Annotated in this window: 48 protein-coding genes and 1 tRNA gene; 26 read left to right on the top strand and 23 right to left on the bottom strand. The window is 26.9% G+C overall.

Annotated elements, in window-relative coordinates:
* On the bottom strand, positions 1-1,083 hold a 1,083-nt coding region (locus WC356_00750), incomplete at its 3' end, for a glycosyltransferase family 2 protein (GenBank protein MFA5381667.1).
* Between the two features lie 51 nt (positions 1,084-1,134).
* Between WC356_00750 and WC356_00745 the strand changes: the two genes are divergently transcribed.
* Entirely contained in the window at positions 1,135-2,571 is a 1,437-nt protein-coding gene (locus tag WC356_00745; protein MFA5381666.1) for a glycosyltransferase, read from the top strand.
* Here WC356_00745 and WC356_00740 read toward each other — a convergent pair.
* Together WC356_00740 and WC356_00735 are read right to left on the bottom strand one after the other, a co-directional pair.
* On the bottom strand, positions 2,540-3,934 hold the full coding sequence (locus WC356_00740) for a hypothetical protein (protein MFA5381665.1): 1,395 nt from the start codon (positions 3,932-3,934) through the stop codon (positions 2,540-2,542). The two genes, WC356_00745 and WC356_00740, sit on opposite strands and share 32 nt — an antisense overlap.
* A 10-nt stretch (positions 3,935-3,944) precedes the next feature.
* Complete coding sequence (locus WC356_00735; GenBank protein MFA5381664.1) at positions 3,945-5,099, bottom strand: redox-regulated ATPase YchF; 1,155 nt, start codon at positions 5,097-5,099, stop codon at positions 3,945-3,947.
* Positions 5,100-5,150: 51 nt separating this feature from the next.
* Here WC356_00735 and WC356_00730 point away from each other — a divergent pair, with 51 nt between their 5' ends.
* From WC356_00730 to WC356_00685, 10 genes are all read left to right on the top strand, one after another.
* Complete coding sequence (locus WC356_00730) at positions 5,151-6,434, top strand: replication factor C large subunit (protein ID MFA5381663.1); 1,284 nt, start codon at positions 5,151-5,153, stop codon at positions 6,432-6,434.
* A gap of 4 nt (positions 6,435-6,438) precedes the next feature.
* A complete protein-coding gene (locus WC356_00725; protein ID MFA5381662.1) occupies positions 6,439-6,810 on the top strand; it encodes a hypothetical protein in 372 nt (123 codons plus the stop codon).
* Positions 6,811-6,860: 50 nt separating this feature from the next.
* Positions 6,861-7,370 carry a hypothetical protein gene (locus tag WC356_00720; GenBank protein MFA5381661.1) on the top strand — a complete coding sequence of 170 codons (510 nt, stop codon included), beginning with the start codon at positions 6,861-6,863 and terminating at the stop codon, positions 7,368-7,370.
* Positions 7,371-7,439: 69 nt separating this feature from the next.
* The gene (locus WC356_00715; protein ID MFA5381660.1) at positions 7,440-8,057 is read left to right on the top strand and encodes a DNA-directed RNA polymerase; all 618 of its coding nucleotides are present in this window, start codon (positions 7,440-7,442) and stop codon (positions 8,055-8,057) included.
* Between the two features lie 9 nt (positions 8,058-8,066).
* Positions 8,067-8,258: a transcription elongation factor subunit Spt4 gene (gene spt4, locus WC356_00710; GenBank protein MFA5381659.1), complete on the top strand. Its 192-nt coding sequence runs from the start codon at positions 8,067-8,069 to the stop codon at positions 8,256-8,258.
* 40 nt (positions 8,259-8,298) lie between these two features.
* Positions 8,299-9,192, top strand: coding sequence for a hypothetical protein (locus tag WC356_00705; protein ID MFA5381658.1), 894 nt, complete (start codon positions 8,299-8,301; stop codon positions 9,190-9,192).
* Positions 9,193-9,221: 29 nt separating this feature from the next.
* A complete protein-coding gene (locus tag WC356_00700) occupies positions 9,222-10,010 on the top strand; it encodes a metallophosphoesterase (protein MFA5381657.1) in 789 nt (262 codons plus the stop codon).
* Positions 9,976-10,245, top strand: a complete 270-nt coding sequence (locus WC356_00695) for a hypothetical protein (protein MFA5381656.1) — start codon at positions 9,976-9,978, stop codon at positions 10,243-10,245. The genes WC356_00700 and WC356_00695 overlap by 35 nt, the downstream gene beginning before the upstream one ends.
* Positions 10,246-10,257: 12 nt before the next feature.
* Entirely contained in the window at positions 10,258-10,575 is a 318-nt protein-coding gene (locus tag WC356_00690; protein ID MFA5381655.1) for a DUF1805 domain-containing protein, read from the top strand.
* Between the two features lies 1 nt (position 10,576).
* Positions 10,577-11,113, top strand: a complete 537-nt coding sequence (locus WC356_00685) for a hypothetical protein (protein ID MFA5381654.1) — start codon at positions 10,577-10,579, stop codon at positions 11,111-11,113.
* Here the strand turns inward: WC356_00685 and WC356_00680 are convergent.
* Positions 11,110-11,640, bottom strand: a complete 531-nt coding sequence (locus WC356_00680) for a hypothetical protein (GenBank protein ID MFA5381653.1) — start codon at positions 11,638-11,640, stop codon at positions 11,110-11,112. The genes WC356_00685 and WC356_00680 overlap by 4 nt on opposite strands.
* Positions 11,641-12,855, bottom strand: a complete 1,215-nt coding sequence (locus WC356_00675; protein ID MFA5381652.1) for an AAA family ATPase — start codon at positions 12,853-12,855, stop codon at positions 11,641-11,643.
* An 85-nt stretch (positions 12,856-12,940) separates the two neighbouring features.
* Here WC356_00675 and sepF point away from each other — a divergent pair, with 85 nt between their 5' ends.
* On the top strand, positions 12,941-13,306 hold the full coding sequence (sepF, locus tag WC356_00670; GenBank protein MFA5381651.1) for a cell division protein SepF: 366 nt from the start codon (positions 12,941-12,943) through the stop codon (positions 13,304-13,306).
* Positions 13,307-13,317: 11 nt separating this feature from the next.
* On the opposite strand, the gene WC356_00665 is transcribed toward sepF, so the two are convergent.
* The 11 genes from WC356_00665 to WC356_00615 all read right to left on the bottom strand — a co-directional run bounded on the left by WC356_00665 (position 13,318) and on the right by WC356_00615 (position 31,567).
* The gene (locus tag WC356_00665) at positions 13,318-14,016 is read right to left on the bottom strand and encodes a TrmJ/YjtD family RNA methyltransferase (GenBank protein ID MFA5381650.1); all 699 of its coding nucleotides are present in this window, start codon (positions 14,014-14,016) and stop codon (positions 13,318-13,320) included.
* On the bottom strand, positions 14,009-14,608 hold the full coding sequence (locus WC356_00660; protein ID MFA5381649.1) for a HemK2/MTQ2 family protein methyltransferase: 600 nt from the start codon (positions 14,606-14,608) through the stop codon (positions 14,009-14,011). Before WC356_00660 ends, WC356_00665 begins: the two co-directional genes overlap by 8 nt.
* A gap of 4 nt (positions 14,609-14,612) precedes the next feature.
* The gene (locus WC356_00655; protein ID MFA5381648.1) at positions 14,613-18,674 is read right to left on the bottom strand and encodes a hypothetical protein; all 4,062 of its coding nucleotides are present in this window, start codon (positions 18,672-18,674) and stop codon (positions 14,613-14,615) included.
* 125 nt (positions 18,675-18,799) lie between these two features.
* Positions 18,800-23,644: a hypothetical protein gene (locus WC356_00650; GenBank protein ID MFA5381647.1), complete on the bottom strand. Its 4,845-nt coding sequence runs from the start codon at positions 23,642-23,644 to the stop codon at positions 18,800-18,802.
* Positions 23,645-23,655: 11 nt separating this feature from the next.
* Positions 23,656-24,720: a hypothetical protein gene (locus WC356_00645; GenBank protein ID MFA5381646.1), complete on the bottom strand. Its 1,065-nt coding sequence runs from the start codon at positions 24,718-24,720 to the stop codon at positions 23,656-23,658.
* Position 24,721: 1 nt separating this feature from the next.
* Complete coding sequence (locus tag WC356_00640) at positions 24,722-25,816, bottom strand: hypothetical protein (GenBank protein MFA5381645.1); 1,095 nt, start codon at positions 25,814-25,816, stop codon at positions 24,722-24,724.
* A 2-nt stretch (positions 25,817-25,818) separates the two neighbouring features.
* Complete coding sequence (locus WC356_00635; protein MFA5381644.1) at positions 25,819-26,883, bottom strand: hypothetical protein; 1,065 nt, start codon at positions 26,881-26,883, stop codon at positions 25,819-25,821.
* Entirely contained in the window at positions 26,852-28,843 is a 1,992-nt protein-coding gene (locus tag WC356_00630) for a hypothetical protein (GenBank protein ID MFA5381643.1), read from the bottom strand. Before WC356_00630 ends, WC356_00635 begins: the two co-directional genes overlap by 32 nt.
* A 19-nt stretch (positions 28,844-28,862) precedes the next feature.
* Complete coding sequence (locus tag WC356_00625; GenBank protein MFA5381642.1) at positions 28,863-29,714, bottom strand: hypothetical protein; 852 nt, start codon at positions 29,712-29,714, stop codon at positions 28,863-28,865.
* Positions 29,714-30,940, bottom strand: coding sequence for a hypothetical protein (locus tag WC356_00620; protein ID MFA5381641.1), 1,227 nt, complete (start codon positions 30,938-30,940; stop codon positions 29,714-29,716). Before WC356_00620 ends, WC356_00625 begins: the two co-directional genes overlap by 1 nt.
* 48 nt (positions 30,941-30,988) lie before the next feature.
* Positions 30,989-31,567, bottom strand: a complete 579-nt coding sequence (locus WC356_00615; GenBank protein MFA5381640.1) for a TATA-box-binding protein — start codon at positions 31,565-31,567, stop codon at positions 30,989-30,991.
* 107 nt (positions 31,568-31,674) lie between these two features.
* Between WC356_00615 and WC356_00610 the strand changes: the two genes are divergently transcribed.
* Genes WC356_00610 through WC356_00590 form a run of 5 tightly spaced genes read left to right on the top strand, consistent with a single transcriptional unit; the run spans position 31,675 to position 34,198 of the window.
* Positions 31,675-31,956 carry a 50S ribosomal protein L21e gene (locus WC356_00610; protein MFA5381639.1) on the top strand — a complete coding sequence of 94 codons (282 nt, stop codon included), beginning with the start codon at positions 31,675-31,677 and terminating at the stop codon, positions 31,954-31,956.
* A gap of 9 nt (positions 31,957-31,965) precedes the next feature.
* Entirely contained in the window at positions 31,966-32,523 is a 558-nt protein-coding gene (locus WC356_00605) for an RNA polymerase Rpb4 family protein (GenBank protein ID MFA5381638.1), read from the top strand.
* Positions 32,520-33,077, top strand: coding sequence for a DUF655 domain-containing protein (locus WC356_00600; protein MFA5381637.1), 558 nt, complete (start codon positions 32,520-32,522; stop codon positions 33,075-33,077). Before WC356_00605 ends, WC356_00600 begins: the two co-directional genes overlap by 4 nt.
* Positions 33,078-33,083: 6 nt before the next feature.
* A complete protein-coding gene (gene rsmA / locus WC356_00595; GenBank protein ID MFA5381636.1) occupies positions 33,084-33,848 on the top strand; it encodes a 16S rRNA (adenine(1518)-N(6)/adenine(1519)-N(6))-dimethyltransferase RsmA in 765 nt (254 codons plus the stop codon).
* Positions 33,833-34,198, top strand: coding sequence for a hypothetical protein (locus WC356_00590; protein ID MFA5381635.1), 366 nt, complete (start codon positions 33,833-33,835; stop codon positions 34,196-34,198). The genes rsmA and WC356_00590 overlap by 16 nt, the downstream gene beginning before the upstream one ends.
* Positions 34,199-34,202: 4 nt before the next feature.
* On the opposite strand, the gene WC356_00585 is transcribed toward WC356_00590, so the two are convergent.
* Positions 34,203-34,414, bottom strand: a tRNA-Arg gene (locus WC356_00585).
* 41 nt (positions 34,415-34,455) lie between these two features.
* On the opposite strand from WC356_00585, the gene WC356_00580 reads away from it, so the two are divergent.
* On the top strand, positions 34,456-35,001 hold the full coding sequence (locus WC356_00580; GenBank protein MFA5381634.1) for a hypothetical protein: 546 nt from the start codon (positions 34,456-34,458) through the stop codon (positions 34,999-35,001).
* A 42-nt stretch (positions 35,002-35,043) separates the two neighbouring features.
* The gene (locus tag WC356_00575; protein ID MFA5381633.1) at positions 35,044-35,889 is read left to right on the top strand and encodes a TIM barrel protein; all 846 of its coding nucleotides are present in this window, start codon (positions 35,044-35,046) and stop codon (positions 35,887-35,889) included.
* Between the two features lie 207 nt (positions 35,890-36,096).
* Here the strand turns inward: WC356_00575 and WC356_00570 are convergent, their stop codons facing one another.
* Together WC356_00570 and map are read right to left on the bottom strand one after the other, a co-directional pair.
* Positions 36,097-36,741: a LysE family transporter gene (locus WC356_00570; GenBank protein ID MFA5381632.1), complete on the bottom strand. Its 645-nt coding sequence runs from the start codon at positions 36,739-36,741 to the stop codon at positions 36,097-36,099.
* Between the two features lie 185 nt (positions 36,742-36,926).
* Positions 36,927-37,835 carry a type II methionyl aminopeptidase gene (map, locus tag WC356_00565; protein MFA5381631.1) on the bottom strand — a complete coding sequence of 303 codons (909 nt, stop codon included), beginning with the start codon at positions 37,833-37,835 and terminating at the stop codon, positions 36,927-36,929.
* An 81-nt stretch (positions 37,836-37,916) separates the two neighbouring features.
* On the opposite strand from map, the gene WC356_00560 reads away from it, so the two are divergent.
* On the top strand, positions 37,917-39,332 hold the full coding sequence (locus tag WC356_00560; protein ID MFA5381630.1) for a murein L,D-transpeptidase catalytic domain-containing protein: 1,416 nt from the start codon (positions 37,917-37,919) through the stop codon (positions 39,330-39,332).
* Here WC356_00560 and WC356_00555 read toward each other — a convergent pair whose 3' ends face one another.
* The gene (locus tag WC356_00555; GenBank protein MFA5381629.1) at positions 39,333-41,708 is read right to left on the bottom strand and encodes a DNA-directed DNA polymerase; all 2,376 of its coding nucleotides are present in this window, start codon (positions 41,706-41,708) and stop codon (positions 39,333-39,335) included.
* Between the two features lie 25 nt (positions 41,709-41,733).
* A complete protein-coding gene (locus WC356_00550) occupies positions 41,734-42,270 on the bottom strand; it encodes a hypothetical protein (GenBank protein ID MFA5381628.1) in 537 nt (178 codons plus the stop codon).
* Positions 42,271-42,440: 170 nt separating this feature from the next.
* On the opposite strand from WC356_00550, the gene rtcA reads away from it, so the two are divergent.
* Both rtcA and WC356_00540 read left to right on the top strand, forming a co-directional pair.
* The gene (gene rtcA, locus WC356_00545) at positions 42,441-43,415 is read left to right on the top strand and encodes an RNA 3'-terminal phosphate cyclase (protein ID MFA5381627.1); all 975 of its coding nucleotides are present in this window, start codon (positions 42,441-42,443) and stop codon (positions 43,413-43,415) included.
* Positions 43,416-43,419: 4 nt separating this feature from the next.
* Positions 43,420-44,052, top strand: a complete 633-nt coding sequence (locus WC356_00540) for a DUF92 domain-containing protein (GenBank protein MFA5381626.1) — start codon at positions 43,420-43,422, stop codon at positions 44,050-44,052.
* Here WC356_00540 and WC356_00535 read toward each other — a convergent pair.
* Complete coding sequence (locus WC356_00535; GenBank protein ID MFA5381625.1) at positions 44,049-44,921, bottom strand: prepilin peptidase; 873 nt, start codon at positions 44,919-44,921, stop codon at positions 44,049-44,051. The genes WC356_00540 and WC356_00535 overlap by 4 nt on opposite strands.
* Before the next feature lie 104 nt (positions 44,922-45,025).
* Between WC356_00535 and WC356_00530 the strand changes: the two genes are divergently transcribed.
* Positions 45,026-45,757, top strand: coding sequence for a hypothetical protein (locus tag WC356_00530; GenBank protein MFA5381624.1), 732 nt, complete (start codon positions 45,026-45,028; stop codon positions 45,755-45,757).
* A 62-nt stretch (positions 45,758-45,819) separates the two neighbouring features.
* Complete coding sequence (locus tag WC356_00525; GenBank protein ID MFA5381623.1) at positions 45,820-46,167, top strand: hypothetical protein; 348 nt, start codon at positions 45,820-45,822, stop codon at positions 46,165-46,167.
* A 120-nt stretch (positions 46,168-46,287) separates the two neighbouring features.
* On the opposite strand, the gene WC356_00520 is transcribed toward WC356_00525, so the two are convergent.
* Positions 46,288-47,616, bottom strand: a complete 1,329-nt coding sequence (locus tag WC356_00520; GenBank protein MFA5381622.1) for a signal recognition particle receptor subunit alpha — start codon at positions 47,614-47,616, stop codon at positions 46,288-46,290.
* Positions 47,617-47,825: 209 nt separating this feature from the next.
* Between WC356_00520 and WC356_00515 the strand changes: the two genes are divergently transcribed.
* Both WC356_00515 and WC356_00510 read left to right on the top strand, forming a co-directional pair.
* Complete coding sequence (locus WC356_00515; protein MFA5381621.1) at positions 47,826-48,488, top strand: hypothetical protein; 663 nt, start codon at positions 47,826-47,828, stop codon at positions 48,486-48,488.
* Positions 48,485-48,747: nucleotidyl transferase AbiEii/AbiGii toxin family protein (locus WC356_00510; GenBank protein ID MFA5381620.1), on the top strand; the 263-nt coding region annotated here is incomplete at its 3' end. The genes WC356_00515 and WC356_00510, both read left to right, overlap by 4 nt.

Raw genomic sequence — 48,747 nt, 5'->3', positions numbered from 1 at the left:
ATAATTAATTACAAATAAAGTCCAAATAACAGTAATTAATGTAATTATAACACCAATTCCAGTAATGTGTGCAGAAGACAAGTAAGTTATAGATATTAATCCAATTTCTTCAATCCAAGGAGCGTTTAATATTGTCATTACAAAAGGCGCAAGTATTCCTATTGAAATTGGAATTAAAATAATAAAATCGAAACACATTCCTAAATAAAGAAAATCTCCATATTCTAAATTAAACAGGTGCCTGTTTTTTATTCTATCCCTGATCCCCCCTCGTATCCATCTAACTCTTTGTTTTATTAAAGAAAAAATATTTTGTGGAGGAATTGTATACACATATGCATCTAATGTACTTCTTATTTTATATCCTAATCCTTGAATTCTTAATGCAATTTCTATATCTTCAGTTAAAGAATGCGAATCAAATCCATTAAGTTTTTTAAGCACTTCTCTTTTATAAAGAGAAAAACCACCAGGAGTTACATAAATGCCTTCATATTGCATAAAGATTCTTCTTACATATAAAATAATTTCATATTCAAAATGCTGTAATCTCTCTATCCATTTTTTTGGATTAAATATTTTAACTGATGAAGCCACAGCACCAATTTCTTTATCTGTATAAAAAACATTTATAATATTTTTAATCGTGTTAGGCGCCATAAATGAGTCAGAGTCTATCGTTCCTATAAACTCTCCTTTTGCTTTTTCAATACCATAATTTTTAGCACTAGCTGGACCTCCATTTTCTTTTTTATATAATTTAATATTATATTTTTTATATTTTTGATATACTATGGAGCAGGAGTCATTTTTAGATCCATCATCTACTATAATAATTTCTAATTTATTTTTTGGATAATTACTATTTAATATATATTTTAATGTTTTTTCTAAATTTTCTACTGGTTCATTATAAGTTGGTATTATGATAGAAACAAGGGGTCTATAATTCGTTTCCTCATATTTTTTTTCTATTTCTTTTTTATATCTAATCATAGAGTATACTAAAAATATATTGGCGTATAAAAGAATGAAAGTACCTATATATGTAAGAATATTCCATATTAATTGATAAGAATCCATACTACTTTAATTATTAGAACCTTTTTTAACTTTTAATATCATAATAAATATATGAATTTTATAAATAAAAAAATAATATTTATAATAATCTCAATATTATCTTTTATTTTAATAATTTCTTCTTTATTGATTTTTTTTAATTTTTCTTCATTTTTTTCATTTTTATTAATAATCTCCTCCTTTGGAACTGCCTTTTTTTTAATAATAAGTGTTTGGTATTTTTTAATCGAAAAAAACGAAAATTCTCTAACAAAAGAAAGTGATAATCATCCTTCAGTAGCAGTTGTTTGTACTTTTTCTGGTGAAAGTTTTGAATTTCTAAAAAAAACAATAGATGCAATGGGAAAAATAGATTATATTAATAAAAAATTATATTTACTAGATGATTCTGAAGATGAAATTTTAAAACAGAAGATTAAATTTTTATGCAAATCAAAAAATATTATATATATTACTAGAGACGGGAGAGAAGGATTTAAATCAGGTAATTTAAATAACTTTTTATTTAATTATTGTAAAGAAGAATTTTTACTAATTTTTGATAAGGATGATTGTGATTTAATAGACTCAAATATTATAAAAGAATCTTTGCCTTTTTTTAAAGATAAAAAAGTAGCATATGTCCAAACTAAAAAGATGACAAATAAAGGTAGTTTATTTGAAAATTCAATAAGAGAAACTAATTTATTATTTTATAATTTAATTCAACCAATTAATAATTTAACAGATTCTGCTTTATTTGGCGGTTCCTTAGCTTTGATGGAGGTTAAAATTCTTAAAAAATTAGGTGGTTTTCCAAATTATTTAATAGAGGATATTGCATATTCATTTAAAGCTATTTTGAACGGATATAAAGGGAAATATATAAATAAAAATTATGTTTTAAGTAATAAAATTGAAAGTTATAGTGAATTTCAGAAACAGCAATTTAGATATAATTTTTCTAATACAGATCTTTTATTAAAAGAGTATATACCAAATTTCTTTAAAATTCCTTTTAACTTACAATACAAATTTTTAATTCATTTTTTTGGATTGCATTTTTTATCTTTAAGCCAATTGTTTTCTATAATTTTACTAATTTTTTTTATGTTTTACATACCTAATTCTATTATATTAAATCTTTCTCTCTTTTTTCTTGTATTTTTATTTCCATTGACTATTTTATTATTTTCTAAAGAATATAATAATTCATATAAAATTGGTATTCTTGCTTATTTAATCAATTTTTCCCTAGTTTTTACTAGAATAACTGCATTGTTAAAAGCTCTTTTTGGATTAAAACCAGTTAGTTATGGGGTAACTGCAATAGGAAAAAATAAGTTGAACATAAAAAAGATAATAAAGGGAAGTTTTTTGGAGTTAATTTTCTTTTTCGTGTTATTAATCCCAATTTTATTTAATTTAAATATCCTTTATTCCTTTTTGATTATATGGAATGCATTATTATTTTTAACTACTCCCCTGTTTCTGTATTTGTTTGGTTAGTTTCATTTTTTGCTGAAAGTTTTTCTTTTATGTCTGCTAAAACTTCTTTGCTTTCATAATCATCTATACATTCAATTAATTCATTAGTAACCTCCCATATACATTTTTTATCATAACAACCGCAAGAAGTTTTATTTTCTGTATAACAAGAGTATATATCTTTCCATTGGCAGTCAGTCATTATTTCTTCATCTATAGGGGCACAAATTTCATGATTACATCCTTGAATAGAACAATCTGCATCTATAGTACATTCAACAATATTTTCAGGAAGAGATATATCTAATTCTAAACACATATTTTCAATAGTATCATTAATGATGTGGTTGCAGTATTCTTTATTTGCAGTATTTCTTGTTAATTCTAAATAACATGCATCTTTATCTTCTGCATTCTGAATTTTTTCACATAATTCTGGATTTTTATCAAAAGTTAAAGCAATTATTAAACACTGATACTTTTTTGTTTCATCTTCTATATAATCACAAAGATTTGAATTTTCTAAGGATATTGATCCTTGTTTAAAACAAACGTCTGGATTTTCTGAATTTTTACAATTTGCCAAAGTATTTAGTTCATTTCTACTTTTTGCAAAATAAGTATAAAAATCTGATATTTTAGTGGTGTTGGTTGGAAGAACTAATAATGAACTTTCAACAGCTTCTGAAAATTCTAAGGTTTCCCTTTCAAAAATAACTTCTTTTCCATTTTCAAGATAACTTAATTTTATATATAAGGGGACCCCATACTCGTCATCATAGCATATGGTTTGAGTAAAATTTTTATATTTATTAACAATTGGGTTTGTGCTAGATAAACCAATTTTAGATAACCCACCAGCAGAAACTTTTTGATAATTTATCATAAATTCTACTTCTTTACATGTTCGTCCAGCTAATGTTTTTTCAATAATTTCTTTTTTAAATTCTAATGCATCTTCTTCAATTAAAGTATTAAATGCAGTTTTAGCTTCATTAGTTGTTTGTGTATTTATAAATCTTGAATTTGCACTGTTTATTTCTAAAGAAAATCGTTCATCTGAAGTGGTATTAGCACACATAATAATATCATTTTTTCTTTGTTCGCAAATAAAATTCTCATTACTATTTAAAAAAATCCATTTCTTATCTAATTCAGAGTCAGTAATTACAACAGAATCTCCTTCAAATCTAATTGTTTGTATATTGAGGTCAATTCCTTGTACTTTTTCTAAGTAGGAAATATAGTAATTATTAGGTAATTCTACTTGTTTTTCAGCTGAATTTAAAATTAAATCCTCTTTATCTTTGTTCTCATTTTGTTCTATACAGCCGAACATAAAAAGAACGCCAAAAATAATTAATATTAAAAATATTTTTTTCATTTTATCCCCCCTAATTTTTTGCTATTATTTTAATTATATCATTATGTTTTAAAATATAATCCTTTCCTATAATCTTTTTATTTCTTAAATTTATTGCTCTTATAAAATTATCTGCAAAATCAGAATGTATTGCACCTGCGAGATCTATTGCTGTTGAACCATTTTTCAATAATATTGCATCTGGTAAAACCTCTCCTTTATTATTTGTTAATTTATTTTCGTCTTCAACTGGATAGACTACAATCATATCCAAAAATTCTAATACTGCTTTATTAATCAATTCTTGAATGCCTGTTCCCCCCATTTTTTTAATTTGTTCTAAACCTAATTTTTGTCTTTCGTCTATATTTGTATTTAGTATCTCAAAATTTTTATCTCCGGGTATATAATCTATAATTTTCAGATCTGCGGCTTTTCTTAAAGCTAATTCCCCAACCCCGCAAGTTGGTATTATTATTTTATCTGGAAATTTATTTTTGATTTTATCTAAATTTTCCTTAGCGTTTGGTAAATCAAATTTATTTCCTGCTATTAATATTGGTTTACTTTTTTCTCTTATTTTTTTTGAAAATTCAAATATCTGTTCTTCATTCCAATTTATTCTTTCCATTTCTAAATTTAAGTCTCTACTTATATGTTCAACATCTAATTCACTAATTTTTAATCCTTGAAGAATTTCTGCAACAATGTTAATTTTTTTGCCCTTTATTTTATTCCAATTTTTTTCAATAATTCCCTTTATCCAATATGAAATCTCATTTTCCAAAAATTCAATTTCTTCAGTTGGATCTGATTTTATTGGTTTCCCTTCAAGATTTGTATTTCCACTTAAATCTATTACTTGAATTAAACAGTCAGCTTGAGCTAATTCAGTTAAAAATTTATTTCCCAGTCCTTTTCCAGTATGTGCTTCTGGTACTAATCCAGCTATATCAATAAGATTTATTGGAACAAATCTATTATTTTTTATACACTTACTATTATGCGGTGAACATTTAATTTTTAATTCTTTACAAGGACACTCTACCCTAACATATGCGATTCCTTTGTTTGGATCAATTGTTGTAAAAGGATAATCTGCAATTTCTGCGTTTGCCATAGTAATTGCACTAAATAAAGTAGATTTACCTTTATTCGGTGCACCACACAATCCAATAAATACCATACATAATATTTATTCCGTTAGGCTTTTAATCTATTATTCCTTAAATTAATTATGCTTCTTACTGAAAAATATAAACCAAAAAGTATAACTCAGATAATTGGTAATCAAGAAGAAATAAAAAAAGTTATTACTTGGGCACTAAATTGGCAAAGGGGAACAGTAGGAAAACCTTTACTTATATATGGACCAACAGGTGTTGGAAAGACATCAGTTGCTTATGCAGTTTCTAATCAATTTGATTGGGATTTATTAGAATTAAATTCAAGTGATACAAGAGATAAAGAAAATACCCAAAATACTATGGGTTTAGCTTCTGAGAACTCTACATTATTTGGTAAAAACAGATTAATTTTAATTGATGATGTTGATAAAATGTCTTCAACAAAAGATAGGGGAGGAACTTCAGTTATCACGAATTTAATTAAAACATCAAAACACCCAATTATTTTAACAGCAGATGATTTATGGGATAAAAAAATATCTTCTTTAAGATCTATTTGTACAAAGATAAATCTTAAAAAAATTAATAATTCCACACTTAAAAAGTATTTAAAATATATTTCAAATGAAGAAGGAATAGAGGTTTCTGAAGAACAGATCGAAAAAATAATTTCTTTAAATTCTGGAGACGTAAGAGCTTCCTTAAATGATTTACAAGCAAAAAATTTCACCTCAAATAGAGATAAGCAAATTAATGTTTTTGATGCATTAAGAATTATTTTTAAGACAAACAATTATCAAGAAGTAAAAGATGCTTCATTTAATGTAGATATTGATCATGATACTTTCAAATTTTGGATTGATGAGAATATACCAAAAGAATATGAAAAAATCAATGAAATTGCTAAGGCCTTTGATTATTTATCCAAATCAGATGTTTTTGATGGTAGAATTTACAAAAGACAATATTGGGGTTTTTTAAGATATTCAACAGATTTAATGACTGCAGGTGTTTCTGTATCTAAAGAAAAGAAATATAATAAATTTACTGCATATTCCTTTCCTTCTTTTATACAAAAAATGGGAGCATCTAAATCAAAAAGAGCATCAAATAAAGAGATAGCAGGTAAATTAAAAAAGCATTTACACGGCTCAAATAAAAAAATAATTGAGTCAATTGAGGTTGTATCTGATATTTTAAAGAGTAATTTAAATAAGGCAATGGAATTTTATAATCTGGATGCAGAGGAAGCTGCATATATACTTGGAGTTAGTGAAGCGCAAATTAAAAAAATGCTTAAATCAGAAGAAAAGCCAAAAATTAAAAAAGATAATGAAATAGAAATTAAACAAAAAAAGCAGAGTAATTCATTAAGTGCTTTTTTTAATGGGTAATAATATGAAAACTATAATAATAGATACAAATTTTTTTCTTCTTTTAACTAAAATAGATATTTTTACAGAAATAAGATATCTTATTGAAGGAGAGTATGAGTTAATAATCACACAAAAAATATTGAATGAATTAGAACACTTATCTAAAAGAAATAAACAAGCAAATTTTGGATTGATGATATTAAAAGAAAAACTTAAAGATAAAAGTATTAAATTACATGAGAATTTACAGCACCCAGATGATTTTATACCTATTTTTTCTAAAAATAAAGAATTGATAGTATGTACAAATGATGCAGATCTAAGGAAAAAAGCCAAAAAAGCAGGTGCAAAAGTTATTTCTTTGAAAGCAAACAAGAAAATTGATTATTCTTAATCACATAGAAACCTTTTTAAACACTGATTAGTATAAGAAATTTGATAAATATGAGATCAATTAATATAGAATTTGATAGATTAGAAACTATTAGAAATGTTAGGAGTAGTTTACAAACAATTAAACCCCTAATCGAAAGAAGATTAAAAATAATAAATGAAGAAGAAATGGTTCAACCACAAATTTTTAGAGAGTTTGTATCACAAAAGCCAGAATTATTATTAGAACTCACAAAAATAGAAGAAATTGAAAAAGTGTGTGATAATTTAGAAAAGTTGTTAAAAACAAAAAGAAAAATAACTTTATTTAAAAATACTTTAAAATATTCTATTGCAGTAATTCAAACTTCTCTATTAGTTGGTGTTTTATATTTTGATATAGATTCTTTTAAAGAAATTTTTGCAGCAAGTATTATTGTTTTTGGAATAGGGTATATTAATTTATCTGAAAAATTTAAAAATAAATTAGAAGCAATTGATGATAAGTTTATTGGTCTTTATACTAATGAAATTGATTTTTTAACTAATTTATTCCAAAAATATGCTTTTAAAAAAGGATAAAAACCTATTTAAATACTTCATTACATTAAAAATAAGAAATAAACGTTCTAATATTTAGTAGGTGAATTTATGTATAAATTATTTAGAATTGAAGATAAAGTTAGAGTTCCCCCAAAATATTTTTCTATGAAATTAGATGATGCAATTATAGAAATTTTAATTGAAAAATATGAAAGAAAAGTAGATCGTGATTTAGGTATTATTTTAGGAATACAAGAAGTTAAGATATTGTCTGATGGTACAGTAATACCTGGTGATGGCGGAGCATATTTTGAAATCGAATTTGAAATTTTAAGTTATACTCCAGAAATAAATGAAGTAGTAGAGTCAGAAGTTACAGAAATTGTTGAATTTGGTGCCTTCTTAGGATTAGGTCCTGTTGAAGGATTAGTTCATTTATCTCAAATAACAAATGATTTTCTTACATATAATAGAAAGATACCTGCATTTACAGGAAAAGAATCCAAAAAATCTTTGAAAAAAGGAGACAAAGTTATGGCGAAAATATCTACTGTTAGTTTGAAAAATACTATTCACGATATTAAAATTGGTTTAACTATGAGACCAGAAGGATTAGGAAAAGATGAATGGATAGAAAAAGAAGATAAAAAAGTTGATGATAAAAAGAAAGTAGAAGATAAAAAAATAAAACAACCAGCACCAGTTAAAACTGCAAAGAAAAAATAGGTGAATATCATGGGTTTATTAAAAGCATGTAAAAATTGTAAATATTTAGTAGAAACAGAAAAAGAATGTCCTGCTTGCGGAGAAAAAGAATTTACAGATAAATTTAATGGTAAAATTTATGTTTTAGATGTAAATTCTGAATTAGCGCAAAAGATCGGCGCTAGATTACCAGGAACTTATGCAGTACGTGTAAAAAGATAAACAAAGAAACCTTTTTAAACACAAAAATTCTTATTAATTTATGAAAAATATAATAAATAAAGATTCTAGATTTCAAAAAGCTTCAATTAGAACAAATATCTTTTATAAACATTCTTCAATCCCAAAAGAATTTAAAAATAGAATAAATTTATTAGCTGAATTATCTAATTCTTGTGAAAAACCTTGTTTTCTTTTTGGTGGGACTTTAAGAGACATATGTAGAATATTATATGTGGGGTCCTGGGAAATATCTAAAGATTTAGATTTAATGGTGGATGGAAACATTGAGGAATTAGTATCAAAAATAACTACAAACACAGATTTTGAAATAGTCTCAACATCAACATTTGGAAAAAAACCAATCGTGTTTATGGAAACTAAGAATAGGGAATATAAATTGAGTTTATTAACAATACCTGGAGAAGGGTCTTTCGAAGATAAATTATATAAAGATTTTTCAAGATCTGATTTTTCATTTAATACAATAGCTACATTTTTAGGTTCATTTCAACATATTGCAATGAATGAAATAACTTTAATAACTCCTTCTAGTTCTAAGTTTTACTTTGATTTATTAAATAATATGGTTTCTGTAAATACACTTCTTTTTAAAAATAAACCAAAAAGAGATTTTTATATTATATTTTTAAGAATGTTAAAACATAAATATAGAGATAAATCAAAATTAGATATTGAATCTATTGAATTTTTTTTAAATCAAGTTAAACTTGGATTTAAAGATGTTAGACGAGAGCAATATACTTTAGATACATTGGAGAAATATGGAAAATCTGCATTTAATGATTTAAAAAATTATGGATTTATATCAATTGTTTTCCCAGAATTTGAGCAATTAGATTTTATAACTTTTAAAAGAGAAATTAAAAATTTAAAAGAAATTAAAAAAAATGAACCATTTGAAATAGGACTTTAATTTTTATTTATTTTTATTGTAATTTAATTATGGAAGAAATTAAATTTATTTATGATAAGCCTGCGCTAATTATTGATAATAATATTTTAGTAATAGCAGATTTACATATAAGCGCGGAGAAAAAAATCATTCCTAATGGAGAAGAGATAATAAATCTAACACAATTATTATTGGAAGAATTATTTGCCCTCATATATGAATATAAAATTAAAAAAATAATTATTTTAGGTGATGTTAAAGAGGATATTTATGATTTATCTCCAGAATTATTTTTGTTTTTCACAAAATTATCAGAAAAAGTAAAGATAGAAATTGTAAAAGGAAATCATGATGTGAATTTAGAAAAATTACCAAAAAATTTAAACCTTAAAATTCATTCTAGTTCTGGAGTAGTTTATATTTGTAAAAATAATTTGAAAATTGGGTTAGCGCACGGACATGCTTGGCCAAATGATGAATTATTATTATGTGATTATTTAATTTTAGCACATGAACATGCGCATTTTCTTTTACAAGATGAAAAAGGTAAAAAATATTATGAAAAAGTATTTTTAATTTCAGATATTAATGAAAAAAATGCAAAAAATAAATACAAAAATATAAATAAAAAATGCAAGTTGATTGTTTTACCAACTTTTAATCCTGTTTTGTTTGGAAAAGCAATAAATGAACAAAAAATTGGGTTAGGACCAATTTTTAAGAATAAAGTATTTAAAATGAATAGTCTATTAATATATACATTAAAAGGTATTTGTCTTGGGCAATTGAAGAGGAGTGATAAATATGGGCAGAAAAGGAAGAGGAAAAGAAAAACTTGAAACTTGTTGTGCTTGTGGAGCGAAAGTTCCGAGAAATAAAGCAGTAGATTATGCAAAGCACGTTAAATTTTCAACTGATTTGAGAGAATCAGATAAAGATGATGATTACGTAAATCCATACCAAGATTCTGCGATGTATACAAAAAAACAAACTTATTGTATAAGTTGTGCAAAACATAGAAAAATTTTTGAAAAAAAGAAAAAAGAAGCTGCAAGACGAAGAGAAGAAATATAAAGGAGGTATTAAATGGTTGATCCCTCAATAGTAAATATTACGGAAGAAACAGTTAGTTTTGGGGATAAAAAGTATAAAGGTTTCAAATTGGAGTTAGGAACTATACCCTTACTAATAATCAAAGCAGAACATGGATACGTGGCGTCTACTTATATTGATTTTGGAGCAGCAGAAAAACTTGGTGATATTGCTTGTTTTGTATCTAATGTAAAATCTTTTGATGACTTTGAAAAAGCAAAAGTTAAAAGTGTTACTACTTGGGCAGAAGATTTAGGTATAAGACCTGGAATGAGCATTAAAAAAGCACTCGAAATTATGGAAGGTGAATAATTTGAAAGGTGCTAAACAGGAAATAAAAGAATCAACAGGAAAATGTTCCAAATGTCATAAAATCTATCCTAAATCCAGTTTAGAAAAAGTAGGAGAAAAAGAAGTCTGCTTTAAATGTTTAGAAAAGATAGTAAAAAAAGAAATGGATAAATCTAAATATAATCCATATAAAGCTTTGAATATTTATTTATTAATATCTATATTTTCATTTTTTTTAATTGCATTAAATATTTTATTTTTAAGTTTTCCTTTAATGGCTGAGGCTTTTAATGATTTATACTCGCCTGCAGCACATACTTATCTTATTTTAATGGGAAAGTTTGTTTTAGTATTTATAGAGATAACTTTACTATATATCTCATCTTCACTTGCATTCATGCTTGGAATATTAATTTTATTAGGATTAATTATTTCACCATTTTTTGGTGTTTCAGCTCCTAATATAGATGCAAATTTAATCATTTTTCATATAATAATTCCTTTGGTTGGAATGTTTGGCTTGTTTATAGGAAAAAAAGGATTATATAATAAAAATTAAAAAAATTCTATTGGTAAATTTTCTTTTCTCGCTTTTGTCATAAGCGCTCTTTTTTTACAAATATCTAATTTCATATTTGTTGAAACTCCTTGTGTAAAAAGTAATTTTGACCAAAGAGATTTATCCGGATCAAATCTATTAGATGCGTGTTCGCAAATAGTTTCATCTCCTATTATAACCGCAACTTCAGTTAAACAATCTATTAAATTATTATAGCTGTCTTTACTTTCTATAAAATAAATTTCTTCACAAAAAGAAACTGCATGAAAATTATGATCTTGATGAGCTGCAGCCACACCCAAGGCTTGATAACAGAGGATACTTGATTCATTATTGCTCATTTCATTTTTGCATATTTTTTCAATTGAAGTATCATTTGTTTTTAAATATTCTCCAACTGCATAAAAAGTATAACATTCATCTTTTGTTTCTCCTTCAGACATTGCCAAGCATTTTTTTTCTTCAACAGCCAAACACCCAAAAAATAATAAAGAAATAAATAAAAATATTAAAATATAAATTTTCATTTACATCACCGAATCTTGAGGTATTCCCCCGCGTTTTAAATTTCTATCAATAATATTTTTTATACTATCAGAAGAATATCCAATTCTTATTAATCTTGTATGTCCTCTTATACCTTTTCCACTTTCAATCATTGTTATTAAACCAAGCATTTCTAAATCATTTAAGTATTCTTGAAACCATCTAGCAGTTCTAGGTTTTTGCTTATATTTTTTACAGTTTCTTCTATATTCTTCATAAATTTCTCCAGATAACAAAAATCCAGATTCATCTTCATTTAATTTTTCATAATTGCTTCCTCTTAAATCTAACTCTGCTGTTGATAATAAAACTAATTGCTGATGCTCTGGTAAAGTTATTATTGTTTCTGCTGCCATATCTTCATCTACACTTCTTCTTGCTTCTTCAACCTCAAAATCAGTTATTTTCTTTTTATTAGTTTCTTCTGCTATTTCTCCAGCCTTTAGTAATAATCTTAATGCATATCTTGCATCACCAGTTTCAGTAGCAGTTATTGCAGCAGTTAAATTTATTGCAGATTCTTCGACTGTGTCTTTTTTAAATCCTAAATTAGCTCTTTGTTTTAAAATTTCTTGCAATTGTATAGTAGTATAAGATGCAAAAACAAGTTCTGTTTCATATAAACTGCTTTTACTTCTAGGGTCTAATTCATCTTTAAAGGAAAATTTATTTGAAATCCCTAATAATGAAATACATCCTTTTTCTAATTCATCATTTACTCTTGTTAAAGTATATATTAAATCATCTAGATCTTTAGTCATATCAACTTCATCCAAAACTATTATTAATTTAATATTATTTTCTTTTATCCAAGAAGCTAATTTTTCATATATGTGTGTTAATCCAAATCCACTTTTATCTAATTCAGAAATAAATGTTTTTGCAACTTTTTGTATTATTCTGTATCTTGTATTATATACCTTACAGTTAACATAAGTCATAATTGCATCGTGTTTTTCCATTTCTTTAAACTTTTTCATAATATTTTTAATACATGCAGTTTTTCCAGTGCCTGTTTTACCATATACAAATAGGTTGTGTGGCCTTTCATTTTTTAAAGCAGGAGAAAGAACAGTCATTATTTTTTCTATTTGTTTTTCTCTGAAAGGGAGTATATCCGGTATATAATGAGGAGAAAGCACATTTCTATCTATGAAAATGCTGTCTTTTTGTAGTATATCTGAAAATGAAGGCATAGTATCACAGAAACATTTATAAGAAATATCCTTTTAATTCTTTATGTTTAAAATTAGTTAAGGTAATACTAATGAGGTGAGATAAATGGGTTTATTCGAAAAAATTTCAGGAGGACTCGGATTAAGTAAAAGTCTTGATCTAGAAGAATACATGGATACAGTAGAAATGGAGGAAGTAGATGTTCTTCACGAACCAGCAGATTTTTATGTAAAACCAATTTCTTTAGAAAGAGAAAGTGATGTTACATCCATAGTTGAAGAATTAAAGGCAAGAAATATAGTGCTTTTAAATGTTTCAAAAATGGCAAAATGGCCAAATAAATTAAAAGCGTCTGTTGGTGCCTTAAAACAATATGTTTCAAAAGCAGGTGGAGATATAGCAAGAATAGATAATGATAAAATACTATTAACCCCTTCTAAAGTAAAAATTGTTAAAAGAATAAAGAAGTAATCCTTCTTTATCTACTTTTCTAATTTTCTATTCACTCTTCTTAGTACAGATAATACTGAAACTGCTTCTTTTGAACTTATAAAAGATCGGCCTATTATTCTCTTAAATCCTATTTTTACTTTTTCTGGATTTCTCATTTCAGCTGCAAATTTATCAACAATTAAATCAAATGATTCTAATAATTTTTCTTTTTCTTTCTTTGTTACTTCTTTTGTTGGTGAAATATAATTTAAATTGCTTAATTCATAAGCAAGAACTGCAACTGAATGCGATAAATTCATTACTGGATATCTTTTGTTTGTTGGGATAGTAATTAAAAAATCACATAAATCAGTTTCTTTTTTTGTTAATCCAATCCCTTCTCTTCCAAATAATAGTGCTATTTTACCTTTTAATTCATGTTTTTTAAATTCTTTAATAGAAATTGGATTTCTAAATGTTTTTTTAAATCTTAAGAGAATTCCTGTTGTTCCCACAACATAATTGCAGTCTTTTACTGCTTCATCTAAATTTTGATATATTACTGCTTTTTCTAATAAATCTTTTGCATGTTTAGCAAACATTAGTGATTCATTGTTTAATATTTCGCATTGTGGATTAATGATATTTATGTGTTTTACTTTAAAATTTTTTAATACTCTTGCAATTGCACCAATATTCATTGAACCTTCTGGTTCAATAAAAATATATTTAAATTGAAGTTTATTCATATACTGCCTCTAATATACTTAATTCTTCAAAAAACATTTTTTTATTTTCTAAAATTTTAACTTTAAACCCTTGATTTTCTAAAATATCTATTGTTTGTTTTGTATTATCTAATGAACTATCGACTAATATTATTTTTCCATTTTTATTTAAATAATTTTTTACTTCTTTAAGGAATCTATCGATAGTTTCTCTTCCATCTTTTCCTCCATCTAATGCTTTATTAAGCTCTCCTTTTATTTTATCTTCATTTTCTGTTGGTAAATAAGGTGGATTAAAAATTATTATATCAAATTTTTCATCTTTTTTTATATTTTCAAATAAATCACTTTTTTTAAATTCACAATTATCGCATTTATTCTTTTCTGCGTTTTGTTTTGCAAGAGTTACTGCCTTTTCGTTAATATCTATACCCAATACATAATCTGCTGTTTTAGATGCGATTACTGCTTGAATTCCACACCCAGTTCCAACATCTAATACTCTTCCTTTTATGCCTTTTACATAATCTGCAAGCATAAATGAATCTTCTCTAGGTTCGTATACCTCTGAGTCATCTATAAATTCATATTTTTCATAATAAGTTTTAGTCATTTAATCAACTGTTATTTATTTTTTCTACTAATTCTTCGTATTCTTTCCTTGCTTTTGCTCTTTCTTTTTCATCTTTAGTTTCCGTAACTCTTTTATATAATTTATCTATTTGTTTTGCATATTTTTTATATTTTGTTGCTTTATAACTATTAGTTTCTACTTGGTCTGAATTTCCATATGCATCTTGTCTGTGAGATTCTATTGTGTGTGTTTCTAATTGCTTTTCTATTTTTTCTTTTAATTCTTTTGAATTTAATACAAAATCAACATTTTCAATATTTGTTTTATTTGATGGGTCCTTAATATACTGTTCTAATATTGAAATGTCTGTGGTTTCTGAATTTTTTAAATAATTTGCTAAATATTTATCAACTTTCATTTTAACTGTCTCATCTTCATTTTTATCAAAGTTTTTGATTATTTCTTTTGTATTCTCTCTTGCTTCAATATAATTTTCAATATTATTATTAAATTGTTTTATTCCTTCTTCATTTTCCCAGTCTTTTTTAGTAAATGCTTTTCCTATATTTTTTCCTAATTTTCCTATTTCTTGTGTTAATCCTCCATAAGTTCTATCAAAGATATTTGATCCAATAGATCCAATTATATCCCCAGTTATTAAATTCCTAAATGTTTTTTGGTCTATTTTATTAAATTCTTCTGCTTGTGCTTCTCCAAATGAATATATAGTATTTTTTGCTTGTTCTATTGACTCCCTAAATGTATTTGGGAAATATTCTTTATTCTCTTTTATATTTGGGATGTCTCTTATTTCATTATTTAAATTTTGCCAAGAATCTACAATGTATTCTCTTTTTTCTTTTTGTTTATCTGTCCAATTTGTGTATTCTTCGATAAATTCTCTATTTGCCCTAAATAAATCTATATATAAATTAGATATTTCATAATCTGTTGAAATTTCATTGAATACTTTCTCTTTTTCTTCTGCTGTTTTATAATTATCATATTTTTGATCAAATTCTTTTTTCATATTTTTAAAGTCTGTATATATTTCATATTGTGTTGTTGCTATTGGCATATTTTTATCAACATCTAATTTTAAATCTGGTTTTTCTTTTTCTTCTATATATTTATCCATTACATAAAATGAAATATTATAACCTTCAACTGAAAAATTAGAATAATATAAATTTGCTTCAGTTTCTTGTTTTTCTATTTGTTTTTTTAATTCAGTTTCTTGTTTTTCTAATTTAATATAATCAGTTTTTAAATCATCTATTTGTTGATATATCTCTTTTTGTTCTGATTCTTTAAATGGCATTTCATTTTCTTTTGGTATTGGTATATTTTCAGCAAGTGCAAGTATCTGTTCATTTATCTCTTCTTTTTGCATTTCTATAGACATCATTTTTATGGAACTTATATATATTTCATCTTGTTTTTGTTTGTATTCTCCATAAGTTGTTTCATTAAATTCGTTTAATTCCTTTTCTATATTATTAATAAACATATTAAACTCATTTTTAAATTGTTTATCTTCTTTTAATATTTGTGCTACTTCTTCATTAATTATTCTGTATAGTGGGTTTATTGCATTATTATATAAACTAATTTTTGATTGTGTATATTCTAGTGTGTTTTTCATCCCTTGTATATCTAAATCTGTTTTTAAAGAGCCAAAATTAATCACACCTTCCAATAGCCATTTATCATTTTCTTTTTGTGTTTTTTCAAATAGGTCTGAAAGTTTGCTTGCTTCTTCATACATTCCTTTTTGTGTAAATTGTGAATGTATTACTGTTGTGTTACCTATTGATGTTATAGAAAGAACTGAATACTCAGTAATGGTCTGTTTTAATTCTTTATATTCTTCTTGGTATACAGATTTTAATGCATTTAATTTAGCTGTTAAATCCATTATTTTTTCCTGTATTTTTTCATTATTTATTTCATTTAATCTTCCACTTAATTTATTTATTTTATCAATTAATTCTTTTTCTTCTGTTTTAAATGTATTATTTAATTCAATTAACCTTTTTTCAATTTTTAAATATTCTATTTGTTCTTCCAAAGACAATCCACCAATCCCAAAGGTAATAAATGCTTTTTTATTCTCAATTTCACTTTTTCTTGTTTCTAATTCTGTCCTTTCTTTTTCTTCTTTCTCTTTTTGTTTTTTATATTTTTCTTCCCATTCATTATAAATTATATTTTCTTTTCCTACAGAATAAGCATTATGCATTAAAAGTCTTGTTAAAGCAAACATTCCTAATAATTCTATACTCCCTTGATTTATTTTATTTAATAATCCATCAATAGCATTTTTTATAGAACCATCTTTTTCAAATCCAGTTATAATTGTATTTTTTTGTTCTTTATTTAAATCAAATCCTTTTCCTAACGTATTTTCTGCATAATATGATAATAATCCTTCTTTATTTCTTTTAATTGCAGCAATATCCTTTTCAATTATCTTCTGCTTTTTTAGATCTGCTTTTTCTTTTTCCTTTTCTAAACTTTTTATTTTGTTTTCCATTTTTTTAAATTCAGAATTAATTGCTTCTGTATTATTAGATATATTTTGTACTAATGCGCCAGAAATTAAATTATTAATTAAAGAGTCTACTCCTACGAAATAACCTTGTCTTGCATTTTCTTCTAATCCAGAACCTTGAATTCTTAATGCATATCCAACTTGTGTTAAAGTTTTTGTTCTTAATTTAAATTCTTTTCCTTCTGTGGTTTTTATAATTACATATTTTCCATTTGGAGAATAAGATAAGTTATCTTTAGTTATTATTTCTCCATTATATTCTTTTATAAATTCTCTTTCTTTCTTGGTTAATATATTTAAATTTAAAACCTTAGCAATTCCAGATATACCCAATAACCATTTCCCTGGTCCATAAATATATTTTGCTTTAATTTTATTTATTGCTCCAAAAGTTAAGAATCCCCCAGAATATCTATTTAACATAGTTTGTAAGAAATAGTCTCCTAAGTATGATAAACCACTTTTAATGTCCTGCCATAATGAAGTTGAATAATCTATTGGTGGGCCTGCAATCATCTGTTGAGATAAACCAACTCCTCCTTCTTTTCCTGTTAAACCAGCCATTACTTGAGCCGCCATTTTTGCGCTTTGTGATGTTCCTGCTCCAAAAAGTATATCTGAAGCTGTTTCACCAAATATACTCACTGCAATTTTATTTGGGACTCCTTGAATAGTTAATTTAACAGTCCTGATAAATCCTGCTGTTTTTACTGTCCCTTCAGTAAATCTAGTTAATTTTGCTTTATCTCCACTTCCTGTGCTTGCTATTCCTTTATTTTCTTGTCCTTTTGATTTTTCAGTCATAGCTTTTGTTTGTGCTTTTGCTTCTGCTCTTTTTTGTGCTTTGCTTTCTGATTTTGCTTCTGCTTTCTTAGCTAATTTTCCAATACCAAATCCAACCAATCTTCCTGCAATTCCTGCTGGTGCTAACATAGTTAATGAAACTGATTTTGGTTTCATTCTGTATTGTCTTCCTCTTGGTGGTCTTGGCCCCCCAAAATTAAAAAAAGATAAAGGATTTCTACCAGCAATAAATAAAGATGCGCCTAATATTCCAAAAATGATTAATATCCCAACGCAAAGAAAATCACTTGCCCCAGTCATTGAAGGTATACAAAATCTTACTGGTTGTGTTGCTGTGGTGTAATTAACATATTCTTCAATTATGTAACTATCATCAAATCCAGTATAAGTTTCTGGAAAATTACTTGCGTCAATTGTTTCGCCCAAACATTGTGTTAATATTTCATAATTGTCTTTTTCTCCTGGACAATAATAGAAAGTGATAGTTGTACAATTTGAACAATTATTTCTTATTTGGTTTAAATTAAATAAAAATTCTCCATCTCCATTTGAATATATATTATATATTTTTTTTGTTCCATCCTTACATGAGTATCTAACAAATAGCTGTGCATTTTCAATACCTATTTTTGATCTTGTTTCATTCTCATAATATAAAAATCCATTAATCTGCATTGTAGTTTCATTTGAAGATAAAATAGCAATAATATTTGCCTGTGTGACATTTGAACTTGTACAATTTTGCATGGGATAGCAGTAAATGAATGGTGAATAAATTCTTTCTGTAAGGGGCCTAGTAATATTTATTTGCGCAGAATAAGATAAATTAATAATTAATAATAACAGAATAAAACTCAATATTATTTTGTTTTTTAATTCACAGAACAAACTAATTCACCTCTTCTTCTTGGCATACTTGGAGATCCAGGACACATGTTTATATCTTCAACAGGTTCTATTTTTCCACAATCTTGTCCTTCATCTCCATTTTTTGGATATATAATTAATTCATTATTTAATTGTGCCCAATTTGTTTTTGTGTATGTAAATAAATTTCCACTTAATTGATCAATCATACAACATTTTGATTCTTTTGGTAAAGCACCTAATATATCTGCATCCCAAATTGTTAAATTTTTAATTTGTCCAGCTGGGCCTTGTTCAATTGTTCCATCAGAATAATATATTTTACAATCATATTCTTTTATACTTTCATTACACATTTCGCAAGTAAATTCATCTGATGCAGGTGGTCTGTGAAATATTCCTTCTTCATCAGTATAACTTCCTATTGGTGTTCTTGCGCACATTGGCATACATTGAACATTATCTGCATCAGTTAATGAGCCATCCCCACAAGGTTTTCCATCTTCACAAATATGAGAATTTGTCCCATCTCCACAAAGTCCTAATTCAATTTCAGATGCAGTGCATTCTAAACATGCACAATAAGAATCTTCCCAAGCATAAACTTTTGAATAACCAACATAAGTGTCCATACCGATTAATTCTTTTGAATTTTCTTGTAACGCGCAAAAGTGTTCTGTTTTTCCATCTTCTCCTAAAATTAATCCTGTTCCATCTCCTTCATCGTGCCATTCAGAATAAACAACTCCTATTATTCCTGCTTGCACTAAATCTGCTTGGTTTGTAAATAAATATTCATAAAAAGAATCTGTGAAATTTTCATTGAATATTGAATCACTATATTCTACTTTTGTATATTCAATTTCATATTTTGCGCCAACTTGTGAATGCATCCAATCCATTACATAAATTGAAAATGTATTATTACATTCATCTTCATCGCAAGATTCAACTAAATCAAGAATATCAATATCAACAGGAGTACATCCTTTTGCTCCTGTGCAAATACCAGTATCTTGATGAACTTCTTCTCCATTTACTTCTAAAGCAGAACAGTCGTCTCTACATATTTTTGTTATTTTTGCGCTTGTTAATAAATCCCTGCTTGGTAATTTTACTTCTCTTACTACTTTGTATACATGACATCTTGGGCTACAACTAGTAGCAGAACCAACATAAGGAATTTTTGTATTGCCATCAACTCCACATGTCCAATCCCCACCAATATTCCATGGCATCCAAGCTGAATAATCAGTATACCACCCACAACCACCATCACCACAATCAGGGGTAGAAGCATACCATCCAAAATTTATACATCCTAATCCTGTTTCTGTTGAGTTACATGTTAATTGAGTACTGGTGTCGCAATTATAATTTGTTTTATATCTTTCTCCATCACTAGCATCTATAGATAAACCTTTTATTCCCCCTCCTTTTGCAAAATCATATCCTGTTTTTAGTTGTATGAGATTTATATCACCAATTATTGCAGATCTTGTGAATAAACTTAAATTTAAAATTAAACTTGGTTTTTCATATCTTTGTAAAAATTGTCTTTGAAAATCTATTTGTGCATCTATTATTCCATTAGTTATTTCATCAAATGGTTTGAAATAACCGGATTCATCTCTATAAAAAGAATCATCAAATTCACCAACATTAAAATCTGTTGTTATTAAATCAATATTATTTAATCTAACTTTGTTTAAACCCAAACCATAAATATCTTCTGAGTCATAACCAAAGAAAGTATCTAACATAGTTATTAAATTATTATATCCATTATATTCTTGATTTGCTTTTGCATGTATTGCTACTAAACAATTAGGACATTCTTTTTTTATTGCCTGCGCTCTTTTATCTAATTCATCATCACTATCTATTCCAATATCTCCAATTACAATAATTTCTGTTCCTGTATCTAGAATCCCATATCCCCCATAAAGAGGATCTGTTGTTTTTAAATACGGTTCTAATAGTGTTGAATATGTTGAACCAATAGTATTGTATTTATAAATTCCTACCTCTTGGGTACAATTTGATGGTGAATAGCCGTCTTTATAACACCAGCCATCATATAATAAAATATTTGGGTACTCTTCATCTAAACACATAGAGACCATTTCTGTAATTTTTTTTGCGCATTTTTCTCCAACAGAAACTCCCACATATAATTCAGGATCTTTTGCTATTAAGATAGGCATAACATTTAATTTTTGAAGTTCTATTTTTTTATCATATAAATATTTTACACTTGGTTCAATAGTTCCTTTTTCATACATTAAAGGTTCTCCATCACAATTACAGCCTTTATTTATTCCTAAATCTGTACATTCATCTGGACAATAATGTGTATATTTATCTGAAACAGTTACTTCTTGAACTGCCATAGTAACCATTGTAGAAGGTTCACACCAACCATATCTCTTTAAATCAGGCATAACATTATGTTCTATACTAGTTTCAGTATCTTGCGCACAATCTCCCCAGCTTGTTATTTTATATCTAAATGGAACTCTAAAATTACTTGGAATTGGATTATCACTATGTGAAGGTAAAACATACCAATCAAGCCACTTTAATGTTAATGGATCTTCAGTTAAACAATCTTCAACTGATTCCCATGTTCCTGTTCCTTCATATGCAGCATACCATTCATCAAAACAAGGCGCAGTTTCCATTTCATATTCAATATTACATCTACTTACAAAATAAATATTATCAATAAATTCAGGATCAACATAAATGTATTCATCTTCTTCTCCAATATATCCACTTAATTCAACACCTCCAAAAGTATTAGAATTAAATCTTACATAACTTGGTGAATCAATTGTTATATTACAAATAACATCTGAGAAATCATAATATTCAATAAAATTATCACAAGGTGTAGTTCCCCAACAATTAGCATCACAACAATCTGCAAAATTAGATTCATCAGAACCAAATTCTGGAGGATCAGGTATTAATGTTGGATTAATTGAAGAAATATCTGTTAATAATTCATTATCTGAACCATCTGTACAAAAACGTACTTTTCTATCTCTCCAAACATTGACATCTGAAGAACAACCAATACAATCTAAGTTAGAAGTACAGGATAAGGTTGTAGAATCTAATTCTCCGCAGTTTTCAAATTCAAGTGTATATTCTGAACATTCTTGACATATTCCAGCGATACATTGAAATTCACCAGCCATACAGTCTTCAACATCAAGATTAGCGTAAGTAAATCCTTCTCCCATTAAAAATATAGGTTCATAAATACTATTTTGTATCTCATGTGTTTTATCTTTTTCAAGATAAGCAGAATCCATATAACATCCATTACAGTATTCTTCATCTATTAATCCCAATGCACATGCTTGTCTTGCACTATCACTTGTAAATGTTTCATATTCTCCTTCGCAACCTGTTATTGTAGTTTCTGTTTCTGTTCCACTAACATCTGCTGTTCCAGTAAAACAAATTATAATTCCATTTTCTAATTCCCTGCAATGGCACATTATATCTTCACTTGGATTTCCATCTTCATAACAAACATCTCTTTGATATCCCCAATCATTTGTACACAATCCAGATAAACATTCAATTCCATTTTTACATTCAAATATCATTCCAGAATGGTGAATTCCATCCCCATCTGTATATCCAGACCATTTTTGATATCCCCAAAGTTTTTCAAGTTCATCAGCATAAAAACTTCTATTTAAATCATAAACAGTATCCATAACATAATCAGTAGAATCTTGATTTATTAGAATAGAATTAACATCTAAATAATAAGAACCTCTATCATCCATAAATACTGGATGATTTTCTGTTGTTGTACATTCAGTTGTTGCAGCTCCCCATGCTCTATCACAAAATAATTCACAAGCTCTTCTTGCAGTATATGTATCTGGGAAAAATGATTCATTAAATGTGGTGCTATTTCCTAATCTATCTGTGCACATCCAAGCAGAATTTACTCCTGCGTCAAGATATGTGCATTTTGTAAATAATGAATATCCCCATTCTTCAGCGCATGTTTGTTCGCATTCATGTTGTGCTTCAGCATAAGTGCCTGAAAAATGTAAAATATTTCCATCTTGATCAGAACACCACCATTTAGGTTCAGTAAATGAATAAAAAGGAACATCGCTATAAGTACATGTAGATCTTAAATATGTTTCTTCAAATGAAGGAACTAAATAATTCATAAATCTATCTTTATCTCCTATTGGATTTAGATAAGTTAATTTATCATACACAGGGAAATAATATCTTGATTCTTCAAATTCTGAAAATGTTGTTCCTATACCAAATCTAAAAGCATTTAACCATTGTTCACCATTTGATTTTTTAATTTCATTTGTTGTTTTTGTATTTAATACTTTAAAATCACAAAATGTTTTGTATAATTCTCTCATTAGATTTTGTTCTGTTTTATTTAATTGTTGAATCATTACTGAGGTATGATTTTCAGTAATTTCACAAACAGATGCAGATAAAGAAGGTAAATAAGAACCTTTTCCACAAACCATTGCAACACATTGGTCATTTATACATGGATTAAATTGTGCATGTGTACATATTGGAAAAGTTATTCTTAATGGATCTCTTGAATCCATATAACTTTCTTCATAAGTGCAATTTCCACCTATAACATTGCCTTCATCATCTAATTCAATATCACATAATGCTTCAACAATTGTCCCATTTGATAAAGAACAATTACTCATATTTGAAATTGAGATATTAATAGGCGCAGTACAGCAAGGGATATATTTATTATCATAATTTACACAACCAAATAATAATAAAGAAAAAATTAATATTCCTATAATAAATATTTTATTCATATTTTTATCACCTAAATTGTTTTTCCTATTAATCTTAATGTATCTCCCGAATCTCCTCCTAATAAAGGAGTTAAAGCAAGTATTAATGCAATAGATGCTGCAAAAGCAACAAATGGATAAAATAATGCACGTATTGTAATTTCAACAAGAATATCTCCAATTCTTTGAAAACTAAATATTGTATATTCGTATGTTTCTTGGCTATTAATTACATTTGATAATACAATCCCTCCTTTAAATCCAGGATAGCACCCATATGCATTATCTAAAAATGGTGGATCAATTCCAGCAGGTCTTGTAGTAAACGAAGGGTCTAACATTACAAACAAAACTGGAAATATAAAATATGCACCAATTGCTATTGCAACTAATAATCCACCAACACCTCTACTTATTGGAAATGCACGCAATAATAATCCTAAAGGCAAGAAAATAGTTAACATTGTTTTAGATATGTAATCTAAAAATACCCAAACAGAATGTAATCCAATAGTTAAAGGTATTATTTTGTTTGTTAATAAATATCCTGATTCAATTTGTTTTCTTGTATTACCATACCAATCTCCGCACCAAACAGTAAATCCTAAAAATGAATAACATCTTGAAGCTTGTTTTTCCCAAGCGGCAGTTGTGACATAAATCTGATCATATAAATCATCTAAAACTACTATTTGTTCTTCAACTCTGCATTTAGCAAAAATAATTGGTTCTGCTGCTTCGTGTTCCATTCCTTTACATTGTAATATATTACCTTCTAATAAAGAATCTGTGAGATAAGAAAACGCATGCTGTAAAAACAATATTAATAAGATTATCATTATTGCAGATGCAATTGAATTTAATCCTTCACTTAAACTCCATCTTTTTAAATTTTGAGCATCAAGTACATGGCCAATTATATAAACTATTGTTGCAATTGCAATACATAATACAATTGTAATAATTCCATAAAGTATCCATCCTAAATCAATCCATTTTGTTTCTAATGTGGGCAGTACTTCTGTTTCATTATATATGCCCGCACTTATGCTAGTAATAAGCATACACAAAAATACAAACATTAATTTTTTTTCCATATTAAACCATCTGCGCTAAACGACTTATATCAACTTCTTCTCCTAGAAGTTTTGATAAATCACGTGTAACTATTATTACACCAGCAAATCCTAAGTATGGTAAAAACACACCAGCTAAAAATATATGCGTTGTTGCTTTAAAAATAATTTCAAGATTTGTAGAAAATTCTGGTACTGTATTCCAATCAATAATTTCCCCTAAATCCCCAAGAGATATTGGCCATAAATCATTTTCTAAACTGCTTTCATCTGGATATGTAAATGAACTATGTTCTGCTTGAAGAATATCTCCAAATATCAGTGCTTCTAAAGTAATCATAAAAGGTAAAAACAAAAATAATCCTACTGCTATTGCAATTAAAGATCCGCCTAATCCGCGCAAGAAAGGAATTGTTCTAATTATTATTCCTGCAGGCAATAAAATAAATAAAAAGCCATCAGCAGTAAGGATAAATTGAAGTAAATACAATAAAAATAAAGTATTGAAAAAACAAATAGTGGCTATATTTAAAGAAGTATTAAACAAAGAAAGATAATTATAATTGCTTGAATATTTATTCCAGCTTGTTGATGGGCCTCCTAAAAATGCCATAGCACAACCATAAGGATTTTTATCTATTTCATCTGTTTTACATCCAAATTCATTTAAAGAACCACGTATATTTGCAACAGCAATATTATATCTAATCAATGACATTACATCATTTGAATATTCTGCTAAATCTGATAAATACTCACATGAGGTTTCATATATACTTCCTCCTACATATGGGCTTGTTCCTTTGTATATGCCAGCAGATAATGTTAATGCTGAAGATTCTGTGTAAAACCAATACATTCCACTAAAAATAAGAGCAGCAATAATAATAGATAAAATTACTTGACTAATTTCTGTTTGCGCCCAAACATTTAATCTTGGGTTTTCAGTTAATTTTCCAATCATATAAATTATAATTATTATACCTAATGCTAAAAGAGCAGCAATAATTGTTGGTAAAAGCCAATTTTCAGTTATGCTTGGAAAAACATATCCGCATGAAGCATTCACACTATAGAAAAGAAAAATCAACAATGCAAATATTATTTTATAATTCATTTTTACACCGATAATCTTGTTAAACCTGTTAAATCAACTGTTCCTCCAAAGAATGAAACAGTCGCACCTATAAAAGTTAATAAAATTATAATTATAATTAAAGTGAACAATATTATATCTACTATTATTTCAGCACCTAAAATATCTAATGTGTTTTTATTTAAAAGTCCTGGTTCATTTTTTAAATTTGGAGAAATATGATCATTAAAATCTGGTGAAAATTCATCACATCTTTCTACATTACCTTCATCAATAATATATGTAATATGTTCTGGATTTCTTGGAATAAGCAATTCATTTTCAAAAAAATCTACAGAGATAACTTCTAAAAATAAAACAGATGCTGGAAAAACTATTCCAAATGCTAATGCAACAGTAATTAAAAAACCACCAAATTGTCTTGTTATATGAAAAGTTCTAAAGAATATTCCTAATGGTAAAAGAAAAGTATAAATTAACACAGCTACTCTACTTAATAAATATAATGAATAGACATCAGTTATTCCTATTGCAACTGCGTTTAATCCCATTGTTAATGGACCAAGAATTACATTTAATCCTGAACAGCCCCCAATATAAAAACCTACACTCCAAAAACTACATGAAGCATATTTTGATCCTTGTTCTGAAATTTTATCTGTATAGGATATTAAACCTTCAAATCTTTCTTCTATTCTATTTAATTTATTTACTATTACTTGTTGAGAAGAAGCTTGTAATGTTGTTTCTGTTCCATTTAATCTTTCATTAATTGCAGGCATTAATCCAATTTCAAAAATACCTAAAATAAATAATAATAAACAAATTCCAATACCAGTAATTATTACCTGAGTTAATTCATTTTTAAATAATGCTTCTAATTGTTGGTTTTGTAATACATACGCAATTATATATCCAATAATTACTAATGAGAATGAAACAAAAACTGCTATTAAAGTCATTACTTGCCATGAAACTAATTCTGTTTCAGTATATGAATCTAAAAATTCAGCATAAGCTAGAGGTGAGCACAGAATTAGTGCAATTAAAAATATTTTAAATGAGTTTTGCCAATCCAGGTATTTCATAATCACCACCAAGATATTGAGAAAATCCTCTAATAAATGCAATTGTTAGTATAATACTTATTAAAGGTAAAATATATGCTGGGAATAATAAAATTCCTAATGCTTTTGTGTTTGTTTCACCTTCTGCCCCTTCAAGTTTATCTACTAGTTCTTTTGGTCTTATATCATAAAATCCTTTCAATTCTCCGCAAACATCTGCACAATCTGTTCTTATTGCAGGTAAAGTTGTGCAATCAGATTCACAATCCCAACAGCCATTACATATATTAATTGGTAATTCATCAACCATACAATCATTTGGACAATTATTACAAGCTTCATTAAAAGTACAATTTGGGTCTCTTAAATTTGCGTCATTAAATCTACATCCAGGATTACATCCAGCACATTCTTCACATCCAGTTGCAGAGGTTGCTTCTGGTAAATAAGCTAAACATCCAGTAGGACAACTGCTTGAAGTAGCAAGAGAGCCAAGAGTTGTTCTTTCCCAATATATATCTCCACAAGCAATATCACAATCTATTTGATTTGGTGAAGGTAAAATAACATTACAATTACAATAATTACATTCATCAGGGCAATGTGGGTGTGTTGTTGTTCTATCTGTTCCATCTGCATAATTAAATCTACAATCTGCAGGACAGCTTTCACATTCAATAGACCAACAATTAGTTAATGCTGGTGTTAAATCCATTTTGCATTCATTTGGGCACATATATTCTGGACAATAATTAGTTGAATTTGATTCAATACAGTCAGTTCTGTTTCTAATTACTTTACATTCTACCGGGCAATTATTACAAGCTTCTTCATCACAAAAACAAAGAGAAGATGTTAATGGTAATTCTCTACAACCTAAAGAGCAGTTTGTACATACTGAATCACATAAAACTAAACTGTGATTATTTGCTATATCTTCCCAAATTGTATCATTAGGTAAATAATCATAAAATGTAGTTCCTTCTGGAAGATATGTTGATAAAGGAGCTAATGAATTAATTATTTCTCCACTTGAAGAATTATATGCTAAAGGATATTGTTCTAAACATTCAGCTGGGCATTCATTATTTAATGGTGCAAGCATTTCATCCCCATAAACTTGTACTGATAAAGTAAACATTACAAAAACATATGTTAAAGGTAAAACAATTATTAATCCCAATCCAATAGCGATTAATAAACCGCCTAATTTTCTTGTTAAAAAGAATGATCTAAAAATTAATCCTAATACAATAAACAAAGGACCAATTGTAAATCCAATTGCATTTAAAAAATATTTTTGTGCTTTTAACGAAGATAAAATAGTTCCATAATGATCTAGTAAAATTGTATTTCTTTCAATTATTAATTTTAAAGCTGCATCAGGAGATTCTGAATATGCCATAAAAGGAAGGGTTTGTAATGCCCATCCTTGTCTTAATGAAGCTCTTCTTCCTATTTCTAGAGTTTCTTCCATTAATTGTTTAGAAGCAGAATTTGTAATATCAAACATATCATCTAAATACATATTTGCTAAACAAATTGATTTTTGTTGACCTTCACTGCAAGAAATACCTGACGAATCTGCTATTTGTTGAACTAAAATTTCAGAACCAATGTCCATTAATCCTAATCCAATTATAATTATTGCAAGTATAATTCCAGAAACAAGTATTTGGGAAAGTTCAACATCTGCCCAAGCTTTTAATATTGCTATATTCAAAGTTTTTGCTATCATAAATGAAAGTGCAACAAATGCAAGAGAAATAAAAATAACTATAATTGCAAGTATTATCCAATTTTTAAGCCAAGTATTTGTAATAACTGAACCTGGTTCTAATATTCCTCCTTGTGTTGCGTTTATAAATAAACCCTCACTTGTTGTTTCATTATATACATCTGTTATTGATTCGTTTGTTAGCCAATTTCCATTAATTAAGAAAATGCATAAAATCAATGCAAATAAAATTTCTTTTTTCATTTTACATCATTTTTTTATTTTACATCAGTATTTGTTTAAATCCTTTATAAATTGCAGCTATTGCTGTTGTCATAATTACTAAACTTAAATTTGGAAAAAATATTGCTTGCGGAAGCAAGACAGCTATTGGTGTAACATCTCCCATAGCAAAATCATAAGGAACATTAGCAGTAAACTCACTTGGTCCTGGAGCACTAGCGTACATAGAATATGTTAAAGGAAGTATAAATGCTGCTCCAATAATAAATGCTAAAATAAAATTACCAATATCTCTTGTACCAGGAAAAACCCTCAAAATTAATCCAATTGGTAAAAATGCAGTAAATGAAAAAGTTTCTATTAATTGTAAAATTATTTTTTGAATTTCTAAACTTATTATTGATGCAAATACAATATTTGTTACAATATCCTTTTGTGCACTATATGCTAAATAATATGCTCTATATGATTTTCCTGCGCCTCCAGAAGAAGTTGCTGGTGTTCCTATAAATGCGTAATATGTACTTTCAAATTGATCATTTAAACTGCTTCTTGTTAATTCAGATATATAAGAGACTCCTTTAGATGTTTGACTGTCTAAATAAACATACGCTTTTTCAAAAACATCTCCTTCAAGTTCTAAAAATACCAACATCCCACTTAATAAAAGTACAACTAAAAAAACAGAAATAAATATATTTATGACCTCTGTTTTAGCCCAATGTATTAATTTAATTTGGTTAGTTAAACGCCCAATCATAAATACAAAAGCAATAATCGCAAATGATAATGTAATTGCTAATATTATATAATTTATTGAATTTAAAATAATATCAGAACTAGCAAAAACACAAGAAAGTAAAAATAAAAATGCAATGATTATTTTTTTCATTATATCAACCTGCTTAACCCAAATATTCTTATATCTGCTCCAAGTGCTGTTTGTATACTGTTTAAAGATACAATAGTTAAGAGTATTGTTATCAAAGGAGTAATTATTGCTAATAACCATTGCAAAGTAACTAGAGGCAAGATAATATCCATAATTAAATTATATGTAGTATCAAATACCGCACCTTCCATTATTGCCCAGCCAGCTAATCTTTCACCATAAGTATATTGAAAGAAAGGAACAGCAACATAATATATTATTTCTGCTATTGGTTTGCATGCAGCATAACAAGCAGCAAATCCAGCTCCAAAAAATATTAAACCAATCGCACAAATAGCAGCACAGGTTACAACTATAAATCCAAATTGTCCTAATACTGCTATTGCAGCAGAAACAGGACTGCAGATTAATCCTTTAAATGGAATATCTCCAGGATCTATTTCTGCACTTTTAGTTTGAATAATTGTTAATTGATTATTTATTACCTCGTCAGGTAAAACGGATTTGTATACTTCACCAGCGAAAACTACTGATAAAGGAAATACAAAATATCCAGCAATACAAAGAGCAAGAATAATTGTTCCAAATTTTCTTGTAAATGGGAATGCCCTTAAAACAAGGCCCAAAGGCAAAAAGAAAATTGGAATAGAATATAATAAGTATTGTAATATTATTTTTTGTGCAGTTAAAAGAAAAATTGCTTGTCCTAATGATTCAAAACTTTTATTAAATTTTGAAACTAATGGCCCTAAACCAAAATTTTGAGACCTAGATTCAAATTCAGTATATAGCCAATCTACAAATGGAATTGAAGAAGTTTTAGAATATGAAAATGCACTATATTTAGTTAATATAAAATTTGTTCTGCTTAATACATAGAAAGTATTTATTGAATCTGACCTTTGTGTTTCTAAATATCCAATTGTAATATCTTTATAACTATCTCCATGTCCTGTTATTGCAGGTAAAATATTAGAAGTAAACATAAAAAACGAGATAATTAAAGCTATTAAAATTGTTACAAACACTTCAAATATTTCAGTCTTTGCCCATGCTTCTGTATGTGGTGATTGAGTTAATTTTGATATTAAAAAAAGTATTCCTGCAATACCTAATGAGATTAATAATGCAATCAAAATTGGAGTAAAATTTAAAGTCAAAGAAGAACTAGAAGCATTAATAAATCCAATAAATAATAGTAAGGTAAGTAAAATGTTTTTATTCATCGAAAAGAATAACAAAGAAAAAATATATAAACTCTCCTTATATATATCCTATTTTTTTTCTGGAGGTTGTGCGTAGGGAGCAAGAAGTTTTGCAGTAACTGCTAATGCTTTTTTAACTTCTTTTTCTGTTTTACATCCAGTACATATTACTTTTCCATTTTTAAATAAAAGTAAAGAACTTTTTGGTTCTTTTAATTTAAGTATTGCACCTGGAAACTGTTCTGGTTCATATTCAATTTGTTTGAATTTTTGAGTTAATGTATACAAATCTAATGAAACATTTAATGCACCAGAAGCAACTATATTTTGAACTTCATAAGTTGGTGTAAATTTCGTAGGTGGGGGTGTTTTTGAATACGGGGAAACTAACGCAAAAGCTCTTTTAATTGCTTTTTTTATTAATTCCTCTGTTTTTGCCCCAGTACATATTACTTTTCCATTTTTAAATATTAATAAAGAACTTTTTGGTTCTTTTAATTTAAGTATTGCACCTGGAAACTGTTCTGGTTCATATTCAATGTCTCTTAATTTATATGCTAAGGAGTATAAATCTAGTTCAATTTTTAATTCTCCAGAAGCAACTATATTCTCAATTTGATATTTTGGTCTAATATTATTTACAGCCACATTAATCCCTCTTTTAATCAAAAATATTAAAAAGAAAGTATTTAAATAGGTTTGTTGGCTATATTTTATAGTTCTATTTATTATTTAATTAAAAAAGAGGGATATTTATGAAAAGAAGCAAAGGCAAATTGACAGGAAAAACAAGATGTATAGGAAAAAATTCAAAACCATTAAAGGTTACTGATATAATAAAAGAATTTTCTTTAGGTGATAAAGTAGTAATTAAAATAAAAGGAAATTATCATAAAGGAGTTCCACACCCAAGATATATGGGGAAAATAGGGAAAATAGTTGAAGTTAGAGGAAAATCTTATGTATTAGAAATAAAAGATGGGAAGAAAAACAAAGAATTAATTGCATCAGCAGTTCATCTTGAAAAATCAAATTAGGTGTTTTATATGATAGGAAATGAAGTAAAAAATTCAAAAGATATTTCTCTTTCAGAAGTATTAGAACTTTTAGAAAAAAGAAAGAAAAGAAGTGCATTAGGATATGAACAGCAAACATGTTATAATTATTGTGAATTATTCTCTAAATTATCTTTAATAGATGGAAAAAAGATGATAGAAGAATTAAAAGAAATAGAAAAATTAAATGATAAAATTGCTATTAAAATACTTGATATAATGCCAGTAAAAGAAAATCAATTGAAAATAATTTTAGCTAAAGAAAGAATCGAGTTGTCTACTGAAGAGATACAAAAAGTATTTGAAATAATATTAAGATATAAAGAAAAAGCAGAAGAACATTTAATTAAAAAACAGAAGAAAAAAGCAAAGAGTTTAGAAGAAAAAGCATTACAAGAGAAAGTATTAGAAGAAGCAAAAGAAGAAAAACCAAAGAAAGCAGAAATAAAAGAAGAAAAACCAAAGAAAGCGGAAATTAAAAAAGAAAAACCAAAAGAAGCTAAAAAAGAGCCAAAAGTTAAAAAAGCAAAAAAAAGTGATAAAAAATGAAAATGGAAGAATATGGCAGAGTATTAGATTATCTTGCTCAAGGAAGAGCTACTGATAGGTATAGAGAACCAATTGCGCACGTAATGGGAGAAACTTATTTTACTTTATTAGAAGTATTGATAAAAAAAGATTCTAATTTATCTATTGGAGAAAGAATTTATGTTGGCAAAGAAGGAAGGAGTGAAGTTGAAAGAATAAAAAGAAGAATTGAGTATTTAGAATTAACTTCAACAGCAAAGAGCCAAGTTGAATCAGTAATAAAAGAAATTGTAATTTCAAAAGAAAGTGAATTTGTTAATTTTTTTAATAAATGTGGTTCTATATCTATTAGGCAACACCAATTAGAATTACTTCCAGGAATTGGAAAAAAGCATACTGAAGAAATAAAAAGAGAACGTGAAGAAAGACCATTTGATTCATTTAGAGATATTCAAGAAAGAGTTTCATTAATGCCAGACCCAATTAATGTTATAGTTATGAGAATATTAGAAGAGATTAAAACTACTACTAAGTATTATTTGTTTGCTAAACCACCTATTATAAATAAAGAGTAGGTTTTAATGAAAAAAAATAAAAATTTAGGACAAATTTTTGTTAATCTTTCAGCCATTAAAAAAGAAATTGAATTAATTGATATTAAAGATAAAATTATTTTAGAGATTGGTGGCGGAGATGGGAGAGCAACTGAATTGTTAGCAAAACAAGCAAAAAAAGTAATATGTATTGAAAAAGATCTTAAATACTGCAATATATTAAAAGAAAAATTTAAAAAAAATAATAAAGTTTTGGTAATGTGTGGTGATTTTCTTAAATTTCCTCCACGTAAAGTTGATGTAATATTTGGAAATATCCCTTATTATATTTCATCAGAAATTTTATCTCATATTAAAAAATTTGAATTTGAAAAAGCAGTTTTAATGTTTCAAAAAGAATTTGCTCTTAAAATAGTAGCAAAAGAAAATACAAAAGAATTTGGTTTTTTAAGTTTAATTTCACAATTTTATTTTAATATTGATTTAAAATTTATAGTGCATAAAACTCTTTTTACTCCAAAACCAAAAGTTGATTCAATTGTTGTTTTATTAAGCAAAACTAATAAACAAATAGATAAAAGAACAGAAAGTATAATCAATTGTTTATTTCAACACAAGAAAAAAACTTTAAAAAATGCATTATTAGATTCTACTAAATTATTAAAAATTTCAAAAGAAGATATTTTTGAACTTTTAATTGAAAATCAAAATTCAAACAAAAGAGTTTTTAAACTTACTAGTGAGGAAATATTAGATATTGCAGAACAGGTGTGTAAATGGAAGAAAAAATAGAGGGAGTCTTTTTTAATTGGAGACAAAAAGAAAGAGAATTATTAAATCATTTACAAGTAATAATTATTAATCTAGTTTTGTCAATTTGCGCTTCTTTAATGTCTTATATACAATATTGGGATATGAATCCATTATATAAGGGATTAATGGCTGTGACTATAATCTTATTTAGCGGAACAATAGCTGTTTTAAAAAGAAAATTAGCAAGATTTTGGATATTCTTTTTATTGATTTGGATAAGTTATATTGTTGCTTTAAATACTTTTTTTGATTTATTTTGGGCATTTTTAATAATTATTTTATTATTAATTTTTTATTTATTAAATAGGACTAAATTTTTTAGTATATAAAAAACGGGCCCGACCGGATTCTCATCCCAATTTTTAGTTTCTTTTTGGGGTGAAGATCACTTTTTCTTTTCAAAGAAAAAGGGATTCATTTGAACCGGCGATCTCTTGGTCCGAAGCCAAGCGCGTTATTTATTCAACCAATTCCTAGTTCTTTTCTTTTCCTAGGGTTTCTTTTCTTACAAGAAAAGAAAGGCTACCAAACTACGCTACGAGCCCATGTAATAGCATTTTATAGTTTTGCCTTTATAAATTAATCTATGGTCGGTGGAATGTTTAAATTATTTTTAGCAATAATTGCAATAGTTTTTGTTACTAGTTTTGCTTTATTTTTTGGTGTTTTAGATTTAGATAATTTAAACCCAAGTAATTTATTGAATACTATGGGTAATATGATATCAAGACCTGATCCTGATATTAAGGGAAATATTGTTTCTGGATCCTTAAAAGCTAGAAGTATAGAAGGAGATATTAATGGTGGTAAAGGAATTGAAGCAGAAGAGATTATTGGTAATATCAATGGCGGAGAAGATATAACTGCAGAAGAACTCTATGGAGATATAACTAATGGTTCAAACATTAATTTAGATGCAATGGTTGGAGACATTAAAGGCGGAAAAGATATCAAAGTTGATACTTTAGTTGGAGATGTTTCAGGAGGAGAAAACGTAAAAATAAAAGTTTTGATTGGTGAAGATAAAACAAAAGATAGCGCAAAAAATAAGGACCAAATAATAAATAATACAAATACAATTACAATAGATAGGATAATTGAAAAAGAAACGGTAATTAAAGAAATCTGCTAATTTTTAGATTATTTTTTAAATACAATTACTTATTATTATTTTATGGGTAGTGAAATTCGTTTTGGAACATCAGGTAATCCACCTAATTTTTTTGAATCTAAATGGGGTAAAGATAGAAAAAATGCATTAGATTGGATTAATTCTATAGGTTTAAATGCATATGAATATACAATGACACATGGTGCAAGAATTAGAGAAGAAAAAGCCTTACATTTAAAGAAAAAAGCAAAAGAATTTGATATCAAATTATCTGTTCATGGTCCATACTATATTGTTCTTACTTCTGATAAAAAAAGAGTTTATGATAATTCTATTAATGAACTTTTGAAAACCATGCGTTTATCAAGTTTAATGGGCGCTGAAAAAGTAATATTTCATCCAGGGTTTAAAACAATAGGACATTTTGAATCTCTAAAACAATGTATAACAGGCTTAAAAAAAGTGATCAAAGAATATGGAAATAATGATATTAAAGTTTTTCCTGAAACAACAGGAAAGATTTGTCAATTAGGAGATTTAGAAGATATAATAACTATTTGTGAAAAAACAGAATGTATACCATGTATTGATTTTGGACATTTGCATGCAAGAAATTTAGGATCTCTAAAATCAAAAGAAGATATAAAAGAAGTTTTAATAAAGATAGAAAATAGATTAGGTAAAAAAATACTTAAAAATTTACATTGTCATTTTTATCCAATTGAATACACAGATAAAGGAGAAAAAGTCCATCGTGCTGTTTTTGAAAAAGATTTTTATCCTAAATTTGAACATTTTGCGCCTTTAATAAAAGAGTTTAATATGGCGCCAACTTTAATTTCAGAATCTAAAAACAGCCAGGATTTAGGCGCTTTATATATGAAAAAAGTATTAGAAAAAATACTCTAAAATCACCTATTTCAAAAGTTATGCCCTACCAAGCGATAATTAATGCCCCAAGCAACTCTCTTTCTTTGTAAAGAAAGAGTGTTTGATTTTAGAAAAAAACTTTTAGTTTTCTTTTTGACACGCCTGGCTTTTTCTTTTTAAAAAAGAAAAAGTATGGCCTTCAGTGCTCCAGGTTCTGGAAGCGTTCTAAAGAATTACTAATATTACTTAGGTTTTTTGAGTCAAATGTGGACGCAAAAGTTTTACCAATGTCATTACACCATATCCAATTATTAGAGCTCCTACGACCACATTTAATACTTGCATAACAATTGTTGGTATTGTTCCTTTAAGTAGTGAAACGATTAAGACTGCCGCGCCCGTAAACACAAGGGTGGATAGTCCAAAACCAAAACCAAAAAAATACAGCTCTTTTTTAGTATAATTATATTCAACTGCTTTTGCTGAAAATAAACCCGTAAAGAAAACAATTGACAGGGGGTTAGAAATTGCGAGTAAGAAAACAGATGCAAAACTTGAAAATAAGTCCGTTGTGTGTACTATTGTCTCAGAAATTCCACTAGTTATTGCTCCTTCAATAATGATTACTCCAAAAATAACCAAGACAATTGAACTGATCGCGCCGAATATTTTTTTTACTTTTTTGTTTTCAAGCAATTGTCCAATACCAAAGGCAGAAAGAGCGATATAGATATAGCTGACAATTGTTAGCGCCAAAACACCCATAAACCCATCTAATATAGTTTTTTGTAGAGTTAAGTTGATTATAAAAAAGAATAGTGGACCAATTGCTAACTGAATTATAAATCCTGTTAATAATCCATTCTTTAGAACTGAAAAAATTTTTTTCATTATACTTTTTATAAGAAACGAATTTAAAAGTCTTTTCCCCCTCTATAAAAATCAAAATTTAAGTTAGTCACTAATTTTATTCTACCATTCAACGGGAGAGATAAACGGGATTGTTACCACCTAGGATTTAAAATGAGCACCCATCCCACATAATATCAGTGCTCCAGGTTATCATCACTTAAAAATTAATTTAATACTTTTACAGAATCTTTTTCAATGATTACAGTATGTTCTGCTTGTGATACTAATCCATTATCTACTTCTTTAAGAACAGGGTATGAATGAAGTATTCCTGATCGTGTTAATTCTCTTAATGCCGCGCTTAAAGTAATTTGAGAATTAATAGTTGGTAATAACCAACGCTTAGCAAAAGGAAGTCCAAGATAATTTTCAACAATATGCGCTAAAACTTGTCTTGATTGGCGCATTCTAACATTTTTTAATTCTGCTAAAGAGTAAATTTCTATTTCATTACTTTCTTTTATTGAACCAAAACCATTTGTAGCAAATGGTTCAACCGCAAAAACATCCCCTTCTTGTAAAATATAATCATCATCAGTTTTGATATTGGGAATTATTTCTCCAGCGTGCAATAAATATGGTTTTATCATATGTCCTGTTAAATTATCTATTGGTTTGTATCCTAGTTTTTTAATTTCATTTTCTATTATTTCTCCTATATCTCCTACTTTTCTTCCTGCTTTCATATATGCAGTTGCAGCATCTAATGCGTTTCTCGAAGCTTCAACTAACTTTCCATTTTCATCACTTAAATCAATTGTATATGCATTATCTGAAATGCATCCTTCTATGTGGACACCAAAATCTATTTTTACTAAATCAGTTTCTTCTAGTATTTTATTATCTCCGATTGTGGGGGTATAATGTGCGGCATTTTCATTTATACTTATATTTGTTGGAAAAGCAGGTTTTCCTCCCTCCTCTTTTATCATTTTTTCTATAGTTTCACAAATATCTAAATAAGATTCTCCAGGTATAATCATTTTTTTACTATTATCTATAATTTTTTTAGAAATTTTTCCTGCTTTTATAAAATTTTCAATTTCTTTATTTTTAGAATTTTCATTTTCCATAATTTCCACCTTGTTATATAAAGAGATATATACATAGAAACACTTAAAAACCACGCCACACATTTAATCTATGTTGATGATATGGCCGTAAAACAAACATATTGGGATACTATTACAAAAGATATTCCTGCAAAAGAATTAGATAATTTTAGCAAGAATTTTAATATCCCAAAAGACAATAAATTAAAGGAAGCATTTTATAGGGCCAAAAATAGTTTTTCTGAATTTGAGATTAATTTAGATAAATTAGAAGAACCAACAAAAACTATGCTTTTTGAATCTGTTGTTTATATTTGGTATAGAGAAGGATATAATGAAATAGGAAAAAATATTATTAAAAAAGGATTAACTGCTTTTAAAAAACACAAAACGTTCTATTCATTTAAATCTGCTTTGCCTGAAAGAAAATCAAAAGAAGATTTAGAAAAAATACTTGAAAAAAATGAAAACAGATATAATTTATTATCTAAAGATACTATTAAAAATTTGGGAATACCTAGAGCTTCACAGCCATTAGGCACTTCTTTAAATATTAATAAATTAATTAAAAATAAAAAATTTGGCAAAATAGAAATAACATACGAACAAAAACAAAATATTGATAATTATTTAATTGATGAAGGAATAGGAACTTCTTCTGAAAAGAAAAAAGAAAAAAGAGAGAAAGATTTTGATAAATGGCTGGAAAAAGAATACAAATCTTTTAGTAAAAAAAGTGAAATAAAAATTGATTTTGTTGTATTTAGGCAATGTGTATTATTTTATCTTTCAAATATAGATCAAGCTATCATAAATAATGAAAAATCAAAACAAAAAATAGAATATGAACAATGGCTTTATTCAGACTATGGTCAATTTCTTGCTAATTCAGATACAGAAAACAGAACACTTTCATTTGGTGCATTTAATCAAGGGATAACTGCATATTTAAATGCTATTGATAAAAAGGAAATTAAAAAAAGTTCTGTTTTCACAATAATTGATTTTTCAATACCTTCAACAGAAAAGAGAATGTATATTTTAGACATGGAAAAAAAAGAGATAAAAGAAGTTTTATATGTTTCTTATGGGTGGGGTAATGAAAAAAATGGAAATAAAAAAAATGCAATTTTTTCTAATAGTGCAAATTCATATGCTTCAAGTGTTGGATTAATGACAACTTTAGGAGAAACAGTTATTGTTTCTGGTACTTTACCAGCAATGCTTTTAGATGGAAAAGAAAAAGGATTTAATGATAATATTAGAGAAAGAGGAATAACTTTGCATGGTGCTGAATATGCAAGAGAACCAAAAAAATACCCAAATGGTGATTTTAAACTTGGACTCACAGCTGGTTGTTTTGCAGTTGATGATAGGATATCTGCGCGAATAATTGATGAATTAAAAGGAGGTACGGGGATATTTGTTTATGGTGGAATTGCAGGATATAATTCTATAACATCAAAATATCAAGATATTGGTTCTGCTTATTTAATTATTAAAAAAAATAATATGTAATTACATAAAATTTCCTAATCCTATTTGTTTTCCTTTGAATTTTAAATCTTCTTCTGAATATCCTAATTCTTTTAATATTTTTAAAACTGAAGGTAAAATTTGTTTATTAATATAATAATCTGCATCATAATCTTCAGCAAATTCTAATAATTCTGCTTTATCAGATATTGAATTTCCTTTTTTTGTTATAATATATCCTATTAAAGTGCCTTTTTCTATTTTCTTTCCTCTTGCTATTGCTTTTTTAGCAGCAGATAATTCAGGAGAAGTAATTGCATATGAATTAAGGGATTTTTGAAGCTGAGTAAAAATAACTAAATCTTCCAAATCTACTTTTCCTTCTTTTAAATTTTGTATTGTGTCCTTTACTATTTTTACTGCTTTTTCTTTATTCCCTTCTTGTAGTATTGCTTTTAAAATATTCATCTGGGTTCTTTTTGCTATTTTAGACCAATCTCTTCTTACTAATTCAAAACCCCTAATTTTTATCATTCCTTTTTCATCAATCAAAGCATATTTCTTTTTTGCTCCTGTTGTTGATGTTCTTTTTGTTACAAATAATCCCCTTGGATAGAAATCTTCTAATTCTAATTCCATATCCCCAGGCAGTTCTTTATTTATATTTTTCATAAAATTTATTGCATCTTCTTTTGTTTTTTCTTTAAGCGTTAAAAGTACAGAATCTGTGTCACTATATAAAACATCAAACCCTTGTTTTTCTGCTTTTTCTATTGTTGATAAAATATAATATCTACCCCATGCAGTTATGCTTGATCCGCATTCTCTTGAATACCATCGTGCTCTTGGATAAACAGTTTGACCATAAAAACTATTTGCTAAAATTTTTAAGGCCCATTGCCTTGCAAATAATTTATTATATTCATCAGAATTTTTTTCAAAATTTTTCATTTCATTTTTAAGTGTATTTCTTTTTTTTATTAAATCTTCTAATGCTTCTGGGATTATTCCTTTTCTTTTTTTACAAAATTTATGTCCTAATGGGGAAATATTTGCTTCTTTTTCAGTACAGCATTCACAATTTATAGTAAACGGATCTATATTATGTGATATAATTATACTTGGATATAAACTTCTAAAATCAAATACTACAATATTTTCATATATTCCTGGTTCTGGTATTTTAACATATGCAGCTTTTATAGGATTCATTTGTCTTTGTTTAACCTCTTGAAAAGAAGGAACTTCAGGTATTATTTCATTTCGTTTTTGGGCGTATCTCATTAATAATGATTCAACTAATCTTCCTGTTGCAGAGTTTGTAGTTTCATCTAAAGAAAGACCGCAAATTTTACTTAATTCTACTTCAACTGGGAGTAAATGTTTTGATATTTCTATAACTGCTTTTGAATCTCCTAAAGAATAGTCTGCTAGTATATTTCTTTGTTCATCATCCTCCCACATTTTCCATATATCTTCTTTTTCAACTAATTCTTTAGTTTCACTTTTTTCTCCAATCAATTCATGATATACTCTTTTTAAAGTATATCTTGTTATTCTAACTGCTCCAATATTACTTAAAAATCTAGCAACTGGATATAAATCAATTGAAATTCTTCCAGGTATTTCTATTTTATTATCTTTTTTAATTATTATTTCTTGGTTTTCCCTTCCAAGTGTTAGATCAATACCTAAATTTCTTGATCTTTTTCTTAAATAGGGAAAATCAAATAGATTAGTGTTATATCCTAAAATTAAATCAATATCTTTTTTTTCTAGTATCTCACAAAAACCTTCTATCATTTCTGTTTCGTTTTTATATTTTAATATAAAATCCCTTTCAACTTTTTTATAAGTTAGTACTTTGGCCTCTTTATCATCAGCATAACTTATCATAATCACAGGGTCTTTTTTTTCTCTTGGTATGCCAATTGGGTTATAAGTTTCTATATCAAATGCTAATAAATTGAAATTTTCCTCCTCTTCTAAATCAGTTATTTTTTCTATTGTATTTCCATTATATTCAAGTTCATATTTATTTAATGGCCATAAATTTTTATCTATCATATATCTTTGGATAAATCTTATTTTGTATTCATAACATTGGAAATCTTGCAGTGCTTTTTTTATTAGGGGAATATGAGAAGGAGAATAGCAGTAAATTTTAAATAGCTCTTTTTCTTTTCCATTTAATGCTTTTTTAACTTTTTCATATTTTTTTATTTGGATAGGTTCATTTTTATATCCAATTTTTAAGAGTTCAATATCTTTAATAATATACTCTGGTGCATCTAAATAAAAATAAGGGTCATAAGTATCAGTAATTTTTTTTATTCCACTATCTGTTTTAATCCATAGAGTAATACTTTCATTTTCAGGAGCATAGTTTATGCTTAATAAAAAGCCGGAAATTTTCATAAATGTAATTTAAATAAAGGTTTATTTATTCTTTTCCTTCGAATTCTACTATTTCTTCTAAATTAAGATATTTTTCTTGTGTTGGAAAAACCTTTGCTTCCTTTTTATATGGAGTTTTTTGTGTTTTTTCTTCTTTTCTTTTCTTTATTTTTTCTCTTATATCATTAATTTCTTCTCTTAATTCACTGAGTTTTTTATCTAATTCTTCTTTCCTTTTTGTTATTTGGGTAATATCTTCTTCAACTAATCTCGCTTTTCTTCTTGCATTTTCAACTACTAATGCTTCGTCATGTTTCTTTTTAACTTCTTTTATTTGTTTTAACAATGCTTTTTCTATTTTTGGCGTAAATGCTTGAGTTGATACCCTAAATTCTAATTCTCTTAATTCTTTTTTATAAGGTCCTATTCTTATATTTGGGTTTTCTTTAATAAAAGGTTGGAGTGCTTTAAGTTCTAATGATTTATAATGAAGTCGCTTATTAATTTTTTTAGCTTCTTCAATAAATTCGTTTTTTTCTTTTTCAACTTCTTGAATTCTTTGTCTTAAATCCTGTCCTTCCATATACTCACCTTTATAGAGATTTATTTGTAACCAAAAGGTTTAAATACTATGCTATTGTAATAAAATTGCTCTTCCGTCTTCTAAGAATTGGTGGGAAACTGGTCGCCTTGCCAGCGCGTGTATGCACGTGCTGGCCTATTTCTGTATATAATTTTCTTAGAGGTAAAAACATGAAATACATTGAAATTGATGGTTCTTTGGGTGAAGGAGGGGGACAAATGCTCCGCACTACTTTATCTTTAAGCGCTATTTTAGGAAAACCTTTCAAAATGTCAAATATACGTATTAAACGGCCAAAACCAGGTTTAAAACCCCAGCATTTAATGTGTATAAATGCAGTTAAACAAATATGCAATGCTAATGTTCAAGGGGCCGAAATAGATAGTAAAGAAATTATTTTTGAACCAAATGAAATAAAATCTAGGGATTATGAATTTTTAATTGAAACAGCAGGATCTGTGAGTCTTGTTATACAAACAATATTACCAATTCTTATTTTTGCAAAAGAAAAAAGTACTATTCATTTAACTGGTGGGACTCATGTTCCTTTTGCTCCTTCTGTTTCTTATCTAAATAATGTTTTTCTGCCAGCAATTAGAAAAATGGGAGTAAAAGCCGAAATTGATCTTAAAAAATATGGTTTTTATCCAAAAGGAGGAGGAGAAGTATATATTAAAGTTTTTCCCACCTGTGATTTAAAAGCAGTGGAATTATTAGAATTAAATGATGAAAAACCAAAAGTAGAAATTATAATATGTAATCTTCCAGAACACATTTTAGAAAGGGAGCTTAAAATAATTAAAAAATTCTTTTCAGACATTGAAATTAAAAAACAAGGTGCGTTATCTCCTGGTAATATAATAACAATATATAAATCAGATTTTGGTGTAGATTCAATTGCAAAATTAGGAGTTCCTGCTGAAAAAATAGCAGAAAAAGCATGCGAAGAATTTATAAAATATCAAAACTACCCAATTGATAAGCATTTAACAGACCAGTTATTGGTATATATGGCGCTTTGTAAAGAAAAGAGTGTAATACAAGCTCCAGAGATTACACAGCACACAAAAACAAATATTGAAGTTATTCAAAAGTTTTTAGGAAACATATTTGAATTTAATGGTAATAATATTATCAGAAAGTGATTAGATGGTTAAAAAAGAAAAGATATCAAAGACATTGTTATTAGATAAAAAAGCAATAATTTTAGCATTAATATTAGGTGTTTTACTTGCGTTTTTAGACATTTATTTTCTTATTTTAATGCTTGTATTTTTATTTTTAGGAGTAATTGTAACAAAACATGGATATAATGAAAAAAAAGAAATGGGAGTATATGAACATGAAAGAGGTTGGGAAAATGTTTTAGCTAATGGATTAGTTCCTCTGATTGGTGGCGCTTTTTTTAATCCAGGTGCATTTATAGGTGCATTAGCAGCAGTAATGGCTGATAAATTTGCTTCTGAATTGGGTATTTTAGAAAAAAGTGATCCAATAAATTTAAAAAATTTAAAAAGAACTAAAAAAGGGACTAATGGAGCCATAAGTTTATTTGGAACGTGGATGTCTTTTATTGGCGCATTACTTATTGGGGTTGTTGCATTATTTTTATATCCTGAATATAATCTCTGGAAAGTTCTTTTAATAGGAGTAATTGGTTTTATTGGTTCTTTTGTTGATTCTGTATTTGGAGTTTTTGAAGAAAAAGGGATCGGAACAAAAGCAACTACAAATATAATTTGTGCAATTTTTGGTTTAATTTTAGGTTATTTATTTATTTAAATAGAAGTTAAAATATATAAAATATCTCCAAAATATATTGAGATTAAAAGTCCAATTAATATAAAGGGGATAAACATAGGTAGTTTTGTATATACAGGATATAATTTGATATTACTTAGTTTTAATCTCTTTAAGTCTTTTTCTGTAATTACTTTAGGTATCTTATATTTTTCAACTAATTTTTTATCCATTTGTTCAATTGCAATAACGTCTTCTACTTCTATCTTGTTTAACGGAATTTTTTCTATTAAGCAATTTAATAATCTGTTTTTAAATATTGAAAAATAAATTGATACAAAAATTAAAAATCCAATTAATAAAGTATATGCTTTTGAAATAATATTAGTTTTAATTGATAAATATAAAATTATTAAAAAAATAAATACTAAGAGAAATGAGTATAATATATGTTTTTTTTCTATTTTTTCTTTTCTTTTTAGTATTATAGGAGTGTATTTAATTAAAATATAAATCATAAAAGTTAATCCAGAAATTGTGATTATTGAAAATATAAATGGTAATGACATTAATGGTTTATTTGTAAATAAAGTTGGTTGAATTGGAAGAAGTAAAGATAATGAACATAAAATAAATACATCTGCACCACCTAATTGTCCTGCTTTATATAAGAGATATCCTAATATGCCGATTATTACAGCACAAATTAACGAATAAAAAATTAATTGTATATTAAAATCAACAAAAGTTATAAATAAGGAGATTATTAAAAATATATATAATAAAGTGTTAGGGATATTTTTTTTATTAAATATATCAAAATACGCAGTTATAGAGGTAAAAATTATTGCGATTAATATACGTATTAGCTCGTAATTCATAGTTATCTGTGGAAAAAAGGTAGTTATCATTGACCTTTTATAATATTAGAAAGATATATAAAGTATATTGTCGAAATAGAAAGTATTAAAAATAGTGTGTGATAAAATAATAATGTGTAAGAGGGGTGAAATTTATGCCACGTAAAAAATCAATTGAATTAAAAGAAAGAAAAAAGGATATGGAAGTTGAAAAAATTAGAAGAATAAAACCTGCTAAAATTAAAAAAGAAAGAAAGGAAAAAGAAAGAGAGTTATATTCAAATGTTGTTAATCTAGTTAAAACAGCACAAAACTTACAAAAACAAAAGAAAGTTGAAAGAAGAAAATTAAAAGGAATGGGATTATTTACATTAGAAGAAGCATATGATAAAGTTAAAAAAAGCGGAGTTGATATTTCATTTAGAGCATTTGGTGGCAGAATAGAAAGAAAAAGTATTTACTCAGTAAAAGTTGGGAGAAAAAGATATATTCCTTCACCAATTTTACAAGATTGGGTGCAATTATATGATAGATTTTATACAGTAAGACAAGCATATACTGCTTTGAAAAAACATGAAAAAATTAATTTTAGAGCATTTATAGGAAGAATTGAAAAAAAATCAATTCCTTCAATTAAAATTGGAACACAAAGATGGGTTCCAAAAGAAGCAGTAGAAAGTTTGACACACGTAGCAGACAATTACTATGATGTAGCAAATGCAATTCAAGAATTAAATAAAAGCGGAATTAAAATTAAAAGAAATGCATTTGAAAGAAGATTAGATAGAGGAAGAATTCCACATGAAAAAATTGGTGGAAGAAGATTTATACAAAAAGAAACTCTAGCTGAATTAATTGAAAAAGAAAGCGCAAGAAGAAAAAGATAATTTCTTCTTCTAATTTTTTATTTTTCGTATATTATATAAATTATTCGTTGTTTAATTATATTATGTCTCTTAAATTTTTTCCAGTTGAGAAAGAAAATATTCCCGGAATTCCTAAAGGGATTATAGAATCTTTAGAATTTCAAAGACAAATATATACTAATTCAAAAAATAAATTAATTCCAAATTTAATGAAAGAAGAAGCATATATAGAATTATTAAAAACTGAATTAAAGATAACAAAAAAGATGCTAAAGAAAAGTGAGATTCCTGCTTGTGATGTTTTATCTATAGTAAAATATATTCCAGATTTAGAAAATTATATTAAAATATTAGAAAAGATTGTATTAGAGCAGAAAAAGTATTATATACAAAGAATAATTAAAACTTTAGCGCCAAAGACAGATTTTTAATAGATCCTACATAATTTATCTAACTCTTTTATAGTCATTCTTCTTTTAGGATATATTTTTTTATAATTTTCGTAAGCAATTATCATTTTATTTAAAACTTTTTTATTTACTTCCATTTTATCACATACCTGGCATTTTGAAATTGCCTGATTTCAACATTTTTTCTATTTTTCCGCGCATACCACGATTTTTCTTAAACATATTCATCATTTTTCTTGCTTTTTCAAATTCTCTTAATAATGTTTTAACATCTTCTATTGATACTCCTGCGCCTTTTGATATTCTTTGAATTCTTGTACTATTTTTTTTAAGTAATTCATAATCATTTTTTTCTTTTTCTGTTAAAGAGTTTATAATAGATTCATATTTTTTCATTTTATCTTCACTTTGTTCAACAAATTCTTTTGGAATATCTGGTGCACCCATCATACCTAATACTTTTCCTAATGGCCCCATTTTTTTAGCTGCTTTTAATTGTTCATAAAAAGTTTTCAAAGTTAATTCTCCTTCCATTAATTCTTCTGGATTTATTTTTTGTTCTTCAGCAATTTTTTTAGCTTTATCCATTAAAGCTTCTAAATCTGGAAATCCCAATAATCTACCAACAAATTTTTTAGAATCAAATGGTTCTAAATCTTCCATTTTTTCTCCATGGCCTATAAATGCAACATTAGAATTAGAAACAGAAACAGCACTTAATGCGCCACCCCCTTTTGCGCTTCCATCCATTTTTGTTATTATTACTCCATCAATACCAACTGAATTATTGAATTGTTCTGCTTGTTTTCCAGCTACTTGTCCAATATCTGCTGAGATTACTAAGAATTTTTTATCTGGTTTAAAATTATTTACAATTGTTTGCAATTCTTCAGTCAATCTTTCATCAAATGCACTTCTTCCTGCTGAATCTAAAATTAAAATATCTTCTTTTGTTTTTTCAAAAGCATAATCGATTATTTTTTTAACATTTGTTTCTCCTTTAATTCCATAAAAGGCGCAGTTTACTTGTTTTGATAATTGTTCTAATTGTTCATATGCAGCTGGTCTTTCAACATCACAAGCTATTAACGCAGTTGACAATCCTTTTTTCTTATAAAACAATGCTAATTTACCTGCTGAAGTGGTTTTTCCACTACCAAATAATCCTTGGACCATTATTTTTTGTTTTTTTAATTCTGGTTTGTAATCTCTACCTAATAAATTTGCTAATTCTTCATATACTACTTTAACTACATGTTCGCGCATTGATAATCCTTTTAATAATTCGGCATCTAATGCGCGTTTTTCAATTTGTTTAGTTAATTCAAAAACAAGTTTTACATTAACATCATTTGAAATAAGAACTCTTTGCAATTCTTTAACTAATTCTTTTACTGCTTTTTCATCTACTATTGTTGCGCCAGTAATTTTAGCTAAAGCGTTTCTCAATCCTTTACCTAAGTCTACCATATAATATTTTTATTTAATGCATTTTAAAAGAGTTTTGTAAATATTTTTTTAAATAATTTTGAAAAATTAAATTTTTTTTGTTAAGAAAATCATATTTTTATAATCTTTTTATTATTTTATTAATATTATAGTTATTTTAAGATCGAGGAGACTTAATACATCAATTTTAGGAAAAGTAATATAAATCTTACTTTTCTTAATATATATGTATGGAAGATATAGATGTGATGAATAAATTAAGGAAAATACCAGTTTTTTCTATAACTGATTTTAGAAAAATTGTTAGAACTACATATGCAAAACAAGCGTTAATGAGATTAATTAAAAAAAAGCATGTATTTAGGATAATAAGAAATAGATTTTCTGTTTATAATGATCCTTTTGTTATTGCTCCCTGGCTTTGCAGATCTTCATATCTTGGAAGTTATTCTGCTTTGCGATATCATAATCTTATGACTCAATTGCCTCAAAATATTGTTTGTATTACTGGTTCAGCACCAAAAAAAATCAATATTTTAGGAACAGAAGTAGTATACAGGCACAGTAAATATATTTTTGGTTATGAAATGAAAGATTATTCTGATACTAAAATTCCTGTTTCTCTTCCTGAAAAAGCATTAATTGATTCAATTGGATTTACTTCTTTAGATATGGTGCTTGAAGAAATTGGTGAATTTAATAAAGATATTTTGTGGGATTTAGCACAAAAAATGCCAAACCACATAAAAAGAAGAATAGCATATATTATTTATAAAGTATGGAAACAAGAGAATAAAGTAAATTCTGGAAGAACTATATATCTTGATCCTTTAGGATCAAAAAAGGGTAAAATAAACCAAAAATATAATATAATTGAAAATGTGATTTTATGATGGATACTGATGAAATTATTAGAATTGCTAAAAACAAAGGTTTAAAGAATAAGGAATATATTGAAAAAGATTATTATTTAGATTTGATTCTTTATGAATTATCATTACTTTCAAAAAATTTAGTGTTTAAAGGAGGAACTGCATTATATAAAATATATGGTTTTCCAAGATTTTCAGAGGATTTAGATTTTTCAACAATTGAAAAAATTGAAGATATTGAGATCATAGAGAAAATTGCTAAAAAGTATAATTTTCAAGT

Source organism: Candidatus Micrarchaeia archaeon (genome assembly GCA_041653315.1).
In the GTDB taxonomy this organism is placed as follows: Archaea; Micrarchaeota; Micrarchaeia; order Anstonellales; family JAHKLY01; genus JAHKLY01.
Note: the sequence above shows the minus strand (reverse complement) of the source record. Positions and strands in the feature narration are given on the sequence as shown.

Bases quoted from the DNA above. Each gene is read 5' to 3' on its own strand.
- WC356_00550 (MFA5381628.1), bottom strand. From the start codon at position 42,270: ATGGAAGGACAGGATTTAAGACAAAGAATTCAAGAAGTTGAAAAAGAA.
- WC356_00700 (MFA5381657.1), top strand. From the start codon at position 9,222: ATGGAAGAAATTAAATTTATTTATGATAAGCCTGCGCTAATTATTGAT.
- WC356_00520 (MFA5381622.1), bottom strand. From the start codon at position 47,616: ATGGTAGACTTAGGTAAAGGATTGAGAAACGCTTTAGCTAAAATTACT.
- WC356_00630 (MFA5381643.1), bottom strand. From the start codon at position 28,843: ATGAAAAAAGAAATTTTATTTGCATTGATTTTATGCATTTTCTTAATT.
- map (MFA5381631.1), bottom strand. From the start codon at position 37,835: ATGGAAAATGAAAATTCTAAAAATAAAGAAATTGAAAATTTTATAAAA.
- WC356_00525 (MFA5381623.1), top strand. From the start codon at position 45,820: ATGTCTCTTAAATTTTTTCCAGTTGAGAAAGAAAATATTCCCGGAATT.
- WC356_00560 (MFA5381630.1), top strand. From the start codon at position 37,917: ATGGCCGTAAAACAAACATATTGGGATACTATTACAAAAGATATTCCT.
- WC356_00745 (MFA5381666.1), top strand. From the start codon at position 1,135: ATGAATTTTATAAATAAAAAAATAATATTTATAATAATCTCAATATTA.
- WC356_00605 (MFA5381638.1), top strand. From the start codon at position 31,966: ATGATAGGAAATGAAGTAAAAAATTCAAAAGATATTTCTCTTTCAGAA.
- WC356_00680 (MFA5381653.1), bottom strand. From the start codon at position 11,640: ATGAAAATTTATATTTTAATATTTTTATTTATTTCTTTATTATTTTTT.
- WC356_00530 (MFA5381624.1), top strand. From the start codon at position 45,026: ATGCCACGTAAAAAATCAATTGAATTAAAAGAAAGAAAAAAGGATATG.
- spt4 (MFA5381659.1), top strand. From the start codon at position 8,067: ATGGGTTTATTAAAAGCATGTAAAAATTGTAAATATTTAGTAGAAACA.
- WC356_00675 (MFA5381652.1), bottom strand. From the start codon at position 12,855: ATGCCTTCATTTTCAGATATACTACAAAAAGACAGCATTTTCATAGAT.
- sepF (MFA5381651.1), top strand. From the start codon at position 12,941: ATGGGTTTATTCGAAAAAATTTCAGGAGGACTCGGATTAAGTAAAAGT.
- WC356_00575 (MFA5381633.1), top strand. From the start codon at position 35,044: ATGGGTAGTGAAATTCGTTTTGGAACATCAGGTAATCCACCTAATTTT.
- WC356_00655 (MFA5381648.1), bottom strand. From the start codon at position 18,674: ATGCAAAATTGTACAAGTTCAAATGTCACACAGGCAAATATTATTGCT.
- WC356_00640 (MFA5381645.1), bottom strand. From the start codon at position 25,816: ATGAATTATAAAATAATATTTGCATTGTTGATTTTTCTTTTCTATAGT.
- WC356_00725 (MFA5381662.1), top strand. From the start codon at position 6,439: ATGAAAACTATAATAATAGATACAAATTTTTTTCTTCTTTTAACTAAA.
- WC356_00690 (MFA5381655.1), top strand. From the start codon at position 10,258: ATGGTTGATCCCTCAATAGTAAATATTACGGAAGAAACAGTTAGTTTT.
- WC356_00740 (MFA5381665.1), bottom strand. From the start codon at position 3,934: ATGAAAAAAATATTTTTAATATTAATTATTTTTGGCGTTCTTTTTATG.
- WC356_00650 (MFA5381647.1), bottom strand. From the start codon at position 23,644: ATGAATAAAATATTTATTATAGGAATATTAATTTTTTCTTTATTATTA.
- WC356_00645 (MFA5381646.1), bottom strand. From the start codon at position 24,720: ATGGAAAAAAAATTAATGTTTGTATTTTTGTGTATGCTTATTACTAGC.
- rsmA (MFA5381636.1), top strand. From the start codon at position 33,084: ATGAAAAAAAATAAAAATTTAGGACAAATTTTTGTTAATCTTTCAGCC.
- WC356_00735 (MFA5381664.1), bottom strand. From the start codon at position 5,099: ATGGTATTTATTGGATTGTGTGGTGCACCGAATAAAGGTAAATCTACT.
- WC356_00660 (MFA5381649.1), bottom strand. From the start codon at position 14,608: ATGACTAAAACTTATTATGAAAAATATGAATTTATAGATGACTCAGAG.
- WC356_00600 (MFA5381637.1), top strand. From the start codon at position 32,520: ATGAAAATGGAAGAATATGGCAGAGTATTAGATTATCTTGCTCAAGGA.
- WC356_00695 (MFA5381656.1), top strand. From the start codon at position 9,976: ATGGGCAGAAAAGGAAGAGGAAAAGAAAAACTTGAAACTTGTTGTGCT.
- WC356_00515 (MFA5381621.1), top strand. From the start codon at position 47,826: ATGGAAGATATAGATGTGATGAATAAATTAAGGAAAATACCAGTTTTT.
- WC356_00580 (MFA5381634.1), top strand. From the start codon at position 34,456: ATGGTCGGTGGAATGTTTAAATTATTTTTAGCAATAATTGCAATAGTT.
- WC356_00635 (MFA5381644.1), bottom strand. From the start codon at position 26,883: ATGAAATACCTGGATTGGCAAAACTCATTTAAAATATTTTTAATTGCA.
- WC356_00590 (MFA5381635.1), top strand. From the start codon at position 33,833: ATGGAAGAAAAAATAGAGGGAGTCTTTTTTAATTGGAGACAAAAAGAA.
- WC356_00610 (MFA5381639.1), top strand. From the start codon at position 31,675: ATGAAAAGAAGCAAAGGCAAATTGACAGGAAAAACAAGATGTATAGGA.
- rtcA (MFA5381627.1), top strand. From the start codon at position 42,441: ATGAAATACATTGAAATTGATGGTTCTTTGGGTGAAGGAGGGGGACAA.
- WC356_00555 (MFA5381629.1), bottom strand. From the start codon at position 41,708: ATGAAAATTTCCGGCTTTTTATTAAGCATAAACTATGCTCCTGAAAAT.
- WC356_00540 (MFA5381626.1), top strand. From the start codon at position 43,420: ATGGTTAAAAAAGAAAAGATATCAAAGACATTGTTATTAGATAAAAAA.
- WC356_00705 (MFA5381658.1), top strand. From the start codon at position 8,299: ATGAAAAATATAATAAATAAAGATTCTAGATTTCAAAAAGCTTCAATT.
- WC356_00715 (MFA5381660.1), top strand. From the start codon at position 7,440: ATGTATAAATTATTTAGAATTGAAGATAAAGTTAGAGTTCCCCCAAAA.
- WC356_00570 (MFA5381632.1), bottom strand. From the start codon at position 36,741: ATGAAAAAAATTTTTTCAGTTCTAAAGAATGGATTATTAACAGGATTT.
- WC356_00720 (MFA5381661.1), top strand. From the start codon at position 6,861: ATGAGATCAATTAATATAGAATTTGATAGATTAGAAACTATTAGAAAT.
- WC356_00665 (MFA5381650.1), bottom strand. From the start codon at position 14,016: ATGAATAAACTTCAATTTAAATATATTTTTATTGAACCAGAAGGTTCA.
- WC356_00730 (MFA5381663.1), top strand. From the start codon at position 5,151: ATGCTTCTTACTGAAAAATATAAACCAAAAAGTATAACTCAGATAATT.
- WC356_00625 (MFA5381642.1), bottom strand. From the start codon at position 29,714: ATGAAAAAAATAATCATTGCATTTTTATTTTTACTTTCTTGTGTTTTT.
- WC356_00535 (MFA5381625.1), bottom strand. From the start codon at position 44,921: ATGATAACTACCTTTTTTCCACAGATAACTATGAATTACGAGCTAATA.
- WC356_00620 (MFA5381641.1), bottom strand. From the start codon at position 30,940: ATGAATAAAAACATTTTACTTACCTTACTATTATTTATTGGATTTATT.